This window comes from Lentzea sp. NPDC102401, from assembly GCF_044765805.1.
GTDB lineage: Bacteria > Actinomycetota > Actinomycetes > Mycobacteriales > Pseudonocardiaceae > Lentzea > Lentzea sokolovensis.
This window is the reverse complement of the sequence record NZ_JBIWKS010000004.1, coordinates 56,710-110,349: the sequence shown is the minus strand read 5'-3', so window position 1 is coordinate 110,349 and position 53,640 is coordinate 56,710. Positions and strand designations below refer to the sequence as shown.

Below are 53,640 nucleotides of genomic sequence, written 5' to 3'. Positions count from 1 at the left end.
TCGCGCTCGACTCGATCCCCGCGATCTTCGGTCTCACCAAGGAGCCGTTCCTGGTGTTCACGGCCAACGCGTTCGCGTTGATGGGCCTGCGCCAGCTGTACTTCCTGCTCGGCGGCCTGCTTGCGAAGCTCGTCTACCTGTCGATCGGCCTGTCGGTCATCCTCGGCTTCATCGGCGTCAAGCTGATCCTGGAAGCCCTGCACACCAACAACCTGCCGTTCCTCAACGGCGGCGAGCCGTTCCACGTGCCGACGATCGGCATCGAGGTCTCGCTGTCGGTGATCATCGGCGTGCTGGCGATCACGACCATCGCCAGCCTCCTCAAGGTGCGGCGCGACCCGGAGGCCGCGAAGCACGTCGGCGCCGACGCCGGTCACTGATCTCAGCGCTGGTACGGAAGCGGCACGTGCCCACTGGGCGCGTGCCGCTTCTGTTTTCGCGTGTTGTCGTGGATCTCAGCTGACGGAGACGCCGTTCTGGTAGACGGCGCGGACGGCCTGCTTCAGCGTTCCGGCCTTCACGTGCTGCTCGGCGTCCCCCTCCACGAGAACGAGATCGGCGAGCTTGCCAGGGGCGAGTTCGCCGAGTTCGTTTCCGAGGCGCATCAGCGCGGCGGCGGAGGTGGTGGTCGCGTAGAGCGCTTCCGCCGGGGACATGCCGTACTCGACCATCAGCGTGAGCTCGTTGAGGTTGTCGCCGTGCGGGCCGACGCCGGAGTCGGTGCCCATCGCGATCTTCACGCCTGCCTGGTGCGCCTTCTGGAACGCCTGGAAGTGCTGCGAGACAACGGCATTGGCCTTGTCCAGGATGACGTCCGAGATCGCCATGCCGGCCGCGGCCTGGTCGAGCACCATGCGCGGGGCCATCAGCGTCGGCACGAGCCACGTGCCGTTTTTGATCATCTCTTCGACGCCCTCGTCGGTGAGGAACACGCCGTGCTCGATGGAGCGCACGCCGTTGCGCACGGCCGTGAGGATGCCGTCGCCGCTCATCGCGTGCGACATGACCGCGATGCCCGCGGCGTTGGCCTCCTGCACGATCATCGCGATCTCCTCGTCGCGGAAGTGCGCGTGGCGAGGGTTGCTGCGCGGTGACATCACGCCGCCGCTGGACGCGATCTTGATGATGTCGGCGCCGTGGCGGACCAGCGTGCGGATGACCTTGCGCAGTTCCTCCGGGCCGTCGGCGACGGTGTCCGGCAGGCCGGGGTGCAGCGGCGGCGAGATGTGCGCGCCGCACTGCATCCAGTCGTCGTTGTGGCCGCCGGTCTGCGAGACCATGTTGACCGCGATCTGCATGCGCGGGCCCTGGATCAGGCCGCGCCGCACCGCCTCCGCGACACCGAGGTCGGCGCCGAGCGCGTCGCGGACCGTTGTGATGCCGCACTGCAGCGTCGCTTTCATGTTGCCGATCGCCTCGTAGAACGGCAGCGAGAACGGCGTGTTCAGCGACCGCACGAGGTCGGCGCCGCTGAACATGAAGTGCACGTGGCAGTCGAACAGTCCCGGCAGGATCGTGTGGCCGGTCGCGTCGACCAAGGTGTCACCGTCGAGTCCGATGCCCACGTCGACGATGCGGTCGCCCTCGACGACCACGTCGCCGGGCTCGGTCGTCCGTCCGGTGAAGACCCTGCCCCCAGAGAACACGATGCGCGTCATACGCGGGAATCTATGCGCTGAGTCAATTTTTGTGATCGGTCAACAAATAACTCTGAGCCTTGCTAACAAGTTCTGTTAACGTCCTGGCCGTGCGCCCAGAAGACCTGCAGCTGCTCACCACGCCCGGCACCGTCGCCGTGTCCGGAGACCTGGTGCTGGTCAGCATCACCACGCCCGACCTCGACAAGAACGCCTATCGGGGCGGTCTGCACCGGGTGTTCCCGGATGGCACGACAACACCGTGGACGCACGGTGATCGCGACAATGCGCAGCGCATTTCTCCCGACGGCCGACTCGTCGCGTTCCTGCGCGTCAGCGGAAAGTCGAAGCCGCAGCTCTACGTCGTTCCGGTGGACGGCGGCGAGCCCCGCAGGCTCACCGATCTGCCGCTCGGCGCCGGTGCCCCGGTGTGGTCGCCGGACTCGTCGCGGCTCGTCTTCGTCGCCCGCGTGCCGGAAGAAGGCCGCTACGGCACGACCGACGACGGCCCCGAGGCCGAGGCTCCGCGCCGCATCACGCGCCTGGACTACCGGGTGGACGACGTCGGCTTCCTCGCCGACCGCCGCCCGCGCCTGCACGTGGTCTCCCTCGACGGCACGGTTTCCGAGGCGACCGACGGCTCGTTCGACGTCTCCGACCCGGCGTGGATCGACGACTCGACGCTCGTGTTCGTGGCGCCGCGCGACCTCGGCGTGTCCGAGACGTTGCACTCCGACCTGTACACCGTTCCCGCTGCCGGCGGCTCGGCCTCGTTGCTGGTGCGCGCTGCCGGCGAGGCCTCGATGCCGTTCGTCGCCAACGGCTCGTTGTACTGGCTGGGCACCGAGTTCTCCGGCATCGACGCCGTCGCGCGCAACCACGGTCTGTGGAAGGCGTCGCTCGACGGGTCCTCGCCCGTCCGGCTCACCGACGTCGAAACCGTTGACGTGGAACGACTTTCCGGTCCGCCCGTGGCCGACGCCTCCGGTGTGCTGCTCGTCGTGCGCAACCGCGGCGCGTTGGAGCTGCAGCGGATCCCGTTCGACGGCGGATCCGGCGAGGTGCTGACGGGTTCGTCGGCCGCAGTCCGGTCGTTCGCGACGGACGGGTCCACTGTGGTCGCCGTCGTGTCCACTCCGGACAGCCCTGGTCAGGTCGAGTTCGTCGGAACCGGTGTGCGCACGGCGTTCTCGTCGGTCGAAGCACGCCGCGTGGTCGAACTGGAAGGCACTGCCTCCGACGGCTACCCGGTGCACGGCTGGCTGGTGCTGCCCGACGGCGACGGCCCGCACCCGGTCGTCATGGCGGTGCACGGCGGCCCGTTCATGTACCACAGCTGGGGTTTCTTCGACGAGGCCCAGGTCTACGCCACCGCCGGGTACGCCGTCGTGCTGCCGAACCCGCGCGGTTCCGCGGGTTACGGCCAGGCCCACGGCCAGGCGGTGATCGGCAAGTTCGGCTCCGTCGACGTGGACGACGTCCTGTCCCTTTTGGACGTCGCGCTCGCCCGTGACGACACCGACGCCGACCGCGTCGGCGTGATGGGCGGCTCCTACGGCGGTTTCATGACGTCGTGGCTGTCCGCTCACCACGGCGAACGCTTCAAGGCGGCCTGGAGCGAACGCGCCGTCAACGCCTGGGACTCGTTCTCGGGCTCCTCGGACATCGGCTACTTCTTCGCCGACGCCTACTGCGGCACCGATCCCGAGGCACAGCGCGCGATGTCGCCGCTGACCTACGCCGAGAAGATCAACCTGCCGTTCGCCGTCGTCCACTCCGAACAGGACTGGCGTTGCCCGCTGGAGCAGGCGCAGCGCATGTTCGTGGCGTTGAAGCGGCGTGGCGTCGAGGCGGAGATGCTGATCTTCCCCGGTGAGGGGCACGAGCTGACCCGGACCGGGCAGCCGCGGCACCGCAGGCAGCGATTCGACGCGGTTCTGGAGTGGTGGGGCCGCTACCTCAAGGCCTGACCAGTCCCGGCCGCGAGCTCCATGAACCGGGAAAGAAGTTCCTGGGCGGGCAGGGAGTCGGCGTCGAACGCCACGAGTTCTTGGTGTTCGTCCGTCTCCCGCACGCCTACCCAGAAACACCCGAAGCAGAACTCCAGGTCGAACAGCACGGCGCCGTCGGCGGCGTGCGCCCAGATCGCGTAGGCGGGACTGAAGCACCGCATCGGGTCGCCCGTCGGAAGGCTCGCGACGAGCGTGAGGATCGTGGAGGCTTCGCTGCGCTCCCACGAGCCGAGCAGGTCGCCCTGGATGGTCCACGCTTCGAGCCGGTGCGCCTTGGTCGCGCTCGCCGGCATCCGCGCGCTCATCGGTTCGCGTGGCTCCACCTGGTCACCCCAGCAACGTGTAGTTGAGTTCCTCGCACACGCGCGCCAACGGCAGATCGAGACCCGGATGGTCCAACGGCAGCAACACGTCCGGCGCCGCGGGCAGCCCGGAAGCCCCAGGCGGGTCCCACAGGCAGATCGCAGGGTCGCCGGAGTCCATCGACGACCGGTACCAAAGCCCGTCCAGCTCCGGATAAGCCGCCCGGATCGCCCGCGACCACGCCTGGGTCACGATCTTCGGCCCGGTCGAGATCTCCTGCGAGGCCCCGACGCGCGTCGGCCACAACCCGCCCAGGTCCAGCAGCCTCAACGTGCGGCGGGGCCGGAGGACGACCAGGAACGGCGAGCGGGTGCGGCGGTCCACGATCGACGTGGCCTGGAAGACCTCGGCGATCGACGTGCGCACGGACAGGCCGAAGTAGAGGACGCCGTTCTCGTGGTCCTGGACCGGGCCGCCGTCGTCGGCCGGTTGTTGTGCGTCGAAGCGTGCGTGGGGGAGCGGGCCGGTGTAGCGGAACGTGTTCCAGCGCTGCGGGTGGGAGCCCTTCGCCGTGAACACGCGCACCAGGCGGGTCGCCCGGTGCACCGCCACCACGTCCTCGGTGCGGCGCAGGTGTGCCTGGAGCACGGCAGGGGCAGGCGGCTGCGGAAGCCGTGACATTCGGGTCCTGTCGGGTGTTCGGGAACGCTCAGGCAGGTGTGCCGAGCGTGGAGGCCAGAGTGGCGACGCGGCGGGGGTCTCCTCCTGCGAGGAGCCATTCGCGCGGGGTCGCGGGCTTGCCGTCTACGGGCAGGTCCTCCTGGCGGGTGGTCATGAACGCGGCGACGACGAGCGCCGGTTGGTCCGACGGGATCTCCGCCAGCACGGTTTCGAGGCCCGGGAGCACGCCGGTGCCCGCGAACTGCCAGGCGGGCAGGCGCCAGCTGCCCCTGTCCTTCCAGCCCACGAGCCTGCCGACGCCCAGGCGGTGCCGGATGCGGCTGGTGTCGACCTGGAGCTGGCGCGCGGCGTCGTTCACGGTCAGCGCCGAGTCGCGCAGCACCGCGTGGGCCACGACCGTGCGGGTGCGTGGCTTCGCGTCGGACGGGCCCGCCGGCGAGAGGTCCAGGCCCACGTCGGTCAGCGCCGCCTGCTGGTCCGGCGTGAAGTACGTCGCCGGTTCCGGGTGTGGCGGGGCGAGCCTTCGTGCCGCGTCGGTCACGAGGGCCAGGAACTCGTCGGGACTCACCTGCAGGCCGGCCTTGGCCAGCACCGTCTCCAGGGCAGGACTCATGCGCACAGAATAGCCCGTGCGTGCGCATCTGTGCGCCCTACGAACGGTCTAAGCAGGAACGATCGACGTTGCGCGCTCACGCGACGACGCTACGTGAGAATTCCCGGTCCGGACCGGTGACGTGGGCCTCATCTGGCACATCGATACCATTCCCGGATGCAGCTCGACCGCACCGCCAAGCGGGTCGTGGTGGCGTGGGCCGCCGTCATGGTCGCCACGATCACCTACGTCATGCTCCGGCCACCGGGGTGGTCGCTCGATCTGCGCGTCTACCGCAACGGTGGCGCGGCGTTCCTCAAGGACATCCCGCTCTACGTCGAGGGCTTCGCGAAACCCCTCGGCGGTCCCGACCTGCCCTTCACCTACCCGCCGATCGCCGCCGTGCTGTTCAGCCTGCTGGCGCTCGTGCCGCTCGGGGTCGCGATCTTCGCGGTGGCGGCGGCGAACCTCGCGATGCTCACGGGGCTGTGCCTGATCGCGGCGGGCCGCGTGCTCGGCTGGGGGCCGGACGCGGTGAAGTGGGGACTGGGCGCGGCGGCGGTGTCGTCGATCTTCGACCCGTTGCGCGAGACGTTGTGGTTCGGCCAGATCAACCTGCTGCTGGGCCTGCTGGTGATGGCCGACTGCCTGCTGGAACGCACCCGCTGGTGGCCTCGGGGCGCGCTGATCGGGCTCGCGGCCGCGATCAAGCTGACGCCGGCGTTCTTCGCGTTGTTCTTCGTGGCACGACGGCAGTGGAAGCCCGTGTTCGTGTCCATCGGCTCGTTCTTCTTCTTCGTGGTGCTGGGGTTCCTCGTCTCGTTCGGCGACGCGAAGGAGTACTGGACGCACGCGCTGCTCGATCCGGGGCGCGTCGGGCGCCTCACCTACGCGTCGAACCAGGCCATCCGCGGCACCCTCGCCCGCTTCGGCCTGGAGAACGGTGCCCAGGTCGGCGTGTGGCTCGTGCTGGCGCTGGTCGTCGTGGCGGCGGTGTGGTGGCTGGCCTCGCAGCTCGGGGACGTCGAGGCGTTCTTCGTCGTGGCGATCGGCGGCCTGCTGATCTCGCCCGTGTCGTGGGGGCACCACTGGGTGTGGATCGCGCCCGCGCTCGTGCTGCTCTCACGGCCGGAGTTGCGCCGTCAGTGGGCGTCGTGGGCGATCGTGGCGGTGTTCGCGATCGGGCCGCACTGGCTGTTCCCGCGCGACAACGACGTCGAGCGGAACTGGGCGTGGTGGCAGCAGGTGATCGGCAACCTCTACGTGCTCGTCGGGGTCGCCGTGCTGGTCACACTCGCGGTGCGGGTCGTGCGAGACCGCCGTCGAGCCGCTTCAACCGCAGGCTGAACAGCACCAGCACCACGCCCCACAGGATCGCGAAGACGCCGATGGTGATCACGAACGCGAGCGCGCCCGCGGCCGGGTTCACGATCAGGATGATGCCCAGCAGCACCGTGAGCGCCCCGGTGACGACGTAGAACCACTCGTTCGTCATCACCTTGCGCAGGCGGATGGCGTCGACGATCTGCAGCACGCCCGTGACAAGCGCCCACACCGCGATGAGGAGCAGCAGCGCGGTCGCCGTGATGCCCGGCCAGAACAACGCGATCAAGCCTGTGACCAGGCCGAGCACGCCGATGAGGCCGAGCGCCCAACGCGCGGGCCACTCCTTGTGGGTCAGCGTCAGGTACAGCATCATCGCGCCGTCGAAGAGCGCGTAGGCGCCCCACAGGATGATCAGCGCCAGCAGGGTGAGGCCCGGCCAGAGAAGAGCGGCCAGGCCGAACAGGACCGCGAACACCCCACGCACCGTGAAAAGCCACCACCGTTGCATGTTCAGGATCGTCTCGGCTGTTGCTGGGGTCGGCAACCTGAGACCCTCGTCCGGTGCTGATCCGAGTGGCTGACTGGGAACGCATCCGATCCGGCGAGATCACGTTGCAGTTCCGGCGGTGGAAACGGCCGACCGTGCGCGCCGGCGGGAGGTTGCGAACGTCGCTGGGCGTCCTCTCGATCGACGAGATCGAGGTCGTGTCGCGGGTGACCCGTGCGGAGGCGGTGGCGGCCGGATTCCCCTCCGTCGCCGCGCTGAAGTCCTCTGTGGACGGACGAGAGGGCTCGCTCTACCGGATCCGTCTGCGTTTCGCTGGCGACGATCCGCGCATCGAGCTGCGTTCGTCGTCCGATGTGGACGGAGTGGAGCTGAAGGAGGAGGCCTTGGCGCTGCTGCGGCTGATCGCGGCGAACCCCGGCGTGCGGGCCGCGGACCTGGCCGCCTCGCTCGGTCGCGAGAAGCTGCCGTTCAAGGCGGACGTCCGCAAGCTCAAGGCCAAGGGGCTGACCGAGTCGCTCCGGGTGGGGTATCGCCTCTCCCCGCGGGGAGAGGCGTACCTGAAAACCCTCGACTAACCCTGGCCCGTGATGATCGTGACGGCCCGGTCCTGCGTCTGCTCGTTCACCTCGGCGACCTGGAAGCCGCGCGCCGCCGCGTGCGCCACCAGCTCGGGCTCCGGCGGCAGGCCGTACTTGCGCAGGTAGTGCGGCACGGCGCCGGCCCAGATCCAGGTGCCGTCGGTGCGGAAGTTCAGCGGCACGTCCTGCTCACCGCTCTGCGAGAACTCGTCGAGGTCGTAGCTGCGCGCGGCCAGCACGACCGGCGCCGACTCGAGGTAGGTGAGCAGCCCGTCGAGCAGCTGCGGGTCGACCGGCTGACGGTTCACGATGATGCGGCCGTCGTCGTTCTTGCCGTCGTACACGCGTGCCGTGCGCAGCTCGTCCGAACCGGCCTGCGGCTGCGCCGGCTGCGCGGCCGGCACCTGGTACTCCTGTTGCGGCTGCTGGGGCTCCGGCTCGGGCGCGGGCAGCGGCGGCAGGCCGACGCGCTGACGCCACCAGTCCGGGATCATCCGGTCCGGCCGCGGGAACGTCTGCAGCTCGTCGCGGAACCCGATGGGCGGCGGCGCGTTCCGCCAGCGCGGCTCGTCCTCGGCGTTGAAGTCCACCGTGAACGCCGCCGGCGCCTCGATCTCGTACGTCGCGCTCAGCCACGTGCCGCGCTCGGGGTGGTACATGCCCCCGCGTAGATGCCCGAACATCTGCACGACGTCCATCGGTGGCCGCACCGGTCGCAGCTGGCCATCGGGCCCCGCGAACGCCAGGTCGACCTCGATGTGCCGGCCTGCCGCCCGGTACTCGGCCCGGATGCGCTGCCAGCCCTGCGGTACGGCAGGCAGCATGGCACGGCCGATCTGCCGCACCAGCTGCTGCTGGTCCTGCTCGCTCAGCGGTGTAGCCGGCTGGCTCATGTGGTCCTCGCCCCTCTCCCCGTGAAAGCCCGCTGATCTTATCGGGCTGCCGTGACGCGCGCGGGCCGGTCGTGCACCCCACGCCGTTCACACCACTCTGAGTGGGTGTCCGGCCCCGCGGTTCCGACCGGTCAGCGGTTCGGCCAGGTACCGCTCAGCAGGTTCTCCGGCAGGTAACCGGACTCGACCTCGACCAGGAACCCGTTGTCCCTGCCGCGGATCGCCATGGCGAGCACGGCGAGCGCGACGAACCCGTCGGGGTCGTCCGCGACGCCGGCCTGACGCCAGTGGTCGCGGTGCGCCGTGGTCGCCTGCACCAGTGCGTCGGTGAAGTCCTCCTGCCCGCCGCGCAGGACGCGGAACAGGACGTTCACCGGCGGGTACGCGACGAGCAGCATGAAGTCGCTGGAGGCGAACTTCGCCCGGCCTGGATCGGTCAGGTCGATCACGGACTCGAGCAGCGCGGGGGGAACCTGGTCGCCGCGGAGGTAGCGCTGCATCGTGTCCACCCAGGGGAGGACGTACTCCTCGACCTTCGCGCCGCTGCCGAGCAACGTGTACTCGCCGACCTCGCACAGCTCGGCGATGCGCTGCTCGCTGCGGGTGATGATGGCGAGCCAGGCGGCGGTCAGCCAGTCGACCGGGGTGGCGTGGTGGTTCGGGCCGAGCACCGGCAGCCGGTACTCCCGGTCGCCCAGCCGGTAGGGGACGAAGTCCTCCGACTTGGAGGTGCGGGCGAAGACCGCGTTCGCCGTCTGGGACGCGAACACGACCGCCTGCCACGTCTCTTCCTCGCCCGCGGCGGGGTCGAGCGCGGCGAGGTGCTCGAAGCGCATCAGCGCGCGCCTGCGTGCGGCGCTCAGCGCGTCCGGGTCCGACTCGACGTCCTCCAGCGCCGACTCGATCAAGCGCTGGAGCGTGTCCACCTGACCGCGGGCGAATTCCTCGCTGATCTCGTGCCTGGGGATTTCGTGCATCGCGTTCGCTCGAGGGACCTGTCAGAGGCCTTCGCGCGTCCAGGAGCCGTTGTAGAGGTACGGCGGCAGGTACTCCGACGTCACCTCGATCGGGATGCCCGCGTCGTGCGCGATGCTAGCCAGCCCGAGGGGGCCGATGGCGACGTACCCGTTCGGGGACTCCTCGTTCTCCTCCGTCGACCAGAGTTCCCTGAACAACTCCAGCGCTTCCGCGAGAGCCTGGTTGAACTGTTCCTCGCGGCCGGCGTTGATGATGTTGTGGAACATGTTCAGCTGCGGGAAGGCGACGACGCGCACGTGCTCGCGGTGCACCGGGTCGATCTCGTCCGGTGCGGTGGCCTTCAGCGCCGCGTTCAGCGCCTCGTGCACGCCCGGTTGCTGGAGGTTGAACTTCTGGAACATGTCGACCATGAGGAAGACGTAGTCGGGCTCCTCGCTTCCGGAGGCGTGCAGCACCTCCAGAGGCACCGCGCTGAGCTGCTCCGTCTTCGCGACGTCCCTGGCGATGGCCGCCAGGTAGTTCGTGGTGAGCCAGGTACCGCCGGACGCGAAGTACACGGGGCCCGTCGCGGTGACCGGGATCTGCTTGCCCCGCAGGGTGATCTCGACCGGCGTGCCCTCTTCGGCCGTGGCCACGGCGTAGATCGCGGCGCCGACCTCGGCGGCGAAGCAGAGGCTGTCCCAGGTGTCGCCGTTGCTGCCCAGCGGGTCGACCGCGCACCGGTGGCCGAGGTGGCTGAGCGCGTCCCTCATCAACCCGCTCAGCGCGATCGTGCGGACGTTCGGGAGGGAGTCGATCGTCTCCTCGATCCGCCGCTCGATCTTCTGCAGCTGCTTGGCGGACCAGTCCGGATCGACCTCGTGTCGGCTGACCTCGACCACCTGGGGCTCACTCCTCGGTTTCCGTCTGCCACTTCATCTTGAAGTGCTTCGTCTCGTAACCGTCGTAGACGTCCACGCGTCCGCCTGGGTACTTGTCGTTGTAGCCGTGCTCCGCCTTGTACGCGGCGAGCTCGTCCGGCGTCAGGTCCTTGACGTCCTCCGCGTGGTGCTTCTGGAGGTAGTCGTCGAGGCTCATCTCCTTGACCTTGGCCTGCGTCACAACGTACTCGACACCGGGGTGGTTCGGGTCCCGGCTGGCCGTCAGCAGACGCTCGCCGAGCACGTTCTCCCGCTGGTAGGCGGCCTTGAGGTCGTTGACGGCCTTGTCCACGTCGGTCTTGCTCATGCCTTGGCCCTCGAGCTCCGCACGCATCTTCTTCTCCGCCTTGGGAGTGAGCTCGCGGTCGCGCATCTCCTCGGCGATCTTCTCGAAGTACGTGTCGTGACCCTGCTTGACGAGGACGTTGTCGCCGTTGAGCGCGTTGTTCAGGCCGGCGCTCGGCCCCTTCGCCTCGACGACGACGAGCCTGCCGTCGCCGGTCTCCCACACCTGGTCGAACCGGCCGCTGCCGGGCAGGCCGGGGTCGATCCGGGAGGGCGGCGGCGGACCGGGGTAGATCTCGGGCGTCGAGTGCATGCCCGCCCGGTCGCCGAGCTCCTCGCCGATCTTGGTGAGACGCGCCTGGGCCGCCTTCTCCTCGGGAGAGCTGGTCTCGGCGTCCTTCTGGTTCTGGTTCTCCTGCCGGCGTTCGTCGACGAGGTCCTGGTTCTCGCGCCTCAGCTCCGGGTCGACGTCGTCACCGCGGGAGCTGTCCACCTTGTCCTTGTGGAAGTCCGGCGGGATCGGCGTCTGGTCCTCGGACAGCACGTACTCGTCGCCCTGCTTGCGCACGGGCGGCACCGGATCGCCGTTGGCGTCGACGACGTTCTGGTCCTTGCGCGGGGTACGTCCCTGGGAGTCATCGTCGAGGTAGTACTTCTTCCGGTAGTCCGGGTCGTTGACCTTCTCCTCCATCGACGCCTTGGGGTTGCGCGTCTCGATCTCCACGGGCTCGGGATCGATGTGGCGCTTGCCGTTGCCGTCGTCGCCGCGGTCCCTGGCGTCGGTCGGGTCGAGGTCCTTGTCCTTGTCGTGCGTGCCGGGCGCGAAGCCGTCGTCGCCGGTCTTCGTGCTCGACCCGTCCGGGTGGTGGGTCTCCCACTCGCCGTTCGGCGGGATCTTCGGCTGGCGGGTGCCGTCGGGACGGATCTCGGGGTCGCTCGTGAAGACGCGGCCGTTGGCGTCGGTCCAGGCCGGCTTGGTGGGGGCCAGCACGGGCGCGTCGAGGTGCTTCGAGAGCTGCTTGGCGAAGTCGTTGCTGGCGGCGTCGCAGCCGATCAGCCGGACCGGCTTGCTGCCGTCGTAGCCGGAGCGGCGGAGCATGTCCGCGTACTCCTTCGGCGTGTAGTCGTGGCCGCCGATGCGAGCCCTGCCGTCCGGGGTGACGTGGACGTCCGCGGTGAAGTAGCGCGGGTCGTTCGGGACGCGGTGCGGCAGGTCGCCCATGTCCGGGTCGCCGCCGTGGTGCGAGACACCGGACGGGGTGGTCTCGGCGTGCCGCTGGTGCGCCTCCTCGGGGGAGGGGCGGTCCGCGGGCGGGGCGTCCTGGTCGTGGTGGTTCGGGCTGTCGGGGTCGCCGTCGTGCGGTTTGTCCGGGGTGTTGTCGTGCGGCCTGTCGCCGTCCGGGCCGTGGTGCGGCGCGTCCGCGTCGGGGCGGTGTGGGGCGTCGGTGTCCGGGCGGCGGGGTGCGTCGGCGTCGGGACGGTGCGGGGTTGCGGCTTCCGGGTGGGTGCTGTCCGGGGCGCGGTGGGGCGCGTCGGCCGTGTCGGTGCCGCGGTGGCGGGGGCCGTCGGGGGTGTGCGGGCGGGAGCCGTCGGGACGCGAGCCGTCGGGACGCGAGCCGTCGGGACGGTTGCCGGGGCCGCTGCCGTCCGGGCGGGACGGGCTGTCAGGCCGGTGCGGCGCGTCGGGGCGGTGAGGGGCGTCGGGACGTGACGGACCGCCGTGGGGTACGTCCGGCCGGGACGGCGAGTTCGGGCCGCCGTGCGGTGCGTTGGGCCCGTGCGGTGCGTTGGGGCCCCCGTGGGGCGCGTTGGGCCCGTGAGGGGCGTTCGGGCCGTGCGGTGCGTTAGGCGCGTGGGGCGTGTTGGCCGCGTGCGGTCCGTTAGGTGAGTGCGGCGCGTTGGGGCCGCCGTGCGGTGCGTTCGGACTGTGCGGCGCGTTGGGCGCATGCGGCGCGTTTGGGCTGTGTGGCGCGTTCGGTGCGGCCGGACGCGTTGGTGCGGACGGGCCGTTGTGCGGTGCGTCTGGGCGTGACGACGGCGTCGTGTTGCCGTGCGGTCCGTCAGGGCGCGACGGGGCGTGGGGCGCGTCGGGACGCGACGGTCCGCCATGCGGGCCGGACGGGCCCGTGTTGGGGCGGCCCTGGGGAGCGTCCGGGCGTGACGACGGTGCGTTCGGGGCGTCCGTGCGGGCCGAAGGTGCGTTCGGAGCCGTCGGTGCGGACGACTGCGGGCGCATCGGGGCGTCGCCGCGAGGGGCGTTCGGTCCGGAGGGGGAGTGCGGGGCGCCTGCTCCGGGAGCGTGTGGTGCTCCCGCTGACGGGCTGTGGGCCGGTGGCATGTTCGGACTGGACGGTGCCGACGGGGCGTGTGGTGCGGCTGCCGAAGGTGAGGTGGCGCGGCTCGGGGGAGTCGCGTCGGGACGTGCCGCGTTCGGGGAGCCGGCCGAGGGGCCGCCGGTCGACGGGCTGTGCGGGGCGCCGGCCGAGGGGGCGTGTGGCACGCCGCCGCCCGAAGGCATTCCGCCTGACGGCGCGGAAGGCATCGAGGGGGCCGAAGGAGAGGACGGCATCGACGGGGCCGACGGTGCGCTCGGCATCGAGGCCGGGCGTGCCGGGGCGTCCGCTCGGGAGGCCGACGTCGACATGTCGGGAGAGCGCGGCGCGGGGGCGCCGGAGCCCAGGTCGCCTCGGCTGCCGGGGGCGCCGGTCCAGCCCTGGCCGGGACCCGTTGGCGGACGGCCTGCCGCCGGGGACGACGGTGCGCCGCCGCCCGCGGCAGGAGTGCCGCCGCCCATCGGGCCGGACTGGGTCGGCGTCGACGACAGGGAGGTGTCCGGGGTGCGGGTGGGGGCCTGCGGGGCGTCCGGACGGAGAGGTGCCTCCGGCGGTGCCACCGAGGACTGGACGGTCTGGCCCGTGTTGCGGGTCGGCGCCGGTGCGTCCGGGGTCGACGACGTGTGCGGGGCGCTCGGGGCAGCCGGTGCGGAAGGCGAACCCGGAGAGCCGGGAGAGCTGTCGGGTGTGCGCGGGGCCGACGGGGGCGAGGAGTTGTCGGGGGTCCGCGACGGGGCGTCGGGCGCCGAGCTGTCCGGCGCGCGCGAAGGCGACGGCGCGGACGACGGGGACGAGGTGTCCGGGGCACGCGAAGGCGCGTCCGGCGTCGAGGACGGCGAAGAAGGCGATCCCGGAGGCGAGGACGACGAAGGAGAGGAAGGAGAACTGTCCGGAGAGGACGGAGAAGAAGGCGAGGACGGCGAACTGTCCGGCGAAGAAGGTGAAGACGGCGAACTGTCCGGAGAGGACGGTGAAGAGGGCGACCCACCGGGAGACGACGGCGAACCAGGGGTGCCGGACGGGGAGAGGTCCGGGGCGTTGGTGCTGTGGAAAAGGCCGCCGGGCTTGATGGACTTCGTGGAGATCACGTCGAGTCCGGTCACCTTGCCGACCAGCTTGCCGACGACCTTCATGATCTTCGTGAAGATCTCGACCAGCTTGCCCAGCAGCGGCGAGACCTTCTTGATGGTCTTGATGAGCTTCTGGATCAGCTCACCGATGCGGGTGGCCCACTTGGAGATCGCGGTCACGGCCTGCGCCACGATCACCGGTGTGCCGAAGCCCAGCGTGAACACGGCCTCCAGCACCCACGTGATCAGCTTCGCGACCAGGTCGGCGATCAGGTCGCGCACCATCTCGCGCACGAACCCGACGACCATGCCCATCACGCCGACGACGGTGCCGACCGACCCCGCGGCGGAGGCCGCGCCGGACAACGCGTCCAGTTGCTCGCCGGCGGCTTTGCGGTAGGCGTCGCCCGCGCTGCCGGTCCACTCACCGGTGCCGTCGACGGCCGCCTTGTAGTCGCCCGCGATCTTGCCGAGTTCCTGCGAGACGTTGCCCCACGTCGTCGAGTACGACTGGATCACCGGCGGGTCGCCCGCCAGCCAGTCCAGCGCCTCCTTCAACGGCTGCATGTGTTCCATCAGGAACGACGCCGCGGACGACAGCAGCGTGCCGAACGGGTCGATCGCCATCGAGGCGGCGTCGGCCACGAGACCCACGACGCCGAGGCCGCCCTCGATCCAGCTGCCCTCGGAGATGCCCTTGTACGCGTCCACCGCCGAGTCGGCGATGGAGAAGCCGGTCGCCCAGCCGTTGTCACCGGTGCCGGCGTTGAAGAAGCCGGACGGTTCGGCGGGGGCCTTCGCCACCAACGGGTTCGGTGAGGACATCAGACGCCACCCTTCAGCGTGCGGATGATCTGGTCCTCGACCTCTTGGTAGTGCTTCGCGGTCTCGGTGACCTTCTTGCCGGTGGCCTGCATGGCCTCCGCCGCGCCCTTCAGCGCGTCCATGCCCCACTGCTCGACCGGATCGAGCAACATCCGGAACGGCTGGCAGATGATCCCGTACGCGTCAGTCGGCATCGACACGGTGCTGGCCGCGTCCACTGCTCCCTGCAGTCGCCCGTGCAGGTCCTCCAAGGCCTTGGCGTGCGCTTCCAGCACGTCCGAGGTGACGTTGAAACCACCGGAAGTCATCGAACCCCCTCAAGTTCGAGCAGCGGACAGAAAGATCAGGAGAGCACGGACTCCCCGCCGAAGTCGTCGTCATCGTCTGACGGCGGCCGGCGGCGCGGGGGAGGCGGCTGGGTCGGGCGGGGTGGCGGCGGTGCTTCGTCCTCCACCCGGAAGTTGATCTCGTTGCGGTCGTACGGCGTGCGCGTCGGCTCTTCGGCCGGCGGCGCCGGGAAGTTCTTCTTGGCCTCGTTGAACAGCACGTTGGCCGTCTCGTCCTGCGTGCCGATCGTCTCGGCCATGGCTTCCTGCAGCAGCTCGGGAATCCGGGACTGCGCGCGCTGCAGCAGCTTCATGATCTCGCCGCTGACCTCGGACATGCGCTTGCCGGAGGCGGACTCGTTGATCACGAGGTTCTGCAGGATCCCGTTGGACCCGACCAGGATCTCGATGGAACCGTCCTGCGACCGTTCGGAGATCGTCATCCCCTGCACGCGCGTCGCCATCTCCTGATAGCGCGCGGCGCGTTCCTGGATGTTCTGGTTCCAGTTCGCGAGCATCTGCTCGGACCCGGCGATGTCCTCGGGCACCGGTGATTCCCTCCCAAAGCGGCGGCGGACTCAAAGGATGACGCAGCCGGATCCGATCTCGTTCCACCCTGGAGTCAAATCGGCTGTACAGACCAACGGCGTCCCACTGATCGGACCAGTGGGACGCCACAGTGTTAATCACACAAGCCAAAGCCTCAGGTAGGGCGAGTCGACGAAAAGCGCGTCGACTCGCCCTACCTGAGTCAACGTGCTAGTTCACATCCAGCAGGTCGACGACGAAGATCAGCGTCTCGTTGGGCTTGATCACGCCACCGGCACCGCGCGCGCCGTAGCCCAGGTGCGGCGGGATGACCAGCTTGCGACGGCCACCGACCTTCATGCCCTGGACGCCCTGGTCCCAGCCCTGGATGACGCGGCCGCCACCGAGCGGGAACTGGAACGCCTCGCCGCGGTCCCAGGACGCGTCGAACTGCTCGCCGGACGAGTGCGACACGCCGACGTAGTGCACGGACACGAACTGACCGGCCGTGGCCTCCGCACCGTCGCCGACGGTGATGTCCTCGATCAGCAGGTCGGCGGGCGCCGGGCCGTCGTGCGGGTCGACCTCAGGCTTCGTGGGGGCCATCACAACTTCCTCTCGGAACGGGGTTGTTCGCGCTCGATCCAATCACGCGAGGGCGGGCGCGGCCGAATGGCCTACGCGGACCAGCCCTACCCGGTCCGGAGTCCTCATGTCTTTCTTTAATGACCACCGGCCCCGCGGCCGGGGGACACAACAGAAGAAGGAGATGATCATGGCGGCAACCCTGCACCGCCTCCGGTCACTGCTCGGCGCGGCACTGGCGGCGGCAACGCTGTCCATGGCCTGCGTCAGCGTGGCCGAAGCAGCTCCGACTCCGACCGCCGACGGCGAGTTCGGCACCCAGATCGTCGGCGGCACGCGCGCGAGCACGTCCACCTACCCCTGGGTCGTCTACCTCGCCACGAGCAGTGGTTTCCAGTACTGCGGCGGCACTCTCGTCGCTCCCAACAAGGTCGTCACCGCCGCGCACTGCACCGAGGGCGACTCGGCTTCCGCGGTCCGGGTCGTGGCGGGCCGCGACGACAAGAACTCCACCGCGGGCACCGTCGCCCGTGTCACCAAGATCTGGATCCACCCGAGCTACCGCGACGTGACCCTCGGCTACGACGTCTCGGTGCTCACGCTCGACCGCAACCTGTCGCAGACCCCGATCCCGTTCGCCACCTCGGCGGACAGCGCTCTCTACAACGCGGGCACCAGCTCGACGATCCTCGGCTGGGGCACCACGTCCTCCGGTGGTTCGGCCTCGCGTTACCTGCTGCGGGCCACCGTGCCGCTGACCAGCAGCTCCAGTTGCACCAGCTCGTACGGCGGCGACTACAAGGCCACCCACATGGTGTGCGCCGGCTACAGCCAGGGCGGCACCGACACCTGCCAGGGCGACTCCGGTGGCCCGCTCGTGGCCGGTGGCAAGCTGATCGGCATCACGTCGTGGGGCGAGGGATGCGCGGCCGCCGGTTACCCCGGCGTCTACACCCGCGTCTCCACCTACGCGGCACAGATCCAGGCACAGCTGTAAAAAACGTGAGGCCGGGAAGGGGCAACCCTTTCCGGCCTCACTTACGTCCTGGAGACATGAACGGCAAGAAGCTGTTGGCCGGCGCCGCCGTGCTGGTCGTCGCCGGAGTGAGCGTGAGCTCCGCGGTGCGGGACGAAACCCTCGCACCACCACCGATCGTGGACTACGGGCCGGTGCGCCTCGTCGCATTCGATTCATGTGACAACGCATTGACCGAACTGCGCCGCGCCATGTCCCCGTACGTCAGCGCGTACGGCCTCGGCGGCCAACGGTTCCTCACCATGGAGAGTTCGGCGACGGACAACAGCGCGGGCGTCGCGCAGAAGAGCGTGCCCGACGCTCCCACCGCTGCCACGCCGCCCGCGCAGCAACAGGGCCACTCGACGACGAACGTGCACGAGCAGGGCGTCGACGAGCCGGACATCGTGAAGACGGACGGAAAACGCGTCGTCTCCATCGCCGACGGCAAGCTGCGCGTCATCGACGTCGCGTCCAGGGCGATCACCGGCACGGTCGACCTCGGCGAGCGCCGGGCGAGCCAGCTGCTGGTCTCCGGCGACCGCGCGCTGGTGGTCGCCGACAGCCCCGTGCCGATGCTGAAGCCGTCGCTGCCGCCCGACCGGCCGTCGTTCGCCCCGGAGAACGCCACCGAGCTGGTTCTCGTGGATCTCAAGGGGCTCAAGGAGATCAGCAGTCTCAAGACCGACGGCTTCTACCTCGACGCCCGCCAGATCGGCGGCACCGCCCGCGTCGTCGTCCGCTCGCAGCCGCGCCTGCCGTGGGTGTACCCGGACCAGACGACCAACGAAGCGGGATCGTTGCGCCGCAACAAGGAGATCCTGCAGAGCGAGCCCATCTCGTCGTGGCTGCCGCGCTACGAGCTCACCGAGAACGGCGCCAAGTCGAGCGGGACCCTGGTCGACTGCGCGAACGTCAGCCGCCCGTCCGCGCCGAGCGCGACGTCGATGCTGACCGTGCTGACGTTCGAGCTCTCCGGTCAGCTCGGCACCGGCCAGCCGGTCTCGATCGTGGCCGACGGCGACACCGTCTACGGCACCGACCGCAGCCTCTACATCGCCGACGACCACCGCCTGCTGCCGGAACTTCCTTCCAGGCCACCGGTTCAGCGACCGATCACCACGGCGATCCACCAGTTCGACATCGGCAACCCCGGCCAGCCCAAGCACGTCGCGTCCGGTGACGTGAACGGCACGCTGCTCAACCAGTACTCGCTGTCCGAGCACGAGGGCGTTCTCCGCGTCGCCACCACCACCGGCACCGAAAACCGTTGCTGCTGGCGGATGCCCGCGGACGTGCCGCAGCAGAACATCGCTCCCGCGCCGTCGGAGAGCTTCGTCACGACGCTGCGCCGTGAGGGCAACCAGCTCGCCAAGGTCGGCCAGGTCGGAGGGCTGGGCAAGGGCGAGCGGATCTACAGCGTCCGGTTCATCGGCAAGCTGGGCTACGTCGTCACGTTCCGCCAGACCGACCCGCTCTACACGCTCGACCTCAGCGATCCCAGGCAGCCCAGGGTGACGGGCGAGCTGAAGATCACCGGTTTCTCCGCCTACCTGCACCCCGCGGGCGACGGGAAGCTGATCGGCGTCGGCCAGGAGGCGACCGAGCAGGGCAGGACGACGGGCACGCAGGTGTCGCTGTTCGACGTGGCCAATCCCGCGTCACCGCAACGACTCGCGCAGTACCACCTGCCGAACTCGAACTCCGAGGCCCAGTTCGACCCGCACGCGTTCCTGTTCTGGCCGCAGGACGGCACACTCGTCATCCCGGTGTCGGCCAACCGGACGAACTACGAGGTCTCTTCACTCGTGTTGCGCGTCGAGGGCAACCAGTTGCGCGACAGCGGCAAGATCGTCGAACCGTCCAGCCCGAACAACTACGGCGGCCCGAGGCGCACGATCGTCATCGGCGACCAGCTGTGGTCGATCTCCAACGCGGGCGTGCAGGTCAACGCGCGCAGCGGCCTGGCACAGCAGGCCTGGCTGCCGTTCACGCAGTAGCGCGGTCTCCGTTGAGCAGGCGGTGCGACAACACCGTGCCGCCTGCCATCGCCGCCGGGATCACGACCAGCGCGGCCAGCGGGATCAGGCACAGCAGGTAGGTCGGCACGGCGAGCCCGAGCACCAGGCCGCGGCGCGTCGCGAGGATCTGCCTGCGCTGCTTGAACGTCCGGCCGCGTCGCGTGAACGGGATGCCGGTGAGCTCGATGCCGAGCAGGTAGCCGTTGATGAGCACGGCCAGCACCGGTACGACCGTCTGCCCGACGATCGGGATGAACCCGCAGAAGAACAACGGGATCGCGAACAGAATCGACGTGCCGACCAGCAGGAGCGTGCCGCGCAGCCCCACCAGGAACCCGCGCCACCAGCCGATCTGCTCCGCGTCCGGCACACCGCCGAGCTCGTCCTCGACCTCTTCCGCGATGTACTCGTAGAACGGGCCGCCGATCATGAGCGTGATCGCGGTGAACAGCAGCACGCTCAGACCGAGCACGCCCGCGATCACCGAAATTCCGACGGCGACCTCGACGACGCCCTTCCAGGTGTCGCTCCACGAGTCCGCGAAGCCGGTGAGCCATCCGGCGATCGAGTCGATGTTGGTGACCAGCAGCACCCAGCCGCCGATCATCAGCACGGCCGTGATGACCGCGGGCAACGCACCCATCAGCACGCGCTTGGGTGAGCTGAACACCAGGCTGAACCCACGCAGCAGCAGACCGACACCGGCACCGAAGTCCTTGATCACGCGCGCAGGATAGTCGGTTTCGTCCCCTGCTGAGACGAGGTGGAGTGATTTCGCGGGGCGCGGCATGATGGGTGGTCCGAGTGCGGGAGGCGTTGAGGTTGAGCAACCCAGCTAAGAACGCCGTCGTCGTCCCGGACGGGCCGCTGCCGATGCTGCCGCCGTCCCTCTGGGAGTCGAGGGACGTGTGTGAGGCGGTCGCCGCGGAGTCACCCGGCGCCGTGGTCGCGATCGCGCGCAAGGCGCACGGCCTGCGTCAGGACGAACTGGGCACGCTGGCCGGGTTCTCCCAGTCCGCGATCTCGCGCCTCGAATCGGGCAGCAACATCGCCTACGACCTGCGCGTCCTGCGCACGTTGCAACGGCTGCTCGGCATTCCCGCCCACCTGCTCGGGCTGACCGACCGCACGGTGCCGGTGCCCTCCGGTGACCTGGTCGTCGGCATGGAGGGCAAGGCGCTGATGGCGTTGTGCGCCTCCGCCGTCTTCAGCGCCGACAACGACAACGCGGTGAGCCAGCTGCTCGTGCTGCGCCGGATCGTCAACGACGCGCACAACTGGCGGGCGACCGGCGCCCTCATGCCCGCCGTCCGCAGCATGTACGACGTCATCGACACCTTGCGCCGCAACGCGCGTGGCGAGACCCGCCGGCGGTTGCTCGGCACGGGAGCGATGTACGCGGAGTTCTACGGCTGGCTGTTCGAGGAGGTCGGCGACCTGCGCAACGCCGGTGCGTGGACTTCCAGGGCGTTGGAGCAGGGCCAAGCCGCGGACGACAGGGACGTCGTCGCGTACTGCTACGTGCGGATGAGCCAGCTCGCCGAGGCCGACGGCGACGACGACCGCGTCATCGGCCTGGCGCGGGCCGCCCAGCGCGAGACCGGGGTGAGCCCGGTAGTGCGCGCGATGGCGCTGCGGCAGGAGGCACGCGGCCTCGCGCGGGCGGGCCAGAACGCGTGCATGCAGCGGTTCGACCTCGCGCAGGCGTTGGTGCAGAACGTGGAACGGCCGGTGACGGACGAGTATTCGATCGGCTACTGCTTCACCGACCTGCACGTCCAGATGCAACGGGCCGCGAGCATGGTCGCGCTCGCCGACCACCGCCGTGCCATCGACGCGTACACGGAGCTCATGCCGCGGTGGGGCAGCGTCTGTCAGTGGGAGCAGGGCGTGCACACGGCCACCCTCGCCTACGCGCACGCGGCCAACGGTGACGTCGACCAGGCCGTCGAACTGGGGTTCGCGGCACTGGACCTGGCTCGCGTGACGGGGTCGCAGCTGATCGTCAACGAGCTGGTCAGGCTCGGACCGTGGGCCGCGACGCCGGCGATGGCCGAGCTCACGGCCCAGCTCCGGTAGCCCGTCGTATGCGAGTTCCGCATACGGCACCCGCAAATCGTATAGAACCCTCCCCATTTCGGAGGGCAGCCCGCACGATCTGAGTGTGATCGACCTGACCGAACGAACGCCGCGCTCGGACGAGGTCACCGAGAGGTTCTGCGCGGCAGTGGCAGAGCAGAACTCGGGCCCTTACCGGCTCAAGTTCTACGCCATCACGCACGCCGTCGTGTGTGTGGTGGACGACGCCGAGGTGAAGGCATGAGCATGCCTGTCTTGCTGGTCCGCAAGCGTGCGGGTGTCGTAGGCGAGACACAACGCACGTGCCACCTCGTACCCGTGCCCGACGACGACACGTTGCTCGCGTTGACCGCGTACTGCGGCGAACTCATCCACCAGGGCGAGGCCGAACTGCTCTCCCAACCCTCCGGAATGCCGTGCGTCGGCTGCCTGTTCCGCGTGCCGATGCCTAGTTAACCAGCCGGTGAGGCGATGCAGGCCGTGCCGAACCGGCGGAACCCGACGCGTTCGTAGACCCGCGCGATCTCCAGGCTTCCCGCCGACAGGAACACCAGCTCGGCGCCCCTTTCCAGGGCGTCACGCGCCAGTTCCGCGGTGACCGCGCCACCGAGGCCACGCCGCCGTGCCGCCGGCAACGTGCCGATGCCCGCGATCTCCACGACGTCACCCGCCCGTTGCGCTGTTCCTACCGCCAGTACGCCCTCGCCTGGCAGGTCGGCCACCGCGTGACGGTGCCGGGTGCTCATCGGGACGGCGCCTTCGAGTGCCGCGTCCCGTTCCGCCACACCGGCTTCACCCGCGGCAGTGCCCGGCGACGAGAACGCGAGCTCTGCCACGACCGACACCTCGACGGGCCGCGTGCCGAGCACGCGCACGTGCGGATGCGGTTCCGGCAGCTTCTCGGGATCGAGCACCAGCAACGGCGCTTGGAGCACCTCCAAGCCTGCTTCGACCGCGACGTCGAGCAGGCCGGGCGTCGTCTCGTGCACCCACTCGAACGCCTCGGGCACGCCGAGCTCGCGCTGCCGTTCCCGCACCTTCAGCACGTCCGCGACCGTCGGCCGCCCGCCGGGGAAGCGGGGTCGCGCGTAGTACGGGTAGCCGTCGCCCGCCTGGACGAACAGCACCAGCTCGCCGTGTTCCTCAACACGAGATCCCGGTCGGGGCACAGAGTCGTAAAACTCTTCCAGAACAGTCCGCATAGAAGATCACGCTAGCTACCTTTGGCGGTATGAAGCACGGCATTTCCGGTAGCGGGCCGGCATGAGGGTCCTGGCGGCGTTGGTCGCCCTGCTCCTGGTCCTCACCGGCTGCGGCAGCGACCGCGAGGACCGGTTCGCCCGGCCGGGCGCGCCCAAGCAGTCGCCGAGCGGGAAGTTCGTCGCGCACGCCGAGAGCGCGAGCGAGGTCCGGGTGACCGACCGCAACGGCGGTGACGTGTTCCGCAAGTCCTACGAGTACGCGACGAGTTCGCGGGCGGACGGCATCGGCGTGGTGTGGCTGTCCCAGAAGGACCAACTGTGGGTGCTCGTCCCCGGCGACACGAGCGAGCGCATCGAGGCCGGGCCCGACGGGGTGTGGACGGCGGTGGAGGCCGACCTACCGGGCGAGATCACGCGGCTCGGGTGAGGGGTCCGGCTCGCCCTCGGTGATCCGCCGGCCGCGCTCCAGTTCCGCGTCGAACTCGGCGCCGAGCAGCACGGCTATGTTCGAGATCCACAGCCACACCAGGAAGACGATCACGCCGCCCAGCGAGCCGTAGGTCTTGTTGTAGGACGAGAAGTTCGCCACGTAGATGGCGAAACCGACGGTCGCGAGCACCCACAGCACGATCGCGAGGATGCTGCCGGGGCTGATCCACCGGAAGCCGGGCTGGCGGACGTTCGGCGCGGCCCAGTACAGGACCGCGAACGCCAGGCTCACGAGCAGCAGGATGACCGGCCACTTCACGATGTCCCACACGGTGACCACGGTGTCGCCGAGCCCGATGGCGTTGCCGACCGCGTCCGCGATCCCGCCGGTCAGCACGAGCGCACCGAGCGTGAGCGACACCAGCATCACGGCGCCGAGCGTCAGCCCGAGCCGCAGCGGCACCGTCTTCCAGAACGGGCGGCCCTCCTCGACGTCGTACATGGCGTTGCACGCGCGCATGAACGCACCGAGATAGCCCGACGCGGTCCAGAACGCCGTCAGCAGACCGATGATGCCCAGCAGGCCGGCAGCGTTCTGACTCTTCTGCAGCTCTTCGATGGACGACTCCACCAGGTTGCCGGCCTCACCGGGCGCGACCTGGTCGACGTACTTCAGGAGTTCCTGCGTCGTCGTGTCGCCCAGCAGAGCGAGCGCGGACGTCAGCACGATGATCCCGGGGAACAACGACAGCACCGCGTAGTAGGTGAGCGCTGCGGCCCAGTCCGTCAGGTTGTCGTCGTTGAACTCCTTGACCGTCCGTTTGAGAACGCCCCACCAAGCGCCCTTGGGCAACTTGGTGGGGCCTTCGACGGTCTTACCTGCGGGCACGGCGCCAGCCGAAGGACCGGGTGCCGGTGCCGACACCGGCGAGGTGCAACGCGAGCAGCAACAGCCCGAGCACGATCAGCGTGTTGACGGTGATCACGTCACCGAGCGCGACCTTCGCCAGATCGAGGATCAGCGCGAGGCCGAACGAAACTGCGGCGATGATGGCCAGCATGTGTCCACCTCCTAAGTGGTTGAGCTGCGGATACCCACTTGTTCACCACGGAATCGCGCCGTTCGGAGCAATGGTCGTGCCATGATCGGTCCCGTGGACGTCCAGCGCTGGCAAGCAGCCGCGGTTCCGTGGTGGGTGACCAAGGTCGGGCTCGTCGGTGGGTGGATGGTCGCCTTCTACTTCGCCGTGAGCGCGAACGAGTCACCGTGCACGGTCGCGCAGCCGTGCCTGCCGGATCCGTTGTTCTCCCTCGCGGTGGTTCCGCTGCTGGCCACGCCGTTGTTGCTGTTGTTCGGCCGCGTGCTCACGGGCTGCGCGATGGGCGTGTTGTTCGGTGCGATGGACCTCGTGCTCGACGGCAGTGCGGTGGCGAACCTGGCGTTCGGGCTGCACGCCGCCGCGTGCGCGTTGGTGGCGGCGTGGACGGTCAGGTCGCGTGCGGACCAGCACGAGGCGGCGGGCGCGACGATCGTCTCGCTGCCGGACCTGCCGCCACAACGCGGAGTTCTCCGCGTCGTCGCCGTGCTGCTGGTCCTCTTCGGGTTCCTGACGTTCGTGCAGTACAGCCTCACCAACGACGCGATCGAGCAGCACGTCGCGAACGCCAGCCGCGTCGACGCCGAGGTCGTCGAGATCAAGAACACCTTCGAGGTGTGGGTGGAGCTGCCCGATCGGCAGCGCGCCGCGTTCGAACCGCTCGCGCCGGAGTCCTATCAGGTCGGTGACGAGGTACCAGTGCTCGCGGACGGCACGTGGGTACGGATGGCGAACGAGCCCGAGGACGTCACGTGGTGGCTGACCATCGGTGGCTCCGCCGTTTTCTTCGCGATCCTGCTGGCCGCCAGGGAACGCCGCCGCCGCGCGTTGTGGACGGGACCGGTGAAGGCCATCCGGTTGCAGATCCACCAGATCGGGCCGCGCCGGATCCTGTTGCGGTACGGCAAGAAGGACATCGCCACGCTCACCACGCTCGCCGATCTGGGGCTGGAGGAGCCGCTCTACCACGACACCGAGGAGTTCGGCCGCGTGTGGCGCGGCGAGGAGGACCCGCCGGTGCAGCTCGACCCGGCCGAGGTGCTCGTCGCGGGGGAGTGGCACCACGGCGGCCAGGTGGCGGTGCTCGTCGAGGGCGAGGTCGTGGCGACCAGCACGCTGAACCGCGTCCGCCCGCGCCACATCGTCCACAGTGCACACCTGCCGGGCGAGCCGGTCACCGCGGGCACGCCGGTCGAGCTGCCGCACGCGATCTGGCCGGGTGACCGCCGGCGGGTCGAGGGCGCGGCACTGCTGCTCGGCGCCGCCGGTGCGTTGATCGCGCTGAAGTTCTACCCCGAGCTCATCGTGCTCGGGCTGATCGGCATCCAGTGCATGCTGTCGGCCGTGACGCGGTTCCAGCCGATGCTGCGCCTCGACCACAACTCGGTCGTGCTCTACACCGGTGTCTTCACCTACCGCGTGCCGTGGGCGCAATTGCACGGTGTGCGTCGTTCCGGCCCTCAGCTCATGCTCGCGTTCGGGCCGCACGGCGACGTTCTCACGACGCCGCACCTGCCGGACGCGCAGGCGGGCGAGAAGCTGATGTGGGCCCGCGCCCGGTCGTTGATCGCGGAGCACCCCGGTGAACGCGTGACCCGCAAGCTCAACATCAGCGTGCTGATCGGCGCGATCTACGCCGCGCTGGTGCTGTTCATCTGAGCTTGGCCACGGCCTTGAGCAGACGGTCCACATCGGACTCGTCGGTGTAGGGCCCGATGCCAGCCCGCACGGCGCCCTTGTCTCCCAGGCCGAGCCACCGGGAGCACTCGAGGGCGTAGAAGTGGCCGGCGGGCGCGTTCACGCCCTCGGCCCCGAGCCTGCGGTAGACCTCGGCCGGGTCCAGTCCGTCGACGGAGAACAGCACGGTCGGCGTGCGAGACGAGGCCTTGCTGTAGATGCGCGCGCCGAGTTCCCGCAGCCCGTTCTCCAGCTGCTCGCGGAGGCCGAGCTCGTGCTCCTCCAGGCCGTCCAGCTCCCGCATGAACTCCACCGCCGCGGTCGTCCCGGCGAGCAGCTCGTACGGCAGCGTGCCCAGCTCGAACCGTTCCGGCACGGCGTTGGTCGAGGGCAGCAGCTTGTCCGGCCGCAACGTCTCCAACAGCTCGGGCGCCGCCGCCAGCACGCCGAGGTGCGGGCCGAGGAACTTGTACGGCGAACACACGAAGAAGTCCGCGTCCAACGCCTCGACGTCGACCGGCACGTGCGGTGTGTAGTGCACGCCGTCGACGTAGACGAACGCCGCCGCCTCGTGCGCCGCCCGTGCGATCTCCGCGACGTCCGGACGTGTGCCGAGCAGGTTCGACGCCGCCGTGATCGCGACGACGCGGGTGCGGTCGGACAGCAGCTTCGTCACCGACTCGACGGGCAGCTCACCGGTCGTGCGGTCGAACGGCGCCCATCGCACCGTGGCCCGGGCAGCCTCGGCCGCCTGCACCCACGGCCTGATGTTCGCGTCGTGGTCGATCCTGGTCACGATGATCTCGTCGCCCGGCCGCCAGTTCTTCGACAGCGTGCGGGCGAAGTCGTAGGTCAGCTGAGTCATGCTGCGCCCGAACACGATGCTGCCGGCGTTGAGGAACTCGCTCATCGTGCGCCGTGCGGTCCGCACGATCTCCTCGGCCCGGCGTTCTGCCGCCGTGACGCTGCCGCGGTTGGAGACCGCCGAGGTCAGCGTGGCCCTGACGGCCTCGCCGACGACGTCGGGCACCTGTGCGCCGCCGGGTCCGTCGAAGTGCGCGGCACCCTCGCGCAGGGCGGGGAAGTGGGCGCGGACCGCTGCGACGTCGTAGGCCATGCCCTCATCGTGCTTCAGCACCCACGAATCGGGAAAGGATCAACCGGAGGGTGCTCACCTGTTCGGTGGCGTCGAAGTCCGGGTCGATCAGCCTGCCGAACAGGCCGTCGACCAGTGCCTGAGCCCAGCTCGCGGCCGTCAGCGCACTCACCGGGAGCGCGATCTGGCGGGCGTCGTGCGCCTGTTGCAGCAGGTCGGCCAGCTCGTCGCGCATCACCTGCTCGTTGCGGCCGACGAGTTCCCACAGCTCAGGGTCGCGGCTGGCCTGCGCCACGACCTCCAGCACCAGCCCGGCCACAGACCGGTCCAGCGCGGGCGCGCACAGATGGTCGACCATCAGCAGGACGCCGTCCCACGGGCTCAGCTCGCGGGCCTTCGCGAACATCTGCGCGTTGTCCTCGGCGTCCTGCACGAAGATCTCGCGGAAGATCGCCCTTTTGGTGGGGAAGTAGTGGAAGAGGCTGCCGGTGCTGATGTCGGCGGCCCTGCAGATGTCCGCGACGGTCGTGCGTTCGAAACCCTTCTGCGCGAACAACCCCGCCGCGGTGTCGGTGATGTGCCGCTTCTTCTCCGCGTGCTTGACCGGGTCTACCGTTCGCACCTGTAGTACTGCCTCTTCTTCTCGTCCCGCACGGAGACGCCGCGTTTGCGGATCTCCCGCGCCAATTCTGCGGCCTCCGCGTTCTCGTACTTCGCGATGGCCTTCCTGCGGGCCGTGAACAGCGCGTTCACGTCCGCGGGCAGTTCGGGCGCGTGCTCGACCCACATGCGGAACTCCTTCGCGAACGGGTCCGCGTCACGCCAGCGGTAGCCCTGCTCGGTGAAGGCCCGTTCCAGCCTGGCCCTGCTCAGGTCGGAGGTCTCGCGGGCCAGTTCGGCGCCGCCCGGTGACAGCAGCACGAGCTGCTTGCCGTCCGCGAACGCCGACTCGACCTCGTCGCGGCCGAAGCCGAACGTCCTGCCGTCCCTGTGCAGCGTGATCCGGCTCGGCGAGACCTCGACCGACATCATCTCGCTCGCCCAGAACAACGCGAACACGAAGCCCGCGCCCGCGCCGGCGGCCAGGGCCGCGAGCGTCGACCACGGCTCCGGGATGTCCGTGACCAGCTCGAACACACCTTGGAACGGGAACCACCTCAGCGTCGTGATCCACCCGGCCGCCAGCTCGAGCCCCCATCCCGCGGCGGCACCGACGGCCGGGCACGCGACCCAGATGCCGTACCGGACAGCTGCGGTCTCCTGCACAGTCGTCATGAGGGTCAATAGTAGACCGAGCGCTCGGTTTATTGTGTCCTATGGCAGGTAGAAGGTCAGCAGATCGCTCGTGACCGGCGGAAAGAGCCTGGTCATCAGGTCCTCCTTCGGGCCGGGGTAGACGTCGGAGAACCGGCGGCGCAGCCCGTCGATGCCGTGCGGGCCGAACAGCAACGGCGCCAGCAGGTCCGGGGCGATGCCCGCGCCGCCCTGCGAACCGGGGCCGAGCATCGTGCCGCCCCACTCGTACGGACCGATCTCCTCGCCGTCCCAGCGGAAGCGGACGTGCGTGCGGTAGAACCCGAGCACCACCTCGACGGGATCATGGCCCCGCAGGCGTTGCGCGAAGACCGGCCTGAGGTGCTCCAGCAGCCTCGGGATGCTCGGGATGCGCACCATGTACTGGTCGAGGTCCGCTCGCCTGGCTCCCAGATGATCCTCCAGCGCCGGGTGTCGTTCGCCGGCCTCGGCCGGATTCACCAGCGCCACCAAGGCTTTCACGGCGTCGTCGTCGATTCCGGCGATCTCGCCGAGCACGACGTCGCCCTCTTCCTCCGGCGTGCTGCGACCGGTGGCGACCGGGGTGCCGTCGCGGTCGACGATCCACGTGGTCGAGCCGGTGCGATCGATCAGCCAGCGCCAGCACGGCGTGCCGTGGCCCACGCGCAGGTCCACTCCCCGCTGGGCTTCGTCCTGGAGTTGGTCCAGCACCGGGATGTCGGCCTCGGTCGCGCGCCGGATCGTGTGTCCCGCAACGGCTTCCGGCTTCCTGGCGAGCGGGCGGGTCTGCTTGATCGGGATCGAGTAGACGTAGCCGAACTGGCGGTAGAAGTACGGGACGCCCATGACGAACTGGAGCAGGTGACCGCGCTCGGCCGACCTGTCGTTCGCCCAGTCCATCAGCCGGCGCACCAGGCCTTTGCCCTCGTACTCGGTGTCGGTGGCGACCTGTTCGATCTGGCCAGCCGGGATGTCGAGACCGGCGAGCGTCACCGTCTCGTCCATCAGCGTGAGGGTGGAGACGATCCGGCCGCCGTCGTCGGCGACTCCGACCCAGTCGCAGCCCGCGTCCGGGTCGGTCATGAGCAGGCGGGCGTCGACGCCGTCGCTGGGATCCATGCGCGAGACGACGAGCTTCTCGATCTGGGGGAGGTCTTCCGGGCGTGAGGTGCGGATTTCCACGGGCGGAGTGTTTCCAGGGCGGTGGTTGTCCGCAAACGGATTTACGGTCGTCCGCATGGACTGGAACAAGCAGTTGACGGACCAGCTCGAATTCCACTGGAACGTGCAGTTGCGGCCACGGCTCGAAGGCATGACCGACGACGAGTACTTCTGGGAGCCGGTGCCCGACGCGTGGACCGTGCGTCCGGACAACACGATCGACTGGCAGTACCCGGCGCCCGAGCCCGTACCGGTCACCACGATCGCGTGGCGGATGGCGCACATCATCGTTGGCGTGTTCAACGCGCGCACGGCCTCGCACTTCGGTGGCCCGCCTGCCGACTACGCGACCTGGCAGTTCGCGATGACCGCGGACGACGCGCTGAAGCAGCTGGACGACGCCTACGCGGCGTGGATGGCCGGCGCGCGCACGGCGGACCTGTCGAAAGCCGTCGGTCCGGCGGAGGGTCCGTTCGCGGCGGAGCCGATGGCGACCCTGGTGCTGCACATCAACCGTGAGGTGATCCACCACGCCGCGGAGATCGCGCTGCTCCGGGATCTCTATCTCAGGGAGAGTTAGTCACCTGCAAGTGCCTACTTTCTAGAAGTTGGCGCTAACTGCAAGATGATTCCCGTCGAGAACATCGAGGGGGATCATCATGCGAGTCATCACGCAGAAGACCGTGGGCGACGCGTCCGTGCTGGAGGTCGCCGAGGTGGCGACGCCCGTGCCCGGACCGGGTCAGGTGCTGGTCAAGGTGGGTGCGGCGGCCGTGAACCCGGTCGACACCTACATCCGCTCCGGAGGGTTCCCCGCGCTCGGGGAGCCGCCGTTCACGCTGGGCTGGGACGTCGCGGGCACCGTCGAGCAGGACGCCGAGGGGTTCGTGGCCGGTGAGGACGTCTACGCGATGCTGCCTTTCCCCGGCGCGGGCGGCGGCTATGCCGAGTACGCCGTCGTGAACGCCGCCGACCTGGTGCGGCGGCCGTCGTGGCTGACCGTCGAGCAGGCGGGCGCGGTGCCGATGGTGGGGCTGACCGCCTGGCAGACGCTCGTCGGGCGGGCCGGTGTGTCGGCAGGTCAACGGGTGCTGATCCACGCGGCCGCCGGTGGTGTCGGGCACGTCGCGGTGCAGATCGCCAAGGCACGGGGCGCGTACGTGATCGGCACGGCCTCAGCGGCCAAGCACGACTTCCTGCGTTCGCTCGGCGTCGACGAGGTGATCGACTACCGCCACCAGGACTTCACCGAGATCGAGCCGGTCGACGTCGTGCTGGACACGATCGGCGGGGAGTACGCGGAGCGGTCCGCAAAGGTGATCAAGCCCGGTGGCGTGCTCGTGTCGGTCGTTCCCGGCAACCCGGGTTTTGACGTTGACCGAGCTTCCGAGCTGGGCATCCGGTTCGAGTTGTTCCTGAGCGTCGTCGCGTCCGGTGCCGACCTGGCCGCGTTGCCGCAGGTCAAGGTGCAGATCGATCACGTGGTGCCGCTGGCGGAGGCCGCGAAGGCCCACGAGCTCGTCGAGTCCGGCCGGACGACGGGCAAGGTCGTCCTGGTGCCGTGACCCCTCGTTAACCGTGCGTTGACCATGTACACCGATCGTGTGACAAACATCCACACGATCGGGGAGTGCTCATGGCGCGGTGGAGTCCACTTGCCTTAGTTGTCGCGTTGCTGGCGGCGGTCGGCCTTTACGGGTCGACCGCCGCTGTCGCAGCAGCTCCGCTCACCGTGGCGCAGGCGATCGCGACCCAGAACGGGTCGTCGGCGACTGTCCGCGGGTATGTCGTCGGCCAACCCACGGCCACGACGACGGTCATCCGTTCGGGTTATCCGAACGACTACGCGCTGGCACTCGCCGACTCGGCGTCCACGACCAGCACCTCGAACATGGTCTACGTGCAGATCCCGTCGGCGTTCCGCGCCTCGTGGGGCATGCAGTCGAACCCGTCGCTGCTGGGCAAGCAGATCGACGTCACGGGCTCGTTGAGCGCGTACTTCTCCCACGCCGGACTGACCTCGTCCACCGCGTTCGCGTTCGCCGGCACGACCCCGCCGACCAGCACGACCACTCCGGCGACGACGACCACCAGCGGTCCGCCCTCGGCCTGCGAGAGCTACTACACGTCCGCCTGCGGCAAGAGCGGCGCGGCGCTGAAGTCGGCGTTGAACTCGATCATCCGCACCCAGACCAAGCTCAGCTACGACCAGGTCTGGGACGCGCTGAAGGCCACCGACCAGGATCCGTCGAACTCGAACAACGTGATCCTGCTGTACAGCGGCCGTTCGCAGGCGAAGTCGACCAACGGTGGCGGCGCGAACGACTGGAACCGTGAACACGTCTGGGCCAAGTCGCACGGCGACTTCGGCACAGCCACCGGTCCCGGCACCGACATCCACCACCTGCGTCCCGAGGACGTGTCGGTGAACGCCACCCGCGGCAACCTGGACTTCGACAACGGCGGCAGCGCGGTCCCCGAGGCGTCGGGCAGCAAGTACGACAGCGACTCCTTCGAGCCGCGCGCCGCGGTCAAGGGCGACGTCGCGCGCATGATCTTCTACATGGCCGTGCGCTACCAGGGCGGCGACGGGTTCGCGGACCTGGAGCTCAACGACCAGGTGTCCAACGGCTCGGCGCCGTACATGGGCAAGCTCTCCGTGCTGAAGGCCTGGAGCGCCGCCGACCCGCCGGACGCGTTCGAGAAGAACCGCAACCAGGTGATCTTCGACCGCTACCAGCACAACCGGAACCCGTTCATCGACCACCCGGAGTGGGTCTCCTCTATCTGGCCGTAAGACGTTCGAGGAAGGGGCGTTGCGCGGAGACGATCTTCGCGCTCGCCTCTTCCACGCTGAACCACTGCACGCGGTCGACCTCGGGGAACGTTTTCTTCTGACCCGACTTCGGCGGCCACTCCATCTCGAACGTGCCCGGCGTGACGGTCTCCGGATCCAGGTCGCCTTCGAGCGCCCAGACCGTGATGACCTTGCCGGAGCCCTTGGCCTCACCGAGCGGGATCAGCTCGCCGTCCGGCACCGGGAGCCCGAGCTCTTCCTCGAACTCGCGCCGGGCGGCTTCTTCTGGCGTCTCGTCGTCGGTGTACTCGCCCTTCGGCACGGACCACGCGCCGGCGTCCTTGCGAGCCCAGAACGGGCCGCCCATGTGCCCGAGAAGCACCTCCAGCTGCTCGCGTCGTCTGAAGAGCAGGATTCCGGCCGACCGTTTCATACTCCCCATTATCTATCCTGGCCAGCATGGCGGACTGGGTCCTGCACGTGGACCTCGACCAGTTCATCGCGGCGGTCGAGGTGCTGCGCGATCCGTCGTTGCGCGGCCGGCCCGTGGTGGTGGGCGGCAACGGCGACCCGACCGAACGCGCGGTCGTGGCCACCGCGTCCTACGAGGCGCGCGAGTTCGGCGTGCGCTCCGGCCTGCCGCTGCGAACCGCGTTCAAGAAGCTGCCGGACGCCGTCTACCTCCCGGTGGACCACGCCCTGTACGAGGCCGCGTCGGCGGACGTGATGGCCGTGCTGCGCTCGTTCCCCGTGGTCGTCGAGGTGATGGGCTGGGACGAGGCGTTCGTCGGCGCCGCGGTGGACGATCCGGTGGCGCTCGCGCGGTCGTTGCAGGCGGCGGTGCTGGAGAAGACCGGTCTGCACTGCTCGGTGGGCATCGGCGACAACAAGCTGCGAGCCAAGATCGCGACCGAGTTCGGCAAGCCCGCCGGCGTCTTCCGGCTCACGCGGGAGAACTGGGCCGAGGTGATGGGGCACCGGCCGACGTCCGCGCTGTGGGGGATCGGCGCGAAGACCGAGCGCAAGCTCGCGGAGCTCGGTCTCGTGACCGTGACGGACCTGGCCACGGCTTCCGCCGACGCGCTGGCCGCCCGGTTCGGCCCGCGGATGGGTCCGTACTTCCGCGAGGTCGCTCAGGGCGCCGGTGACACGGTCGTGAGCGCGACACCGTGGGTCGTGAAGTCCCGGTCGCACGAAAGGACCTTCCAGCAGGACCTCGCCTCGTTGGAGGACATCCGCCGCGAGGTCGTGGCGCTGGCGCATCAGGTGGCTGCGGATGTGGTCGCCGAAGGGCGTCCGGCCGTGCGCGTGGGCGTGAAGGTGCGGTTCGTGCCGTTCTTCACGAAGGTCCGTCTGATGAAGCTGCCTGCGCCGACGTCCTCCGCCGAAGAGCTGGCCGCGGCCGCTCTGGTCGTGCTGGACCGCTTCGAACACGGCAGGGCCGTACGCCTTCTGGGGGTACGCGCAGAATTCTCTGACGATGATGTCGAACCAAAGCCTTCCCCTTCGACGTATCAGTAAGTAGAGGATTTGAAGGCTAGGAGAAGAAGATGACCGACTCATCGCTCACCCACCGCGACCGCGCCGTTCTCAGAGCAGTTGCCGACGGCCGTTGCGAGATCGCCGGAAGCTCCCTGCTCGTCGACGGCCTGTGCTGCGCCGACCAGTTCGCCGGACTGCGCCTGACCACTGCGGGCCTGATCAGCGCACGTTCCGGCCCCGCGGCACTGACCAGCGCGGGCTACCAGATGCTCGCCGCCTGATCGTTCTCGCGGAAGACGGACATCAGGTACTTGTTCGAAAAACGATAGGCACAGCCCGGGGTTCGGAACGGTTCAACCGCGGCCCTGATTTTTTCCACGACTTTTTCCTCACCTCTCGCTCTCGATGATGCGCTGATAGCTGCCCACGCTCAGGAAGCTGAGCAGCATCGTGGCCTCGTCGGGATGTTCCTGGGGAATGTCGATCGTGAGTTTCTCGTGCGGCTCAGGCAGCTTCACACCCCTGCGCCCGCCCGGCCCTCGCACGGCCCTGCCGACGGCCAGCAGGTCGCTCGCGTGCTCCTCATCGGGATCCGGCGCGCCGTCGAACGTGCCGTCCTGCCAAGGCAGTCGCCCCAGTGGCAGCTCGTGAAACTCGGCGGTGCTCGCCTGCCGTGCCAGCGCGATCATGGCTTTCGAGAGGTCGATCCCGGGCGCTCTCGCGCCCGCTTCCGTTGCGGCGGCACAGAACTCGCGCCGCCCGCTGTGCTGCCTTGCGGCCCCACAACTCGCCTTCCTGGATCTCGGTCGTGGTCACGACCCTGGTGATCCACTGATGGGCTCGCCGGAAATCCGCTGGCCGGAACGCGGATCATGGCAGGCATGGGTGTTCTGGCGCGAGTACTGCGGTCCGTGGGCGGAGAAGAAGTGCTGGACCGGCTCGCGAGCCTGCCCGGCAGCGACCTCACGAGCCTGCTGCTCGCGTTGGCGCGCCGACGTGCCGGCGCGCTGTCCGGCGCGGATGTGTTGCGGCAGTACCGGTCCGACCGGTTCGTGGCGCCTTCTTCTGTGCCGTTCTCCGTGCTGCGCGCGGCGGAGGACCGGCTGCTGGCCGCGCTGCCGTCGTCGTTCTCCGTGCTGGGGCTCGCTCCCGTGGCACCGCTGGGAACGTGTTCCGCGGTGGCTGAGATGGACCAGAACAACGTCCTGTCGACCATGCGCGGCACCGAGGTCGCGGCCGACCCGACGAACGCCCTCGCTTTGGAAGCCGCCTTGCTGCGCCAGGCCGGATCGGACGACGTGCGGCTGGCGGCGGTGCAGCGGGTGGTGCGCGCGCAGATGTTCGGCGGCGCCGGGAGGTTCGCGCACTTCACGTTGTTCGCGGCGGTGTCGGCCGGCCGCGATCGCGGTTCGCTCGCTTTCGAGCTCGAGCACTTCGCGGAGCACGTCGCGTTCCTGCGATCTGCCTGTGGTGACGTCGAGTTCCGCGTGACCGTGCTGGATCCGCGCTTCGAGGTGGTGCGCGGCGATCTGCCCGCCGACTCGTCCCGGCACACCGGGTACTACCAGGGCCTGTGCTTCAAGGTGTTCCGCGACGGTGTGGAGATCGGCGACGGTGGGTTCGTCGACTGGACCGCTCGGCTCACGGGCAACCGCAAGGAACGACTGCTGATCAGCGGCGTGGGCGTCGATCGGTTCGCCACGCTCTGATTCCACGTGATGGCAACAAGTTCCAGTAGGCGACCTCTGGCGGTAGATCGATCAACTAGCCGGATCTACGCTCAAGTGTGGCCTTGTCGGGTCGGGGACCTTGCCGGGAGGGCGACCAATGGCGACGGAATTCGCGTGGAAGCGCAGCTCGTACAGTGGCAACGATGGCAGTGCTTGTGTTGAGTGCGCTGGTGACCGCGGGTGGGTGTTGATTCGGGACTCCAAGGATGCCGGCGGCCGACGACTCACGGTCTCGCGTGCGGGCTGGCACGCGTTCGTCCTCCTCGCTCGTTCGTGAGCACGCCGAACGGGTGACGTCCTCCACTCTGATGGAGTCCGGGATTTGATCTGCGTGGCTTCTTTCTGCGATCTTTCTCTCTGAAAGTGGTCAATTGGTGGCCAATCATTGTGGAACCCCTCCAATCGAGGGCTACCATTCTGCTACCTAGCAGATTGAGGAGTGGCGCGTTGCCCCGCAAGGAAAGTCCCGTCGTACTGCAGAAGCGCCTGCTCGGCGAGTTGAAGCAGACGCGGGACGAGCTCGGTCTCAGTCAGCAGGCCGTCGCCGACGCGATGGACTGGTCCGTTTCGAAACTGATCAGGATTGAAAAGGGGGAGAACAAGATCTCTGTCACCGACGTGCAGGCGCTCCTCTTCCACTACGGGGTGCGCGATGACGACCGCGTCACCGAACTGGTGGGCATGACCAGGGCGATCCGGCAGTCGAAATCGGCGTGGATGGAGAAGTACCGGGGCTCGTTCAGCGAGCAGTTCGCGAAGTACGTCGAGCTGGAGACCGCAGCCGTCCGCATTCGGCAGAGCCAGCTCAACGTGGTCTCCGGGCTGCTGCAGACTCCCGACTACGCGCACGCGCTGGTCAAGAGTTACGGCAACACGGACGAAGTCGTCGAACGCGGTGTGGAGATCCGCATGCACCGTCAGTCGGTGCTGGATCCGGACGGCCCCGAGATCTCCATCATCCTCGACGAGTCGGTCCTGCACAGGGTCATCGGCAACGAGGGCGTGCTCCGCCGGCAGTTGCAGCGCATCAAGGAAGTCGCGGCTCTGGGGCACGTGACCGTTCAGATCCTGCCCTTCTCCGCGGGCATCCACCCGGCGATGAAGGGTTCGTTCTCCATCCTCGAGTTCTCCGAGGGGGAGGAGGACTTCGCTTTGCTGCTCGAACATCCCGGCCGCGACGAGCTGATGACGGCGGGGCCGGAGCTCAAGGAGTTCCTGAACTACTTCATCCAGCTGGAGGACTTCGCGCTGCCGGCTGAGGAGACGCCGAAGGTGATCGACCGACGACTGAAAGAGCTAGGAGGGGCCTGAATCGCTATGGCCGGGCGGGTGGCTGCGCCAACAGCCACCCGTCCGATGGCAGATCACAACCGAACCCCAGTCCAATGAGGCGAGGCAATGTCGCCGTAGGCAAGCCTATGACGTTCGAACCCTGATGAGTGCCGCCATCCAGGTCCCGTTCGGGTGATGGGTCCTCGCCCAGACCGGTCTTCGCCGACCGGCGCGCGACCACACCCGCAGGAGGCTCATCATGCGCAAGGACACCAGAAATCGCATTCACCCCCTCGTAGATCACCACGGGAGAGGGCGCTGCGATGGCCATATTCGTTAGCTACAGCAGTAGCGATGGGGGTCTTGCCGCCTCGGCGGTGGTGGGGGCGTTGCGGTCCCGCGGGTTCGACGTGCTCTGGGACGGCGATCTTCCGATCATCCGTCCACTGTCCATTCCGGCCTGGATGGAGACCGCGGTCCGGGACAGGACGGTTCTCGTCATCGTGTCGGACGACTACGTGAAGGCGTTGCAGTCCAACGACTTCGTGGAGCGCAGGGGAGTGCGCTACGAGGCCGGGCTGGTGCGGCACAAGATCTACCACCACGGCGGCGCGAACGGATGCGCCGTGATGCCGGTGGTGCCGCCGGACGTCGACGCGAACGCGCTGCCGTCCGTCCTGCAGCAGTTGGTGCTCCACCGGTTCGATCCCGGCACGCGGCTCGGCGAGGAGGAGTTGGTGCGCAGTCTCGGCGCGCTCGAGGTGGGGAACGGGGGTGAAGTGATGCAGGTGGAACAAGGGGTGGCGCACCGGACCCGGCTGATGCTGGCGGACCTGGAAGCGCATCCGCCGTCGTCGGAGCTCGCGTACCGGCTCGCGCACGAACTGGTGGAGCAGGGCGAAAGCGATCTCGAACTCGCCAGGGCGTTCGACTCGGTGGTCGGCGTCGCGAAGGCGCACGGTGATGTCAGGTTGGTCAGCCGGCTGTCGCAGGTGTGCCTGAAGACGCTCTCGTCGACGTCGCCGTTGAAGGGGGAGGGGTCCCTGATGGCGAAGGTCCTCGTGTCGGGCAAGGCGTGGCACCTGTTGCGGGAGCACCGTTTCAGTCAGGCGGCGTCGGTGGCCGAGGAGGGGACTCAGATCGCGAAGAAGTACCGCGACCTGCCCACGGCCGCGCGGGGACAGCGTGCCCACGCGCGCGTCTTCCTGCACATGGCGATGGAGGCCATGCCGTACGACCGCGAGTTCTACCTGCGCAACTGCGAGCATCTGCTGATCCTCGCGACCACGTCGTTCCGCTCCATCTGCGGACCGACCAGCGAGGAGGTCGGGGTGTGCGCCTCGCTGCACGCGGAGAAGCAGTTGCTGCTGCACGAGATGACGGGCGACCGGGACCTCCTGGCGGCCGCGTGGGAGAGCGCGGGTGTGGCCGAGGGCCTGCTGACACCGGGCACCGAGCCGTACCACTGGCTCACCGTCCTGCAGGCGCGGCTCTGCCTCGCGGCACGGAAGTACAACGAGGGCAAGGAGTTCGTCACGAGCGTCATCGCCACCGCGGACTATCCCGAGGTGGTCGCGAGGTCGCGGCAGGTGCGTGCCGACCTGCTGCTCGCCACCCGTGAGAAGTCCGAGGCGCTGCGGGACCTGCTGGACGCCGAGGAGCAGTTCCGGACGCTGGGTTGCGACTACGCGGCGGCGTCCTGCTGGTGGACGATCGCGAAGATCGACTCGACCAAGCTCGTCGGCTTCCGCCTGAGCGCGGCCGACGTGCAGCGGCTCGAAGATCTCGCGCCCGACCCGCGTGACCGGCGGCTGGCCGTGCTGGCGCACGAACTGCGGACCGCGAACAGGCTCGGCCGGCGGTGCGTGCCGGACTGGGCCTGCCTCGTCGACCGCGTGCAGCACGCTTGACCCCGGCGGCGCGGCCGTTGCGCGACGGCCGCGTCCGGGGTCCGGTGCCTTTCGGTCAGCGCTCCGCGTAGCGCTCGGTCAGCTCCTTCTCGCGGTCCTCGGGCCACGGGCAGCGGATCTCGCCCTGCGTGGCCGCGAAGAACAGTTCCAGGTGCACGTGCCAGGCCGCGAGCGCTTCGGGGCCGTGCGCGTTCTCCTGGACGAGCGTGAGGGTGGTGCCCTGCAGCGGCACGTGCTCGAACTCCCAGCGCACCTTGCCCTTCGGCTCGCCGTCCTGGAGCCACTCGTACTCCAGCACGCGCGGTGCTTCGAGCCTCGTTACCTCGCCCGGCGTCAGGCCGGGGTGGGCGGCGCGGACCGGTACCGCGTCCTCGGTGCCTTCGGTGAGGACCTTCCAGACCTCGTCCAGCGGTGCCCACGCGAGGTCGCGGACGAACAGCACGCCGTCGGCCTGGTCGGTGCCCTCGTCGAGGCCGAACTTCCTGACGTAGTGCTCGATGAGCGACAGCCACTCCGTCGGTGGCTCGTACTTCGTGCCGTCGGCGTGGGCGACCAGCGCGTCCAGGCAGGTGGTCCAGCCCGGTGCGTCGCGGCCCACGGACAGCATGTTCGTGACGACCGCGGTGAAGACCAGCAGACAGCCGTCCTCGCGCGGCAGGATCTCGAAGCGCAGCACGTCGTTCAGCCAGCGGAACGCGAAGACCTTCGGCGGGTCTGACTCCAGCACCTCGCCCTCGCCGCCGTCGGAGTCGACGGGTGCGTCGTCCGGGAACGTGAAGCGCATCTTCCGGCCGTCGAGTTCGACCTCGGCCGGGAACCAGTGCTTCATCTCGGCGGGTTCGGTGACGACCCGCCAGACCTTCTCCGGCGAGTGCCGCAGCGCCCGTTCGAAGCGCAGCACGGGCTTGCCCTCGATCATCCGCAGTTCGGCGTCCACGGTCAGTCCTCCTCGATCTCGTCGAGCCGGCGTTCCAGTGCGTCGAGGCTCTTCTCCCACATCCGCCGGTACGGCGCGAGCCAGGCGTCGATCTCCGCCAGTGGACCTGGCGACACCCGGTACCAGCGCTTCTGGGCGTCAGTGCGCACCTCGACCAGACCGGCCTCCCGCAACACCTTGAGGTGCTTCGAGACGGTCGGCTGGGCGAGCGTCAGCCGGTCGACGAGGTAGCCGACCGGCTGCTCGCGCTCACGCAGCAGGTCGAGGATCTCCCGTCGACTCGGATCCGCCAGCACGGCGAATGTAGATGCCATGTCGGCAATATAGCTCGATCGGCATATACGCGCTACCTCAGCCCGCCAGGCGGATCGCCACCTCCGTCGTCCACTTGCTCTGGTCCGGCTCCACCGCGGGGTCGGTGAAGTACGTCTCGAGGCGAGCGCCCCACCTGTCGCCGGCGCGGTCGAACTGGACGGTGTGGGCGAGAAGCTGATCGGTGACGGCGGCCAGCCCGTCCGGACCGCCCTCGTGGAGCGCGACCACGTACTGACCGGCGGGCAGCGTGGCCGTGAACACCTCACCGTCACCGGGCACCTCGGCGACGGTCGGAATCCCGGCCTCGACCTCGAACTCCTCGCCGGTGACGCGTAAGTACCGCAGGAACGGCGCTCCCGTGACCGGTAACTCGCGATCGGCCAGCCACTGCATGACCTCGGGAAAACGGTCGGCGATCTTGGCGAACGTCTCCAGCGTCACCGTGGCCCTGACTGCGGCGTAGGGCTGCTCTCCACGTGTCTCGATGTCCATGTCTCCACGCTAGCCACGAGCACTGACAGAAAATCGGCGTTCGGCGGGAGCGGGGTCCGATTAACGTGAAGTTCATGCACCGCACCCTCTCCGTGGCCAGTTCCCCGGTGCGCGACCTGCTCGCGCTGACGTCCCGTCCCGAGGTCATCTCCTTCGCGGGCGGCCTTCCCGCCCCCGAACTGTTCGACCTGGACGGTGTGCGCGCCGCCTACGACCTCGCCCTGCGAGACCGCTCCGTGCTGCAATACGCCCCCACAGAAGGAAATCCGGACCTGCGCGCCCTGGTCTCCGCGCGCCTGACCGGCCGGGGACTGCCCACTTCGGACGTCCTGATCACCACCGGCTCCCAGCAGGCGCTCACCCTCGTGGCCACCGCGCTGCTGGGGCCGGGCGCCGTCGTGGCGGTCGAGGAACCGACGTATCTGGCCGCGCTGCAGTGCTTCCAGATGACCGGCGCCCGAATCGTGCCCGTCGCCAGCGACTCCGACGGCCTGGTTCCCTCGTCGTTGAGGTCCGTCGTGGCCGCGGAAAAGCCCGATTTGCTCTATCTGGTGCCGACTTTCGCGAATCCGACGGGCCGCACCCTGTCCGTCCCGCGCCGCACGGAGATCGCGGAGATCGCCGCCGCGAACTCGCTGTGGATCGTGGAGGACGACCCCTACGGCGAACTCCGCTACCGCGGCTCTGCCGTGCCGCCACTCGCATCGATCAGCGATAGAACCGTCTACCTGGGCAGCTTCTCGAAGGTCGGCGCCCCGGGCATGCGCCTGGGCTGGCTACGCGCCCCGGCGGACCTGCTGCGCACCCTGGTGATCGTGAAGCAGGCGGCCGACCTCCACACGTCCACAGTGGACCAAGCGGCCGCCGCGGCCTACCTGGTGCACAACGACCTCGACGCCCACATCGCCCGCCTGCGCACGGAGTACGGCGTCCGCCGCGACGCGATGATCGCCGCGCTGCCCGCTATCGTGCCGCCCGGCACGACGTGGAGCGATCCGGACGGGGGCATGTTCGTGTGGCTGCGGTTGCCCGGCGACGCGGACAGCGCCGTGTTGCTGAAGGAAGCTCTGCTGCACGACGTCGCTTTCGTGCCTGGTGCGCCGTTCTTCGCGACCACGCCGGACCACGCGACGTTCCGGATGTCGTTCACCACCAACACGGTGGAGGAGATCGGGGAAGGCATGGCGCGCCTGGCGAAGGTGCTCCGGTGAGTCTGCTGGACGACGAGGCGCTGTGGAGTTCGTCGGTCGTCGCGAACTGCGAGATGAACCGGGAACGAGGTCTGGCGAGCTATCGCCGCGAGTTGGGAACCGACCTTGCGCTGAGACCCGGTGCCCTGTGGGTGGATCTGTGCTGTGGCTCGGGAAAGGCGCTCGCCGAGGCCGCACGGGACGACGTGACGATCATCGGAGTGGACCTGGTCGACCATCACGTGCCGGCCCGTCCAGGACTGAGTTTCGTCGTCGCTCCCGTCGACCAGTGGGAGCCCGCTGAACCCGCCGACCTGGTGACGTGCGTGCACGGCTTGCACTACGTGGGCGACAGACTCGGTCTGCTGACCCGCGCCGCGTCCTGGCTCACGCCCACCGGCCGGTTCGTGGCGAGCTTCGACGTCGACGGTGTGCGTCGCGCCGACGGCACCCCGTTCGGCCGCACACTGACCAAAGCGTTGCGCGAAGCCGGATTCAGCTACGACAGTCGCAAGCGCCTTGTCGGCTACGAGGGGGCGGGCAGGCTGGAGTTGCCGTTCGCCTACCTGGGCGCGGACGACGAAGCCGGCCCGAACTACACGGGTCAGCCCGCAGTCCACGCCCGCTACGCGCCGCTATGAGGCCCAGGGACCCACGCCGGCGACGCGGTCGACCTTGATGCGCGTGACGAACCCGGCCGGCGGGTTGTCCATCGGGGGGAACTTCACCTCCGGCCCGAGGTAGGTGTGGGCGAGGCGCTGGAGCAGTTCCGGCGCCCCGCCCTCGGTGATGCGTGCGGTGCCGTAGACGACGAGGTACTCCTGCAGGCCGTGGTCGTTGATGTTGGGCGTCTCGACGGACAGCACCACACGGCCGTCGTTGCGGATGTTGCGGACCTTCTGGTGCGAGGCCAGGTGCCCGGAGACGATCTCGTCGCCGTCCAGCCCCACCCAGACGATGGTGACCTGTGGCGAGCCGTCCTGGCCGAGCGTCACGAGGTGGCCGAGCGCGTTGGACTCCAGCACTGGTCTGGCGGATTCGGGAAGCATGACGGCGACGCTACGCCGGTTGCTACGTGAACAGTTCCAGCGAATCCTGGTGGTATTCGCACCGGCCGCCACCGGTCGCGATGGTGCAGGGCACGCGTTTCTTCGTGAGAGCTCCGCACTGCAACGCTGGGTCGTGCACGTGGCACAGACCGTTCGCACCGGCCGTGATCGGGCAGGGCGTGCCCTTCTTCGTGGGCGCGCCACACGGTTCGCCACTCAGCTCGCGCGGCTGCTTGGGCTTGGCCGCCTTCTTCGGCTTCGCCTGGGGCTGCTTGACTTCCCGCCCCGTCACCTCCTCGACCCCGCGCACGGCGAGACGGTCGGCGCGCTCGTTCTCCGGGTGACCCGCGTGGCCCTTGACCCAGTGCCACTCCACCTCGTGCCGGTTGGCGGCCTCTTCCAGGCGGCGCCACAGGTCGGAGTTCTTCACCGGCTCGCGGGCCTTCGTGAGCCAGCCGTTCGCCTTCCAGCCGTGCACCCACGAGGTGATGCCGTTGCGGACATAAGTGCTGTCCGTGTACAGGTCCACGGTGGACGGGCGGGTGAGGCTCTCCAACGCCATGATGGGCGCCATCAGTTCCATGCGGTTGTTCGTCGTCGGGCCGATGTCACCGCCGTACATGTCCTTCTCGTGCTCGCCGTACCGCAGCACGGCGCCCCAGCCGCCCGGACCGGGATTGGGGCTGCACGCACCGTCGGTGTAGATCTCGACCGCCATGCGTCAGGAGGCTACCGACGCGGTCCGACACCCTTGCGACGGCGGTTGGCGGCGATGATGTGACGGAACATCTCGACGAGCGCCGGCGCGTTGATGGGCTGGTCGCGGTACACGGAGATCATGCGCGCGGTCTTGTTGCCGTGGCCGCTCGTGATGATGTTGTGCGGGTCCGGCACGCTCGCCTTGTCGTAGAGCATCACGTTCACGTGGTCCTTGGTGCCGAGCAACGCGCAGATGTTGCCGTCCAGCACGAAGTACGGCCGGTTCGTGAACTTGATCGTCTCCTCGACGCCCGGATCGGCCTCGTGCACGAGCCTGCGCACCTCGCGGCAGATGTCCTGCTGCCACTCCGGCAGTCCGGCGATGTAGTCGTCGATACGTGTGTCCATAGCCCTATGTCGCAGCCTCTTGCCGTTTCTCGACATCGTGCCCGTGCAGGAAGACCCTGACACCGGCCGCGATGTCGGCATCATCCGGCCGCGTCCCCCTGATGGAGGGTTCGCCCGTCATCGTGAGCAGCATCAGGTGCACGGCCGCGCGCCGCGAATCCTGGAAGCCGAGCTCGGCGAGCCGGGCCGCGAGCTCACGTTGCACCCTGCGCGGTCCCGTCTCCTGCCACGCCTCGATCGCCTCGGCCGGGATGTGGGTGAGCTCGGCGTTGATCTGCCGCACCAGCGCGAAGTGCGTGGCGTTGCCGTGCTCGGCGCACATGGCCTTCCCGAACGCCGTGAGGTCCTTCTCCAGGTCCGTGACCTTGTGGAAGTGCCGTTCGATGATCGCGATCTGGTCCTGCGCGGCCTCGCTCGCACTCGCCTGGATGACGTTGCGGAAGAGATCGGCCTTGTCCGCGAAGTGGTTGTAGAGCGTGCGCGTCGACACCTCCGACTCCTTCGCGATGGCGTCGATGCTCGCCCGCGAGTAGCCGTCGCGCGAGAACACGCTCAACGCCCCGCGCAGGATCGCCTGCCGCTTGTCCGGTCGCATGCCTCGAAGCTTAGTACAACGCTCATTGCACTAAGTATCACGAGCGTTGTACTTTGCTGTCATGCGAATCGCAGTGATCTTGGGGAGCACGCGTCCCGGCCGCCGTTCCGCGGGCGTGGCGCAGTGGGTCGTGAACGTCGCCAACGCCCGGACCGACGCCTCGTTCGAGCTCATCGACCTGCAGGAGGTGAATCTGCCTTTGCTGGACGAGCCCGTGCCCGCGATCTTCGGCGAATACGCGCACGCTCACACGCGAGAGTGGGCGTCGCTCATCGCGCCGTACGACGGCTTCGTGTTCGTCACGCCCGAGTACAACCACTCGTTCCCGGCCGTGCTGAAGAACGCGCTCGACTACCTGTACGCGGAGTGGAACGACAAGGCAGCAGGGTTCGTGTCGCTGGGAGGCAACGGCGGCCTCCGCGCCGTGGAGCAGTTGCGGTTGGTGCTGGCGGAACTGAAGGTGGCGACCGTGCGCACACAGGTCGCGTTCGGGCGTGGTGATCTGCAGGGGGAGCCGCAGCAGCACGAGGAGCTCAACGCCATGCTCGACGAACTGGTGGCGTGGGCGTCCGCGCTGCGGTCGGTGCGAGCGGTCGCCGCCTAACGCGGCAGCCAGCTCGCGATGTCGGCCATGGCGTCCAGCGTCTCGCCGCTCACCTGGCCGGACACGGATTCCGTCTCGGCGATCACGACCGTGCCGCCGTCCGATCGAGACTCGTAGTGCAACCCCGTGAAGCGGACGTCGGCCAGGTCGAGCAGCGGGGTGGCGAGCGGGGTGACGTCGCCGGTGCCGTGCACGTCGATCAGCTTCTTGAACTCACCCGCGTCACGCCGGTTCCGGAAGCCGACCCACGCCACGGACACGACCGCGACGTTGCCTCGATCGTCCCCGACGGCGAAGAGCGTCCGGTCGAGCGACTTGCACGGGTTGCGCACGAAGTGGTCCCGCACCTGGCCGAAGGAGTGCGACACGCACTCCAACGCCGGTTTGGCCGTGCGCTTGAGGGTGCGCATGTTCATCTGGCGCCACGCACCGTCCGCGTCGCCGTTGCGGGCGGACTTCTTGCCCTCGGACCTCGCCTTGGTGAGGTTCACCCCGGCCGAGTCGACGGCGACCGTCGAGGCTCCGCCGCCGACGGACAGTCCGCCGGCGCCCGCGGCGACCGACATCGCCAGCACCCCCGCGACCACCACCGTGCCCGCCTTGCCGCCGCCGGGATCCGACCCGCCTCCGGCACCACCGATGCGTCTCGCCATTCGTGTCCTCCTCGGGCGACGAGGACACAGCACGTGACGGGGCCGGCGGGGTGGATTGGGATCAAACCACCCGATCGGGTCAGTTCAAGTTGTCCGTCTCGTTCCGGATCGGCGGGACGATGTCCATGATGAGCCTGAGTCCCGCGATCGGCAGGTCGGCGGGAAAGACCGGCATGTACTCGCTGTAGATCTCCAACGCCGTCCCGTCCTCCTCGTAGAGGTCGGGGTGCGGCCCCACGTTGAAGAACGTCATGCCGTCGCGGTGGTGCACCACTTCCACCTCGGTGTCCGGAGGAAACCGGACCACGACCGACGTGCCGGGCAGCAGCGTGTGCTGGTTGGCCCACGGCTCGAAGCACAGCCACAGGGATTGGTGTTCGGCGCGCACGACGAGGTTCATGGGGGCCAGGGTGCAACCTCCACCGCGGTGGAGATCAAGCGTGCGGCGGCGACCAGGTCCGCTTCTTGTCCGTGTCGCGCCACCGCCTGGAGCCCGACCGGCAGGCCGCACGAGTCGAACCCGGCCGGGATGCTGATCGCCGGGTGGCCGCTGAGATTGAACGCCCAGGTCAGCGACGTGTTGATGCGCGTGCCCGGACCGTCGTGGCCGTGCGGCGGTCCGGGCGTGACCGGGGTGAGCAGCAGGTCCGCGGTCTCGAACACCGAGTCCAGCTCGGCGTTCGGGCCGCAGCGGCCGACGAACCAGTCGGAGGCGGGGTCCTCGAGCGACAACGAGACAGGGCGCGGGCGTAGCGCGGCGGCCGCCTGCCAGGCGATCTCGGCCTGCTCGTCGTCGACCGAGGCGAAACCCAGGTCCGTCGACCAGACGGCAGTGGGCGTGGTGTCCGCCGTGATGCCCAGATAGGTCGCCAGCAGGTCGGGGTCGCGGGTGAAGACGCCGACCGCGGCCCGTTCGGAGGAAGTCGTCTTCAGGCCGAACACCCCGCACCACGCCGCCGGGATGCGGATCGAACCCGCGCCGTCGACGCCCGTGGCCAGCGGCACGACGCCGGACGCCACCGCGACGGCCGACCCCGCGGACGAACCGCCCGGCGTGCGATCCAGGTTCCAAGGGTTGCGTGTGAGGCCGCGAGAGTTGCGGCCCCACGTCTGCCACGGAGTGCTGCCATCGGGTGTGGTGGTCAGTCCGATCGGCACGCACCCCATGGCCACCAACGCTTCCCGGTGACTCCGTCGCTCGCCGCGCTTCACCGCGATGGGCATGCCCGCGAACGGCAGCGAGGGGTCGACCTCAAGAGAGGGTGTGCGGAAGACCTCGTGGAACGCACACAGCGTGGGCTCGACGACATCCAGCCGCGCCAAGGCCCCGGCCACCCGGTCAGGCATGATCCACCTCGTGAAATGGACTCGCGCTACGCACCACCTGGCCGAACTCGCCGAGAAGTGCGGCGAGCTGCCGGCCTCGTTCTTCCGGTTCCAGGTGGTGGAGCTGTGGGTCTTCGGCGAGCTGCTCGACGTGCCGCGCGACGTCGACGTCATCGAGGTCGCGCTGGTCACCGACCTGCCGGTGGACGAGGTGCCGTGGATGACCGAACCGGTCGGCGCCGAGCACTGGGCGAACTCGACACGGCTGTCGCGCAACCCGTTCGAGGCGCGCTGGCGCTCGAAGGACGCCCCGGTGTGGAACCACCGCATCGAGCGGCCCGCGCTGGTCTGGAGCGCGGCGGACGGCGTCAGCGAGGAAGCGCTCGTGGCGGTCAGCGACGGCACGGGTGAGCTGGTGCGCACGGCCGCGCCGTCGGAGGAGGACCTGCGCAAGCGCGTCGAGGACGAGTTCGAGGTGAGCCTGAGGGCGCTGCGGCGGGCGAACCAGGACTACACCGACCGCCGCTGGAGCCCCGGCAAGCTCACCCCGCACTCGGACGCCCTGTGGCGCACGACCACCGGTTATCTGGATCTGCTGGACGTCGTCGGCAAGTCACAGCTCTGATGGTGCCCGCTGGGTCAGGTGTTCCAGGTGATGCGACATGGCCATCGCGATCCAGCGGGAGACCGAACTCGCGGTCTGGCCTCCTCCCCGCCGGCATCCCGCCAGTTCACGGTCACCCCACGAGTAGCCGCTGCCGGCGAACTCCGGCCGGGCCACGAGCTCGTCGGCCAGGTCCGTGAACGCCTCGGCGGCCGCGCCCGGCGCCACCTTGCCGGATTCTCTGACGAGCTGTCGCCGCATCGCGATCACGCAGTTCGGCACCGTGTAGAACAGGTACGGGTTGATCGTGCGAGGCCCAGGATTGCCTGGAGCCGGCGGGTTCGGGTGGGCTACGCCGTAGTCGCCGTAGTTGATCTGCGCACCGCTCACTCCGGCTGCGACCTCCCGCCAGATTCGGACTTCTGGCCGGTCCCGGACGGCGGTGGCGAAACCGTGCCGGGTAGCGGGTGTCGACCCGGCCAGCAGCGTTGTCGAATCCGGGCCGAGATGGTCGGTCAGTGCCCTGGCGAGCGACATCGCCTGTTCGACCTGTTGGGGATGAACGGTTTCCACGTGGCCCAGATCGATGACGGCGTGCATGGTGTTGTCGTCGATTCGCGTCCGGCGGGCGATGTGACGAAGACGGTCGACCAGTTGAACTGTGGTGATGCGGAGGTCCCGAAAGCGGACCACGATTTCGCGCGGCCGGTGTTCCTGGAGCAACGCGACTGTTCTGAGCCGGTCGTCGGTCGCCGACACCGGGATGACGGGGATGAGGGCCGGGACGTCGGGGGCGAGGAGGCCGAACTCGTCGGCCAACGCGTTCTCGATGCGGTTGTCCAGGTGCTCGAACGCTCCGCCGGGGCAGCGAGCGAGAGCGGCCGCAGGGCTCAACAGGTATGGGTCGATCCACACAGGTCGCCCACACTCCGCCAACCGCACCGCTGCTCCGACCAATGCGGGCATGAGCTGCCCACGACCTTCCGGTTGCACGGAATCGAGCAGCTCGATGATCACCCTCGGAGTGGAATCACCGTGATCGCCGAGATGGCGGAGCGATTCGAACTCGCCGATCTTGCTCTTCATCGCGACCAACGGCCTGAAGGACATGGCTTCGCCCTTTCCCCAGCGGCAGTGCGAACCACTTCGATCATGCTGGTCGCGAATCTGCGAATGGCCCGCCGGACGAGTGAATCGCGGATGCCATGTTCGACGGTGATCGTGGTCGTCATTGGGAGGGTGTTCACCAATCGCGGGTCGCGTATGCGGAACTCGTCCGTGCGCCCCGCCGGTAGGGCCAGACCCACCCCTGGTCCTGGGGCGGGCTCCATTGCCGCACGCCGGGCCGGGCAACAGGCTTGATCAATGCGAAGCACATCCTCGATCGCCCGGAGCGCGCTGGTGCTCGCCTGCGCGGTGGCGCTGGCGTCGTCCGCGCCGGCCGCCGCCGAACGCGGTCCGGTCATCGACGCCGAAGCCATCAGAGCCCAGCTCGACCTGATCACCAGCACCGACCGTGTTCCAGGGGCGCTGGCCGAGGTCAGCGACCGGCGGCGCAGGCCCGTCACGGTCACGTCCGGCACGGCCGGGCTGGGCACCGGCCTGCCTATGGTCGGCAGCGCTGGCAGGTTCCGGATCGCCAGCGTCACCAAGCCGTTCACCGCGGTCGCCGTGATGCAACTGGTCGTCCGGCACCAGGTACGGCTCGACGCTCCGATCGAGACGTATCTGCCCGGGGTGGTGCGTGGCACCGGCGAGGGACACGAGATCGACGGCCGCACCATCACGGTGCGCCAGCTGCTGCAGAACACCAGCGGCCTGCCGGACTACGTCAGTTTCCTGAGCCCCGGCGACCTGCGGGAACCGGTCGAGGCGGCGGAACTGGTCCGCATCGCCCTGGCGCACCGGCCGGATTTCACCCCTGGCGACGGGTGGCAGTACTCGAACACGGGCTACGTTCTCGCCGGCATGCTGGTGGAACGGTTGACACGCAAGGACATCGGCACGGCCGTGACCGAGCTGGTGATCCGCCCCGTGCACCTGCGGGACACCTACTGGCCGCCGGCCGGTGAGCGGCGCATCCGCGGCCCGCACGCCCGCAACTACACCCTGAACGCGTCCGATCCGGCGGGGCCGCTGGTCGACGTCACCGAGTTCGAGCCGTCCTGGGCGGGTGCGGCGGGCGCGATGGTGTCCACGCCGGCGGATCTCAACCAGTTCTGGCAGGAGCTGTTCGGCGGCCGGCTGCTGCCGCGGTGGGCTCTGAACCAGATGTTGACCTCCGTCCTGGCACCGGACCTCGGACCGAAGGCGGAGTACGGCCTCGGCGTGGCCCGGCTGCCCCTCTCGTGCGGAGGCGGGGTCTGGGCCCACGGGGGTGACCTGGCCGGTGGCGGTGTCGCGAACGTCAGTGGCCTGGACGATTCCGGGCGCGCGGCGACCGTCTACATCACCGCCCTGACCGGCGGTGCGTCGATCGACCACATGCTCGGCACCTTCGACACCGCACTCTGTTCCTAGGACCACAGTGTTCAGGTAGAGCCGTATCAACCGGCCGATGTCGTTGTGGTCGCCGCCGGCGAACGAATGATTCGCGTTCCCCGTTCTTGGGCTCAGAGGCTGCGGGCGATGTTCCCCAGCGCCGAGCGCAGTTCGACCGCGAAGGATCGGTCCACACCGACCCTGGTCGAGAACTCCCAGTCCTGCACGGCTTCGAGAGTCTCGTTGACGCAGCTGGCCAGGGTGCAGAACTCTTCCTTGGTCAACGACAGCGTGATGCCCTCGTCCCCGGAACGGAGCATGTCCACGCGTTTCTCCTTCACTGGTGAAGATTCTGGAAGTAACTGTGTTCTCCACCGGCGCGGCGAACGCGCGGCGTCCACCAGTGAGAAACCCCAGAAACGATACCGATGAGTACCGCAAATTTGATCGCAGCTGATCTGGAGCTTTGTTACGCCGTTCGGGTGTGAGGCGGCACACCGGTCATACCGGGTGGTCGCCGGACCGTCGTCACCGTCGTCACCGCCGTCACCGTCGACAGCCGTCCGACCTGGACTTCAAGGTGCTGCGAGCACTCGGTCTCGCCGAGAACATCCTCGCCATTGTCGGCAGCCGTTCGTCGCGTTGTCCGAGCGCAACGGCGGGAGCGGAGTGCAGGTTGCCGCGGAAGCGTGCTAGATACCCGAGGCGGCATCGGGTGACACGACTTCGAGTAGGGGCACCAGCGTGTCAACGCCGTAGCGACCGGTGAACTCGGCCCAGTAGTCGCGCCAGGCCAGGGCGACGGCGGGGTGGGCGGGTGGTGCGCAGTAGAGCCTGCGGCGGCGGCCATCTGCTGGAACAGCGAACGGGGCCGCCTGCATCGGCAGGCGGCCCCGTTCGGCCAAGCTCACCAGCCTCGCTCGCGCCATTCGGCGAGCTTCGGACGGTCGACGTCGAGGGGCGAGTCGTCGCCGTGACCGGGGTAGAACCACGTGTCGTCGGGCAGCACGGCGAACAGCCTGTCCTCCACGTCGTTGATCAGCGACGCGAAGTTGTCCGCGGACGTGGTCTTCCCCACGCCCCCGGAAAGAGTGAATCGCGCAAGCGGTGAACAAGTCCAGCTGGTGTAGCTCGTGGTGCTACGCGGGGCTACACTCGTCTGGTGAAGGTCATCAGCCAACGGGAGTTTCGCAATCACTCCGCCGCTGTCATGGACGCGGTGGAGGCGGGCGAGACCTACCACGTGACGCGAAACGGTGTGGAGGTCGCCGAACTCCGCCCTCTGCCTCGTCGCCGTCGAATGACGGCTGAGGAACTCGTCGAACGGCACAGGGCCCTGCCTCGGGTCGATCACTCTCAGATGCGTCAGGAAGCCGACGAGTTCTTCGGTGACGAGGATCGTGTGGGCGACTTTGATCCGTGGGAGCGCAGCCGTGGCTGAACGTCCCGAGTCGGGCGTGCTCGACACGTGCGCCTACATCGATCTGGGCCTTCTGGATCCGGCTGGTCTGCCGCAGATTCCTGAGCTCACCGCGGTCACGATGGCCGAGTTGCATCAAGGCGTGGTGATGGCGAAGGACGCTGCGTCCAGGGCTGCGCGCACGGAGAAGCTGGGTGCGGCGATCGTCGACTTCGAGCCGCTGCCCTTCGATGGTCAGGCAGCTGCCAGGTACGGCACGTTGGTCGCGCTCACCATGGCGGCGAACCGAAACCCGAAGCCTCGGCGGATGGACTTGATGATCGCCGCCGTCGCGTCATCGCGTGGACTGCCGCTCTACACCAGGAATGCCGAGGACTTCAAAGGTCTCGACGGCATGGTCACGATCATCGAGGTTTGATGGTGCCTGCCGGAGAGCCGGCTCTCCGGCAGGTCAGGGTCACCAGCCTCGGGCGCGCCACTCCGCGAGCGACGGGCGCTCCTTGCCGAGCGTCGAGTCGTCGCCGTGACCGGGGTAGAACCACGTGTCGTCGGGCAGCACGGCGAACAGCCTGTCCTCCACGTCGTTGATCAGCGACGCGAAGTTGTCGGCGGACGTGGTCTTCCCCACACCCCCCGGAAAGAGTGAATCTCCGGTGAAGAGGTGCGGGTGGCCGTTCGGGTCGTCGTAGACGACGGCGATGGAGCCCGGCGTGTGGCCGCGCAGGTGGATGATCGAGAGCGGGACTTCTCCCACGTTGATGGTGTCGCCGTGGTCCACGAGGACGTCCGGCGGGACCGGGAGGACGGCGGCGTCCAGTTCGTGTGCGACGGTGTTCGCGCCGTGGGCTCCGGCGAGGGCGCCCAGCGCCTGCCAGTGATCGGCGTGCTGGTGCGTGGTCACGATCGTGCGCAGGCGCGGGCGGTTCGGGATGTGGCCGAACAGGTCGGACAGGCGCTCGAAGTCGTTGGCCGCGTCGATGAGCAACGCCTCGTTCGTGGACCGGCAAACCAGCAGGTAGGCGTTGTTGTCCATCGGTCCGACGGAGATCTTCATGATGGTCAGCGCGTCCAGGGTGCGGCGGGCCGCCGGGCCCTCCGGATCGACGTGACCGGTGTAGTTCTCAAGTACGTCCACGGTGGCAGACGGTAGTCGCTCGATGCGGCGAGACGCACACCTTCAGGTTGCATACAGGTCTCACTCATAGGGTAAGTAAGGATCAAGCTTCGATCCGTGAGTACTCCGAAAGCACCAAACGGACAGGTCCCCGCCTCTCGTGATTCCAGAGCAACGACAGAAGCCCCGGACGGCCCGCAGGGTCAGCTGGGACGTCCTTCGTGTCGTCGCCATCGGGTGCGTGTTGCTCCACCACGCCACGCTCACGAGCGTCAGCAGTCACCCCGATCTCGGGCCGCTGCCGTTCACCTTCCCGATGTCGATGGGCGCCAGCACGCTGATGGTCGTCTCGGCTTTCTTCGCCTGTGCCTCGCTGAACAGCGGCAAGCCCGCCCAGTTCCTGTGGAGAAGACTCGCCAGACTGCTGCCCGCGTACGTGGTGGCGGTGCTGCTGACCTACGCGGTGCAGAGATGGATCGCGCCTGAGGGGTGGAGTCAGCTCGACGGCAGAGATGTCGTCTACAACCTGCTGCTGATCAACCAGTGGATGCCGGACGTCAACATCGTCGACTTCGCCTACTGGACGGTGCCGGTGCAGATCGCGGCGTTCGTCGCCGGTGCTCTGCTCGTGAAGCGACTGAGAGGCACGAAGCTCCGCGTCTTCCTGTGGGCGCTCATCGTCACGCCGCTGCTGGTGCGGCCGTTGCTGGACCACTCGCACGCGTTGTTCACCATTTACAACGGGTTCGCGCTGCACAGGGCGCAGTTGTTCGCCGCCGGCATCGCGATCTGGCTGTGGCACAAGGACAGGCTGAAGACCCCGCACTTGGCCGCGCTCCTCGTCGCCACCCTGATCGCGCAGGCGATTCACACGACCGAGTACGGATCGACGCTCGGCTTCGCCGTACTGCTACTCATGGTGTGCGCGGCGGCCGCTGGACCCGATTGGGCGTTCTTCGCGCCGATCGCCACGCCGGTCACGTGGCTCGCGGGCATCTCGTACGGGGTCTACCTCGTGCACCAGCAGATCGGCACCGTGGTGATGGACCGCATGCACGCCGTTGGGCTGCGGTCCTGGTGGCTGCTCGCCGGCTTCGTCACCTCGGCGCTGGTGCTCGGCTGGGCGATGA

61 protein-coding genes and 4 pseudogenes (1 of these 65 only partly in view) are annotated in these 53,640 nt (G+C 68.8%); 28 read left to right on the top strand and 37 right to left on the bottom strand.

The features are described from left to right. A protein-coding gene (locus ACIRG5_RS15560) for a TerC family protein (RefSeq protein ID WP_402905135.1) crosses the window boundary here: on the top strand, positions 1–380 show its final stretch. Its footprint begins 625 nt before the window's first position; only the last 380 of its 1,005 coding nucleotides appear in the window; its start codon lies beyond the left edge, outside the window; it ends in the stop codon at positions 378–380. Between the two features lie 75 nt (positions 381–455). Here the strand turns inward: ACIRG5_RS15560 and ACIRG5_RS15555 are convergent, their stop codons facing one another. After that, entirely contained in the window at positions 456–1,658 is a 1,203-nt protein-coding gene (locus tag ACIRG5_RS15555) for an amidohydrolase family protein (RefSeq protein WP_402905133.1), read from the bottom strand. Positions 1,659–1,747: 89 nt separating this feature from the next. Between ACIRG5_RS15555 and ACIRG5_RS15550 the strand changes: the two genes are divergently transcribed. Further along, a complete protein-coding gene (locus ACIRG5_RS15550; protein WP_402905132.1) occupies positions 1,748–3,607 on the top strand; it encodes a S9 family peptidase in 1,860 nt (619 codons plus the stop codon). Here ACIRG5_RS15550 and ACIRG5_RS15545 read toward each other — a convergent pair. From ACIRG5_RS15545 to ACIRG5_RS15535, 3 genes are read right to left on the bottom strand one after another with little or no spacing between them, the layout of a single operon-like run. Continuing rightward, a complete protein-coding gene (locus ACIRG5_RS15545) occupies positions 3,592–3,972 on the bottom strand; it encodes a hypothetical protein (protein WP_402905130.1) in 381 nt (126 codons plus the stop codon). The genes ACIRG5_RS15550 and ACIRG5_RS15545 overlap by 16 nt on opposite strands. Positions 3,973–3,976: 4 nt before the next feature. Continuing rightward, a complete protein-coding gene (locus ACIRG5_RS15540; RefSeq protein WP_402905128.1) occupies positions 3,977–4,633 on the bottom strand; it encodes an RES family NAD+ phosphorylase in 657 nt (218 codons plus the stop codon). A gap of 28 nt (positions 4,634–4,661) precedes the next feature. Next, positions 4,662–5,246: a DNA-binding protein gene (locus tag ACIRG5_RS15535; RefSeq protein ID WP_330273514.1), complete on the bottom strand. Its 585-nt coding sequence runs from the start codon at positions 5,244–5,246 to the stop codon at positions 4,662–4,664. A 156-nt stretch (positions 5,247–5,402) separates the two neighbouring features. On the opposite strand from ACIRG5_RS15535, the gene ACIRG5_RS15530 reads away from it, so the two are divergent. Continuing rightward, the gene (locus ACIRG5_RS15530) at positions 5,403–6,572 is read left to right on the top strand and encodes a glycosyltransferase 87 family protein (RefSeq protein ID WP_402905125.1); all 1,170 of its coding nucleotides are present in this window, start codon (positions 5,403–5,405) and stop codon (positions 6,570–6,572) included. Here ACIRG5_RS15530 and ACIRG5_RS15525 read toward each other — a convergent pair. Next, a complete protein-coding gene (locus ACIRG5_RS15525) occupies positions 6,514–7,026 on the bottom strand; it encodes an HdeD family acid-resistance protein (RefSeq protein ID WP_402905124.1) in 513 nt (170 codons plus the stop codon). The genes ACIRG5_RS15530 and ACIRG5_RS15525 overlap by 59 nt on opposite strands. Positions 7,027–7,112: 86 nt before the next feature. Here ACIRG5_RS15525 and ACIRG5_RS15520 point away from each other — a divergent pair, with 86 nt between their 5' ends. After that, on the top strand, positions 7,113–7,634 hold the full coding sequence (locus ACIRG5_RS15520) for a hypothetical protein (protein WP_402905122.1): 522 nt from the start codon (positions 7,113–7,115) through the stop codon (positions 7,632–7,634). Here ACIRG5_RS15520 and ACIRG5_RS15515 read toward each other — a convergent pair. The 7 genes from ACIRG5_RS15515 to ACIRG5_RS15485 all read right to left on the bottom strand — a co-directional run bounded on the left by ACIRG5_RS15515 (position 7,631) and on the right by ACIRG5_RS15485 (position 16,401). Beyond that, a complete protein-coding gene (locus ACIRG5_RS15515; RefSeq protein WP_402905120.1) occupies positions 7,631–8,530 on the bottom strand; it encodes a hypothetical protein in 900 nt (299 codons plus the stop codon). The genes ACIRG5_RS15520 and ACIRG5_RS15515 overlap by 4 nt on opposite strands. 131 nt (positions 8,531–8,661) lie before the next feature. Beyond that, entirely contained in the window at positions 8,662–9,507 is an 846-nt protein-coding gene (locus ACIRG5_RS15510) for an immunity 49 family protein (RefSeq protein WP_402905118.1), read from the bottom strand. A gap of 21 nt (positions 9,508–9,528) precedes the next feature. Next, a complete protein-coding gene (locus ACIRG5_RS15505; protein WP_402905116.1) occupies positions 9,529–10,389 on the bottom strand; it encodes an immunity 49 family protein in 861 nt (286 codons plus the stop codon). Between the two features lie 7 nt (positions 10,390–10,396). Beyond that, positions 10,397–14,941, bottom strand: a complete 4,545-nt coding sequence (locus ACIRG5_RS15500; RefSeq protein WP_402905114.1) for a hypothetical protein — start codon at positions 14,939–14,941, stop codon at positions 10,397–10,399. Beyond that, complete coding sequence (locus ACIRG5_RS15495; RefSeq protein ID WP_402905112.1) at positions 14,941–15,249, bottom strand: type VII secretion target; 309 nt, start codon at positions 15,247–15,249, stop codon at positions 14,941–14,943. Before ACIRG5_RS15495 ends, ACIRG5_RS15500 begins: the two co-directional genes overlap by 1 nt. A 35-nt stretch (positions 15,250–15,284) precedes the next feature. Continuing rightward, entirely contained in the window at positions 15,285–15,815 is a 531-nt protein-coding gene (locus ACIRG5_RS15490; RefSeq protein ID WP_360046790.1) for a YbaB/EbfC family nucleoid-associated protein, read from the bottom strand. 211 nt (positions 15,816–16,026) lie between these two features. After that, the gene (locus tag ACIRG5_RS15485; RefSeq protein ID WP_402905109.1) at positions 16,027–16,401 is read right to left on the bottom strand and encodes an FKBP-type peptidyl-prolyl cis-trans isomerase; all 375 of its coding nucleotides are present in this window, start codon (positions 16,399–16,401) and stop codon (positions 16,027–16,029) included. 169 nt (positions 16,402–16,570) lie between these two features. Here ACIRG5_RS15485 and ACIRG5_RS15480 point away from each other — a divergent pair, with 169 nt between their 5' ends. Next, the gene (locus tag ACIRG5_RS15480) at positions 16,571–17,377 is read left to right on the top strand and encodes a S1 family peptidase (protein WP_402905107.1); all 807 of its coding nucleotides are present in this window, start codon (positions 16,571–16,573) and stop codon (positions 17,375–17,377) included. 56 nt (positions 17,378–17,433) lie between these two features. Beyond that, positions 17,434–19,395, top strand: coding sequence for a beta-propeller domain-containing protein (locus ACIRG5_RS15475; protein WP_402905106.1), 1,962 nt, complete (start codon positions 17,434–17,436; stop codon positions 19,393–19,395). On the opposite strand, the gene ACIRG5_RS15470 is transcribed toward ACIRG5_RS15475, so the two are convergent. Next, positions 19,385–20,140: an EI24 domain-containing protein gene (locus ACIRG5_RS15470; RefSeq protein ID WP_402905104.1), complete on the bottom strand. Its 756-nt coding sequence runs from the start codon at positions 20,138–20,140 to the stop codon at positions 19,385–19,387. The two genes, ACIRG5_RS15475 and ACIRG5_RS15470, sit on opposite strands and share 11 nt — an antisense overlap. A 98-nt stretch (positions 20,141–20,238) precedes the next feature. Here ACIRG5_RS15470 and ACIRG5_RS15465 point away from each other — a divergent pair, with 98 nt between their 5' ends. The 3 genes from ACIRG5_RS15465 (at position 20,239) to ACIRG5_RS15455 (ending at position 21,951) form a co-directional block, all read left to right on the top strand. Further along, a complete protein-coding gene (locus ACIRG5_RS15465) occupies positions 20,239–21,495 on the top strand; it encodes a helix-turn-helix domain-containing protein (protein WP_402905103.1) in 1,257 nt (418 codons plus the stop codon). A gap of 85 nt (positions 21,496–21,580) precedes the next feature. Further along, positions 21,581–21,739 (top strand): hypothetical protein, encoded by a 159-nt coding sequence (locus ACIRG5_RS15460; protein ID WP_402905101.1) that lies wholly within the window; start codon positions 21,581–21,583, stop codon positions 21,737–21,739. Continuing rightward, a complete protein-coding gene (locus ACIRG5_RS15455) occupies positions 21,736–21,951 on the top strand; it encodes a hypothetical protein (protein ID WP_402905099.1) in 216 nt (71 codons plus the stop codon). Before ACIRG5_RS15460 ends, ACIRG5_RS15455 begins: the two co-directional genes overlap by 4 nt. On the opposite strand, the gene ACIRG5_RS15450 is transcribed toward ACIRG5_RS15455, so the two are convergent. Beyond that, positions 21,948–22,697, bottom strand: coding sequence for a GNAT family N-acetyltransferase (locus ACIRG5_RS15450; protein ID WP_402905097.1), 750 nt, complete (start codon positions 22,695–22,697; stop codon positions 21,948–21,950). The genes ACIRG5_RS15455 and ACIRG5_RS15450 overlap by 4 nt on opposite strands. Before the next feature lie 61 nt (positions 22,698–22,758). On the opposite strand from ACIRG5_RS15450, the gene ACIRG5_RS15445 reads away from it, so the two are divergent. Then, the gene (locus ACIRG5_RS15445; protein ID WP_330273529.1) at positions 22,759–23,124 is read left to right on the top strand and encodes a hypothetical protein; all 366 of its coding nucleotides are present in this window, start codon (positions 22,759–22,761) and stop codon (positions 23,122–23,124) included. Here the strand turns inward: ACIRG5_RS15445 and ACIRG5_RS15440 are convergent. Next, entirely contained in the window at positions 23,095–24,015 is a 921-nt protein-coding gene (locus tag ACIRG5_RS15440) for a YihY/virulence factor BrkB family protein (RefSeq protein WP_402905095.1), read from the bottom strand. The genes ACIRG5_RS15445 and ACIRG5_RS15440 overlap by 30 nt on opposite strands. Beyond that, positions 24,002–24,187, bottom strand: a complete 186-nt coding sequence (locus ACIRG5_RS15435) for a hypothetical protein (RefSeq protein WP_330273531.1) — start codon at positions 24,185–24,187, stop codon at positions 24,002–24,004. Before ACIRG5_RS15435 ends, ACIRG5_RS15440 begins: the two co-directional genes overlap by 14 nt. A gap of 81 nt (positions 24,188–24,268) precedes the next feature. Here ACIRG5_RS15435 and ACIRG5_RS15430 point away from each other — a divergent pair, with 81 nt between their 5' ends. Next, a complete protein-coding gene (locus tag ACIRG5_RS15430; RefSeq protein ID WP_402905093.1) occupies positions 24,269–25,882 on the top strand; it encodes a hypothetical protein in 1,614 nt (537 codons plus the stop codon). Here ACIRG5_RS15430 and ACIRG5_RS15425 read toward each other — a convergent pair. The 4 genes from ACIRG5_RS15425 to ACIRG5_RS15410 are packed head-to-tail and all read right to left on the bottom strand — an operon-like array spanning position 25,875 to position 29,453. Further along, positions 25,875–27,017: a cysteine desulfurase-like protein gene (locus ACIRG5_RS15425; RefSeq protein WP_402905091.1), complete on the bottom strand. Its 1,143-nt coding sequence runs from the start codon at positions 27,015–27,017 to the stop codon at positions 25,875–25,877. The genes ACIRG5_RS15430 and ACIRG5_RS15425 overlap by 8 nt on opposite strands. Positions 27,018–27,021: 4 nt before the next feature. Beyond that, positions 27,022–27,618 (bottom strand): TetR/AcrR family transcriptional regulator, encoded by a 597-nt coding sequence (locus tag ACIRG5_RS15420; RefSeq protein WP_402905089.1) that lies wholly within the window; start codon positions 27,616–27,618, stop codon positions 27,022–27,024. Further along, positions 27,606–28,271 carry a hypothetical protein gene (locus ACIRG5_RS15415; RefSeq protein ID WP_402905088.1) on the bottom strand — a complete coding sequence of 222 codons (666 nt, stop codon included), beginning with the start codon at positions 28,269–28,271 and terminating at the stop codon, positions 27,606–27,608. Before ACIRG5_RS15415 ends, ACIRG5_RS15420 begins: the two co-directional genes overlap by 13 nt. 39 nt (positions 28,272–28,310) lie before the next feature. Then, positions 28,311–29,453, bottom strand: a complete 1,143-nt coding sequence (locus tag ACIRG5_RS15410; protein WP_402905086.1) for a GNAT family N-acetyltransferase — start codon at positions 29,451–29,453, stop codon at positions 28,311–28,313. Positions 29,454–29,508: 55 nt separating this feature from the next. Here ACIRG5_RS15410 and ACIRG5_RS15405 point away from each other — a divergent pair, with 55 nt between their 5' ends. The 3 genes from ACIRG5_RS15405 to ACIRG5_RS15395 all read left to right on the top strand — a co-directional run bounded on the left by ACIRG5_RS15405 (position 29,509) and on the right by ACIRG5_RS15395 (position 32,229). After that, on the top strand, positions 29,509–30,012 hold the full coding sequence (locus ACIRG5_RS15405; protein ID WP_319977027.1) for a DinB family protein: 504 nt from the start codon (positions 29,509–29,511) through the stop codon (positions 30,010–30,012). Positions 30,013–30,091: 79 nt separating this feature from the next. Further along, positions 30,092–30,997, top strand: coding sequence for an NADP-dependent oxidoreductase (locus ACIRG5_RS15400; RefSeq protein WP_402905083.1), 906 nt, complete (start codon positions 30,092–30,094; stop codon positions 30,995–30,997). Positions 30,998–31,068: 71 nt separating this feature from the next. After that, positions 31,069–32,229, top strand: a complete 1,161-nt coding sequence (locus ACIRG5_RS15395; protein ID WP_402905081.1) for an endonuclease — start codon at positions 31,069–31,071, stop codon at positions 32,227–32,229. Here ACIRG5_RS15395 and ACIRG5_RS15390 read toward each other — a convergent pair. Further along, positions 32,216–32,662, bottom strand: a complete 447-nt coding sequence (locus tag ACIRG5_RS15390) for an NUDIX domain-containing protein (protein ID WP_402905079.1) — start codon at positions 32,660–32,662, stop codon at positions 32,216–32,218. The two genes, ACIRG5_RS15395 and ACIRG5_RS15390, sit on opposite strands and share 14 nt — an antisense overlap. Before the next feature lie 26 nt (positions 32,663–32,688). Here ACIRG5_RS15390 and ACIRG5_RS15385 point away from each other — a divergent pair, with 26 nt between their 5' ends. Further along, positions 32,689–33,750: a DNA polymerase IV gene (locus ACIRG5_RS15385; protein WP_402905077.1), complete on the top strand. Its 1,062-nt coding sequence runs from the start codon at positions 32,689–32,691 to the stop codon at positions 33,748–33,750. A gap of 29 nt (positions 33,751–33,779) precedes the next feature. Further along, positions 33,780–33,992 (top strand): hypothetical protein, encoded by a 213-nt coding sequence (locus ACIRG5_RS15380; RefSeq protein ID WP_330273541.1) that lies wholly within the window; start codon positions 33,780–33,782, stop codon positions 33,990–33,992. Between the two features lie 108 nt (positions 33,993–34,100). On the opposite strand, the pseudogene ACIRG5_RS15375 reads toward ACIRG5_RS15380, so the two are convergent. Continuing rightward, positions 34,101–34,457: pseudogene (locus tag ACIRG5_RS15375) on the bottom strand (class I SAM-dependent methyltransferase); the annotation flags it as partial. A 135-nt stretch (positions 34,458–34,592) separates the two neighbouring features. On the opposite strand from ACIRG5_RS15375, the gene ACIRG5_RS15370 reads away from it, so the two are divergent. The 4 genes from ACIRG5_RS15370 to ACIRG5_RS15355 all read left to right on the top strand — a co-directional run bounded on the left by ACIRG5_RS15370 (position 34,593) and on the right by ACIRG5_RS15355 (position 38,623). Next, entirely contained in the window at positions 34,593–35,420 is an 828-nt protein-coding gene (locus ACIRG5_RS15370) for a hypothetical protein (RefSeq protein WP_402905075.1), read from the top strand. A gap of 118 nt (positions 35,421–35,538) precedes the next feature. Further along, positions 35,539–35,718: a DUF397 domain-containing protein gene (locus ACIRG5_RS15365; RefSeq protein WP_402905073.1), complete on the top strand. Its 180-nt coding sequence runs from the start codon at positions 35,539–35,541 to the stop codon at positions 35,716–35,718. Positions 35,719–35,888: 170 nt separating this feature from the next. Next, complete coding sequence (locus tag ACIRG5_RS15360; RefSeq protein ID WP_402905071.1) at positions 35,889–36,752, top strand: helix-turn-helix transcriptional regulator; 864 nt, start codon at positions 35,889–35,891, stop codon at positions 36,750–36,752. A 284-nt stretch (positions 36,753–37,036) separates the two neighbouring features. Beyond that, the gene (locus tag ACIRG5_RS15355; protein WP_402905069.1) at positions 37,037–38,623 is read left to right on the top strand and encodes a hypothetical protein; all 1,587 of its coding nucleotides are present in this window, start codon (positions 37,037–37,039) and stop codon (positions 38,621–38,623) included. 55 nt (positions 38,624–38,678) lie between these two features. Here the strand turns inward: ACIRG5_RS15355 and ACIRG5_RS15350 are convergent, their stop codons facing one another. Genes ACIRG5_RS15350 through ACIRG5_RS15340 form a run of 3 tightly spaced genes read right to left on the bottom strand, consistent with a single transcriptional unit; the run spans position 38,679 to position 40,367 of the window. After that, on the bottom strand, positions 38,679–39,560 hold the full coding sequence (locus ACIRG5_RS15350; protein WP_402905067.1) for an SRPBCC domain-containing protein: 882 nt from the start codon (positions 39,558–39,560) through the stop codon (positions 38,679–38,681). A gap of 2 nt (positions 39,561–39,562) precedes the next feature. Continuing rightward, on the bottom strand, positions 39,563–39,874 hold the full coding sequence (locus tag ACIRG5_RS15345) for a metalloregulator ArsR/SmtB family transcription factor (RefSeq protein WP_319977016.1): 312 nt from the start codon (positions 39,872–39,874) through the stop codon (positions 39,563–39,565). Between the two features lie 37 nt (positions 39,875–39,911). Further along, entirely contained in the window at positions 39,912–40,367 is a 456-nt protein-coding gene (locus ACIRG5_RS15340; RefSeq protein ID WP_402905065.1) for a GyrI-like domain-containing protein, read from the bottom strand. A gap of 74 nt (positions 40,368–40,441) precedes the next feature. Here ACIRG5_RS15340 and ACIRG5_RS15335 point away from each other — a divergent pair, with 74 nt between their 5' ends. Both ACIRG5_RS15335 and ACIRG5_RS15330 read left to right on the top strand, forming a co-directional pair. Continuing rightward, positions 40,442–41,578 (top strand): PLP-dependent aminotransferase family protein, encoded by a 1,137-nt coding sequence (locus ACIRG5_RS15335; RefSeq protein ID WP_402905063.1) that lies wholly within the window; start codon positions 40,442–40,444, stop codon positions 41,576–41,578. Next, a complete protein-coding gene (locus ACIRG5_RS15330; RefSeq protein WP_402905061.1) occupies positions 41,575–42,198 on the top strand; it encodes a class I SAM-dependent methyltransferase in 624 nt (207 codons plus the stop codon). The genes ACIRG5_RS15335 and ACIRG5_RS15330 overlap by 4 nt, the downstream gene beginning before the upstream one ends. On the opposite strand, the gene ACIRG5_RS15325 is transcribed toward ACIRG5_RS15330, so the two are convergent. The 4 genes and pseudogenes from ACIRG5_RS15325 to ACIRG5_RS15310 form a co-directional block, all read right to left on the bottom strand. Then, positions 42,193–42,606 (bottom strand): PPOX class F420-dependent oxidoreductase, encoded by a 414-nt coding sequence (locus ACIRG5_RS15325; RefSeq protein WP_402905059.1) that lies wholly within the window; start codon positions 42,604–42,606, stop codon positions 42,193–42,195. The two genes, ACIRG5_RS15330 and ACIRG5_RS15325, sit on opposite strands and share 6 nt — an antisense overlap. Positions 42,607–42,886: 280 nt before the next feature. Continuing rightward, positions 42,887–43,324: pseudogene (gene rnhA / locus ACIRG5_RS15320) on the bottom strand (ribonuclease HI); the annotation flags it as partial. Between the two features lie 11 nt (positions 43,325–43,335). After that, a complete protein-coding gene (locus ACIRG5_RS15315) occupies positions 43,336–43,713 on the bottom strand; it encodes a DUF1801 domain-containing protein (protein ID WP_402905057.1) in 378 nt (125 codons plus the stop codon). Positions 43,714–43,717: 4 nt separating this feature from the next. After that, on the bottom strand, positions 43,718–44,308 hold the full coding sequence (locus ACIRG5_RS15310) for a TetR/AcrR family transcriptional regulator (protein ID WP_402905055.1): 591 nt from the start codon (positions 44,306–44,308) through the stop codon (positions 43,718–43,720). 61 nt (positions 44,309–44,369) lie between these two features. Here ACIRG5_RS15310 and ACIRG5_RS15305 point away from each other — a divergent pair, with 61 nt between their 5' ends. Then, positions 44,370–44,912: an NADPH-dependent FMN reductase gene (locus ACIRG5_RS15305; RefSeq protein ID WP_402905054.1), complete on the top strand. Its 543-nt coding sequence runs from the start codon at positions 44,370–44,372 to the stop codon at positions 44,910–44,912. Here the strand turns inward: ACIRG5_RS15305 and ACIRG5_RS15300 are convergent. The 3 genes from ACIRG5_RS15300 to ACIRG5_RS15290 all read right to left on the bottom strand — a co-directional run bounded on the left by ACIRG5_RS15300 (position 44,909) and on the right by ACIRG5_RS15290 (position 46,912). After that, positions 44,909–45,565 (bottom strand): hypothetical protein, encoded by a 657-nt coding sequence (locus ACIRG5_RS15300; RefSeq protein ID WP_402905052.1) that lies wholly within the window; start codon positions 45,563–45,565, stop codon positions 44,909–44,911. The genes ACIRG5_RS15305 and ACIRG5_RS15300 overlap by 4 nt on opposite strands. Positions 45,566–45,644: 79 nt before the next feature. Then, complete coding sequence (locus ACIRG5_RS15295) at positions 45,645–45,965, bottom strand: hypothetical protein (protein ID WP_402905050.1); 321 nt, start codon at positions 45,963–45,965, stop codon at positions 45,645–45,647. Continuing rightward, entirely contained in the window at positions 45,962–46,912 is a 951-nt protein-coding gene (locus ACIRG5_RS15290) for an amidase family protein (RefSeq protein ID WP_402905048.1), read from the bottom strand. The genes ACIRG5_RS15295 and ACIRG5_RS15290 overlap by 4 nt, the downstream gene beginning before the upstream one ends. 10 nt (positions 46,913–46,922) lie before the next feature. Between ACIRG5_RS15290 and ACIRG5_RS15285 the strand changes: the two genes are divergently transcribed. After that, positions 46,923–47,516, top strand: coding sequence for a hypothetical protein (locus ACIRG5_RS15285; protein WP_402905047.1), 594 nt, complete (start codon positions 46,923–46,925; stop codon positions 47,514–47,516). Here ACIRG5_RS15285 and ACIRG5_RS15280 read toward each other — a convergent pair. Continuing rightward, positions 47,505–48,605 (bottom strand): hypothetical protein, encoded by a 1,101-nt coding sequence (locus ACIRG5_RS15280; protein WP_402905046.1) that lies wholly within the window; start codon positions 48,603–48,605, stop codon positions 47,505–47,507. The genes ACIRG5_RS15285 and ACIRG5_RS15280 overlap by 12 nt on opposite strands. 255 nt (positions 48,606–48,860) lie before the next feature. Between ACIRG5_RS15280 and ACIRG5_RS15275 the strand changes: the two genes are divergently transcribed. Beyond that, positions 48,861–50,015 carry a serine hydrolase domain-containing protein gene (locus ACIRG5_RS15275; RefSeq protein WP_402905044.1) on the top strand — a complete coding sequence of 385 codons (1,155 nt, stop codon included), beginning with the start codon at positions 48,861–48,863 and terminating at the stop codon, positions 50,013–50,015. Between the two features lie 92 nt (positions 50,016–50,107). Here the strand turns inward: ACIRG5_RS15275 and ACIRG5_RS15270 are convergent, their stop codons facing one another. The 3 genes and pseudogenes from ACIRG5_RS15270 to ACIRG5_RS15260 all read right to left on the bottom strand — a co-directional run. Then, entirely contained in the window at positions 50,108–50,302 is a 195-nt protein-coding gene (locus ACIRG5_RS15270) for a hypothetical protein (protein ID WP_402905042.1), read from the bottom strand. 366 nt (positions 50,303–50,668) lie between these two features. Further along, entirely contained in the window at positions 50,669–50,887 is a 219-nt protein-coding gene (locus ACIRG5_RS15265) for a hypothetical protein (protein ID WP_402905040.1), read from the bottom strand. Next, positions 50,884–51,060: pseudogene (locus tag ACIRG5_RS15260) on the bottom strand (MBL fold metallo-hydrolase); the annotation flags it as partial. The gene ACIRG5_RS15265 and the pseudogene ACIRG5_RS15260, both read right to left, overlap by 4 nt. A 78-nt stretch (positions 51,061–51,138) precedes the next feature. On the opposite strand from ACIRG5_RS15260, the gene ACIRG5_RS15255 reads away from it, so the two are divergent. After that, a complete protein-coding gene (locus ACIRG5_RS15255) occupies positions 51,139–51,417 on the top strand; it encodes a type II toxin-antitoxin system Phd/YefM family antitoxin (protein ID WP_402905038.1) in 279 nt (92 codons plus the stop codon). After that, the gene (locus ACIRG5_RS15250) at positions 51,410–51,814 is read left to right on the top strand and encodes a type II toxin-antitoxin system VapC family toxin (protein ID WP_402905037.1); all 405 of its coding nucleotides are present in this window, start codon (positions 51,410–51,412) and stop codon (positions 51,812–51,814) included. Before ACIRG5_RS15255 ends, ACIRG5_RS15250 begins: the two co-directional genes overlap by 8 nt. 39 nt (positions 51,815–51,853) lie before the next feature. Here the strand turns inward: ACIRG5_RS15250 and ACIRG5_RS15245 are convergent, their stop codons facing one another. Continuing rightward, positions 51,854–52,531 carry an MBL fold metallo-hydrolase gene (locus tag ACIRG5_RS15245; protein WP_402905035.1) on the bottom strand — a complete coding sequence of 226 codons (678 nt, stop codon included), beginning with the start codon at positions 52,529–52,531 and terminating at the stop codon, positions 51,854–51,856. Between the two features lie 139 nt (positions 52,532–52,670). On the opposite strand from ACIRG5_RS15245, the pseudogene ACIRG5_RS15240 reads away from it, so the two are divergent. Next, positions 52,671–53,630, top strand: a pseudogene (locus tag ACIRG5_RS15240) (acyltransferase family protein); the annotation flags it as partial. Positions 53,631–53,640: the final 10 nt, after the last annotated feature.

Bases quoted from the DNA above. Each gene is read 5' to 3' on its own strand.
- ACIRG5_RS15380 (WP_330273541.1), top strand. From the start codon at position 33,780: ATGACCGACTCATCGCTCACCCACCGCGACCGCGCCGTTCTCAGAGCA.
- ACIRG5_RS15455 (WP_402905099.1), top strand. From the start codon at position 21,736: ATGAGCATGCCTGTCTTGCTGGTCCGCAAGCGTGCGGGTGTCGTAGGC.
- ACIRG5_RS15365 (WP_402905073.1), top strand. From the start codon at position 35,539: ATGGCGACGGAATTCGCGTGGAAGCGCAGCTCGTACAGTGGCAACGAT.
- ACIRG5_RS15400 (WP_402905083.1), top strand. From the start codon at position 30,092: ATGCGAGTCATCACGCAGAAGACCGTGGGCGACGCGTCCGTGCTGGAG.
- ACIRG5_RS15405 (WP_319977027.1), top strand. From the start codon at position 29,509: ATGGACTGGAACAAGCAGTTGACGGACCAGCTCGAATTCCACTGGAAC.
- ACIRG5_RS15315 (WP_402905057.1), bottom strand. From the start codon at position 43,713: ATGGACACACGTATCGACGACTACATCGCCGGACTGCCGGAGTGGCAG.
- ACIRG5_RS15340 (WP_402905065.1), bottom strand. From the start codon at position 40,367: ATGGACATCGAGACACGTGGAGAGCAGCCCTACGCCGCAGTCAGGGCC.
- ACIRG5_RS15290 (WP_402905048.1), bottom strand. From the start codon at position 46,912: ATGCCTGACCGGGTGGCCGGGGCCTTGGCGCGGCTGGATGTCGTCGAG.
- ACIRG5_RS15415 (WP_402905088.1), bottom strand. From the start codon at position 28,271: ATGACGACTGTGCAGGAGACCGCAGCTGTCCGGTACGGCATCTGGGTC.
- ACIRG5_RS15390 (WP_402905079.1), bottom strand. From the start codon at position 32,662: ATGAAACGGTCGGCCGGAATCCTGCTCTTCAGACGACGCGAGCAGCTG.
- ACIRG5_RS15515 (WP_402905120.1), bottom strand. From the start codon at position 8,530: ATGAGCCAGCCGGCTACACCGCTGAGCGAGCAGGACCAGCAGCAGCTG.
- ACIRG5_RS15540 (WP_402905128.1), bottom strand. From the start codon at position 4,633: ATGTCACGGCTTCCGCAGCCGCCTGCCCCTGCCGTGCTCCAGGCACAC.
- ACIRG5_RS15475 (WP_402905106.1), top strand. From the start codon at position 17,434: ATGAACGGCAAGAAGCTGTTGGCCGGCGCCGCCGTGCTGGTCGTCGCC.
- ACIRG5_RS15275 (WP_402905044.1), top strand. From the start codon at position 48,861: ATGCGAAGCACATCCTCGATCGCCCGGAGCGCGCTGGTGCTCGCCTGC.
- ACIRG5_RS15530 (WP_402905125.1), top strand. From the start codon at position 5,403: ATGCAGCTCGACCGCACCGCCAAGCGGGTCGTGGTGGCGTGGGCCGCC.
- ACIRG5_RS15430 (WP_402905093.1), top strand. From the start codon at position 24,269: ATGATCGGTCCCGTGGACGTCCAGCGCTGGCAAGCAGCCGCGGTTCCG.
- ACIRG5_RS15485 (WP_402905109.1), bottom strand. From the start codon at position 16,401: ATGGCCCCCACGAAGCCTGAGGTCGACCCGCACGACGGCCCGGCGCCC.
- ACIRG5_RS15495 (WP_402905112.1), bottom strand. From the start codon at position 15,249: ATGACTTCCGGTGGTTTCAACGTCACCTCGGACGTGCTGGAAGCGCAC.
- ACIRG5_RS15305 (WP_402905054.1), top strand. From the start codon at position 44,370: ATGCGAATCGCAGTGATCTTGGGGAGCACGCGTCCCGGCCGCCGTTCC.
- ACIRG5_RS15480 (WP_402905107.1), top strand. From the start codon at position 16,571: ATGGCGGCAACCCTGCACCGCCTCCGGTCACTGCTCGGCGCGGCACTG.
- ACIRG5_RS15435 (WP_330273531.1), bottom strand. From the start codon at position 24,187: ATGCTGGCCATCATCGCCGCAGTTTCGTTCGGCCTCGCGCTGATCCTC.
- ACIRG5_RS15385 (WP_402905077.1), top strand. From the start codon at position 32,689: ATGGCGGACTGGGTCCTGCACGTGGACCTCGACCAGTTCATCGCGGCG.
- ACIRG5_RS15295 (WP_402905050.1), bottom strand. From the start codon at position 45,965: ATGAACCTCGTCGTGCGCGCCGAACACCAATCCCTGTGGCTGTGCTTC.
- ACIRG5_RS15355 (WP_402905069.1), top strand. From the start codon at position 37,037: ATGGCCATATTCGTTAGCTACAGCAGTAGCGATGGGGGTCTTGCCGCC.
- ACIRG5_RS15445 (WP_330273529.1), top strand. From the start codon at position 22,759: ATGAGGGTCCTGGCGGCGTTGGTCGCCCTGCTCCTGGTCCTCACCGGC.
- ACIRG5_RS15370 (WP_402905075.1), top strand. From the start codon at position 34,593: ATGGGTGTTCTGGCGCGAGTACTGCGGTCCGTGGGCGGAGAAGAAGTG.
- ACIRG5_RS15535 (WP_330273514.1), bottom strand. From the start codon at position 5,246: ATGAGTCCTGCCCTGGAGACGGTGCTGGCCAAGGCCGGCCTGCAGGTG.
- ACIRG5_RS15335 (WP_402905063.1), top strand. From the start codon at position 40,442: ATGCACCGCACCCTCTCCGTGGCCAGTTCCCCGGTGCGCGACCTGCTC.
- ACIRG5_RS15300 (WP_402905052.1), bottom strand. From the start codon at position 45,565: ATGGCGAGACGCATCGGTGGTGCCGGAGGCGGGTCGGATCCCGGCGGC.
- ACIRG5_RS15450 (WP_402905097.1), bottom strand. From the start codon at position 22,697: ATGCGGACTGTTCTGGAAGAGTTTTACGACTCTGTGCCCCGACCGGGA.
- ACIRG5_RS15500 (WP_402905114.1), bottom strand. From the start codon at position 14,941: ATGTCCTCACCGAACCCGTTGGTGGCGAAGGCCCCCGCCGAACCGTCC.
- ACIRG5_RS15325 (WP_402905059.1), bottom strand. From the start codon at position 42,606: ATGCTTCCCGAATCCGCCAGACCAGTGCTGGAGTCCAACGCGCTCGGC.
- ACIRG5_RS15280 (WP_402905046.1), bottom strand. From the start codon at position 48,605: ATGTCCTTCAGGCCGTTGGTCGCGATGAAGAGCAAGATCGGCGAGTTC.
- ACIRG5_RS15395 (WP_402905081.1), top strand. From the start codon at position 31,069: ATGGCGCGGTGGAGTCCACTTGCCTTAGTTGTCGCGTTGCTGGCGGCG.
- ACIRG5_RS15310 (WP_402905055.1), bottom strand. From the start codon at position 44,308: ATGCGACCGGACAAGCGGCAGGCGATCCTGCGCGGGGCGTTGAGCGTG.
- ACIRG5_RS15510 (WP_402905118.1), bottom strand. From the start codon at position 9,507: ATGCACGAAATCCCCAGGCACGAGATCAGCGAGGAATTCGCCCGCGGT.
- ACIRG5_RS15345 (WP_319977016.1), bottom strand. From the start codon at position 39,874: ATGGCATCTACATTCGCCGTGCTGGCGGATCCGAGTCGACGGGAGATC.
- ACIRG5_RS15555 (WP_402905133.1), bottom strand. From the start codon at position 1,658: ATGACGCGCATCGTGTTCTCTGGGGGCAGGGTCTTCACCGGACGGACG.
- ACIRG5_RS15425 (WP_402905091.1), bottom strand. From the start codon at position 27,017: ATGGCCTACGACGTCGCAGCGGTCCGCGCCCACTTCCCCGCCCTGCGC.